Here is a 57,671-nt window from a genome sequence, read left to right on the forward strand (position 1 = left end):
GTGGCGATATATAATCGCAAACGGCCGCATCTGGCCTTAAAAATACAAAACGCCCGATGAAGTACATCAGGCGTTTTAAAGGAAATAAGTGTCAACTTATTTCAGGACTAGACAGCAAAACGACCAGTCCATGCATTTCCCTTCACTAAAAATACCTTGTTGCAATTGCTCACTTGAGTAATTTCCCTTAACCACCTTTAGTTATTCTCATCACTTTTTAAACTTTTTAGCTACATTTAGTTAGTTTGCCCACTCAGAAAAAATATAGAATTGAGATAATATATTGAAACTAATAGATTTTAAATATTGGCATAGTTTCTGCTATTAAATGGCATCACAATAAAGACAACAGGTAACACTCTTATGGAAAAGTCAAAAATGGTTAAATTCGCTCTGCCACTGCTCATGGTCTCAATGCTGGCAGCCTGTGGTGAGGAAGAAGTGGCTAAAAAAGAAGAAAAATATGCCATTCCCGTCGAAACCACCACAGTGATGCAAGGCAATGTGTCTTCTTTCTATAGCACCACAGCCACCTTGGAAGCCCCCCAAGAAGCCAATGTCGTCAGCCGAATATCTGGGCTCATTGAGTCCATTGCCGTTGAAGAAGGTGATCGTGTTCATAAGGGGCAAGTGCTCGCCGTCATTGATTCAAAGAGACAACAATACGATCTCAATCGCTCGGAAGCCGAAGTAAAAATTATTGAGCAGGAACTCAATCGTTTAAAAAAGATGAATAATAGAGAGTTTATCAGCGCAGATTCAATGGCCAAACTCGAATATAATCTGCAAGCCGCCATTGCTAAGAGAGACCTCGCCGAACTGCAAGTTAAAGAAAGTCATGTGGTTTCCCCCATCGATGGCATTATTGCCAAACGCTATGTTAAAGCGGGTAATATGGCACAAGAATTCGGCGACTTGTTTTACATTGTCAACCAAGATGAACTCCACGGCATTGTGCATCTTCCAGAGCAGCAACTTGCGAGCCTCAAACTCGGCCAAGAAGCTCAGGTCTTTAACAACCAACAAAGCAAAAATGCTATCCATGCCAAAGTACTGCGAATAAGCCCGATTGTGGACCCACAAAGTGGCACCTTTAAGGTGACATTAGCCGTACCCAATCAAGATGCACATCTAAAAGCCGGCATGTTTACCCGTGTAGAGCTCAAATACGACACCCATGAAAATGTGATCACAGTCCCTTACAGTGCGCTTATCAACCAAGATAACAGACAAGCCTTATATGTGATTGATGGTACGAATGCCAATCGTCGTGAAGTCCAAATTGGCTACCGTGAAGGTGACTCAGTTGAGATTGTTTCCGGTATAAACCCCGGTGAGCAAGTGGTTACCCGTGGCCAGCAAAACTTGAAAGACCAATCCTTAGTCGAAGTGATCACCCCACTCGATCTTGCCTCAGCTAAGAACTGATAGGAGCCTTTCATGTCAATTATCAGCACTTCCGTTAAACGGCCGGTCACGGTATGGATGTTCATGCTGGCGGTGATTTTATTCGGTATGGTGGGATTTTCCCGCTTAGCGGTGAAATTACTGCCAGATCTAAGCTATCCCACACTCACAATTCGCACTATGTATGACGGTGCGGCGCCAGTAGAAGTCGAACAGCTGGTCTCTAAACCGATTGAAGAAGCCGTCGGCGTAGTCAAAGGCTTACGTAAGATCAGCTCTATCTCCCGCTCTGGCATGTCCGATGTGGTGCTCGAGTTTGAATGGGGCACTACTATGGATATGGCGAGTTTAGATGTACGTGAAAAACTCGACACCATCGCCCTACCGCTCGATGTGAAAAAGCCGCTGATGCTACGCTTTAACCCTAACCTTGACCCTATCATGCGCCTTGCTTTATCTGTGCCCAATGCCTCAGAGGCCGAGCTTAAACAGATGCGAACCTACGCGGAAGAAGAGCTTAAGCGTCGTTTAGAGGCGCTATCGGGGGTCGCCGCCGTGCGCTTATCCGGCGGTTTAGAGCAGGAAGTGCATATTCAGCTCAACCAAGAAAAGCTATCACAGCTTAATCTCAATGCCGATGACATTAAACGTCGTATCAGCGAAGAGAATATTAACTTATCTGCGGGTAAAGTGATCCAAGGGGACCGCGAATATCTGGTACGCACCCTTAACCAATTCAATTCGTTGGAAGAACTCGGCCAAGTCATCGTCTATCGCGATGCTCAAACTTTAGTGCGCCTGTTTGAAGTCGCGACGATTACCGATGCCTTTAAAGAACGCAGCGATATCACTCGCATCGGCAGCCAAGAATCGATTGAACTGGCTATCTATAAGGAAGGTGATGCCAACACAGTCGCTGTCGCCAAAAAACTGCGCGATGAACTCGTCAAAATCAATCAAGATCCTAAGCAAAACAAACTTGAAGTGATTTATGACCAATCCGAGTTTATCGAAAGTGCAGTCAGCGAAGTCACCTCATCGGCATTGATGGGCAGTGTCTTATCCATGCTAGTTATTTACCTGTTTCTGCGTAATATCATCCCGACCTTGATTATCTCTATCTCGATCCCCTTCTCGGTGATTGCCACCTTCAATATGATGTACTTTGCCGATATCAGCTTAAACATCATGTCATTAGGCGGTATTGCCCTCGCTATCGGGTTACTCGTTGATAACGCCATAGTGGTACTAGAGAACATCGACCGCTGTCGCAGTGAAGGCATGAATAAGCTAGATGCCGCAGTCACTGGCACTAAAGAAGTGGCGGGGGCAATTTTCGCCTCCACACTCACGACCCTTGCGGTGTTTGTGCCCTTAGTGTTTGTCGATGGCATTGCCGGCGCCCTGTTCTCCGACCAAGCATTAACGGTGACTTTTGCCCTGTTAGCCTCGCTGTTAGTCGCCTTAACCTCTATCCCTATGCTGGCATCACGGGAAGGCTTTAAAACCTTACCTGCACTGATAAACACCACGCCTAAGGATAAACCCACCACTAAAATGGGTAAGTTAAAACACTATAGTGCGACTGTGTTCTCCTTCCCAATTCTATTAATTTTTAGTTATTTACCAAGTGCACTATTAACCTTAGTTCTCATTTTAGGCCGCTTCTTCTCCTGGCTCATTGGCCTAGTAATGCGTCCGTTAAGCTCAGCGTTTAACTTTGTCTATCACAGTATCGAGAAGGTCTATCACAAACTCCTAGTCTCTGCGCTACGCAGGCAGATGACCACTCTGCTACTGACCATTGCGATAACAGGAGCTTGTATCAGCTTGTTACCCCGCCTTGGAATGGAGCTAATTCCGCCGATGAATCAGGGCGAGTTTTATGTGGAGATCCTATTGCCACCCGGAACGGCCGTGGGTGAAACCGACAAGGTATTACAACAGCTTGCACTATCAATTAAGGACAGAGCCGAAGTCAAACATGCCTATAGCCAAGCCGGCAGCGGTGGTTTAATGACTTCGGATACTGCCCGCGGGGGAGAAAACTGGGGCCGCTTACAGGTCGTGCTTAACGACCACAGTGCCTATAACACTGTCACTCAAGTGCTGCGTGATAGCGCACGTCGCATTCCAGAGCTTGAAGCGAAAATCGAACAACCTGAGCTATTTAGTTTTAAAACGCCATTGGAGATAGAGCTCACTGGTTACGATTTGAATTTGCTCAAGCGCAGCGCCGATAGCCTTGTTAAGGCCCTATCCGCTTCAGAGCGTTTTGCCGACGTCAATACCAGCCTACGTGATGGTCAGCCTGAGCTGAGTATTCGTTTTGACCACGCCCGATTAGCGGCACTGGGAATGGATGCGCCAACGGTGGCGAACCGTATCGCCCAACGCGTTGGTGGCACTGTCGCCAGCCAATACACTGTGCGTGACCGTAAGATTGATATTCTGGTGCGCAGTGAACTCGCAGAGCGGGATCAAATCAGTGATATCGATGCATTAATCATTAACCCTAACAGCAGTCAGCCCATTGCCTTAAGCGCAGTTGCCGAAGTTTCATTGCAGTTAGGCCCATCGGCAATTAACCGTATCAGCCAGCAACGTGTTGCACTGGTATCGGCGAACCTCGCCTACGGGGACTTAAGTGATGCGGTGGCAGAGGCGCAGCAAATATTAGCGCAACAAGTGCTACCCACATCGGTGCAAGCTCGCTTCGGTGGTCAAAATGAGGAAATGGAGCACTCATTCCAGTCCCTCAAAATAGCCCTTATCCTAGCAGTATTCCTAGTCTATTTAGTGATGGCGAGTCAGTTTGAATCGCTGCTGCATCCGCTGCTTATCCTCTTTGCCGTACCTATGGCTTTAGGCGGCAGCGTACTTGGGCTTTATATCACCCAAACCCATTTGAGTGTGGTGGTGTTTATTGGGCTTATCATGTTGGCGGGAATCGTAGTAAACAACGCCATTGTACTTGTGGATCGCATCAATCAACTGCGTAGCGAAGGCGTTGAAAAACTCGAAGCCATTCGCGTTGCGGCCAAATCACGTCTGCGCCCCATTATGATGACCACGCTGACCACGACCTTAGGCTTATTACCGATGGCATTAGGCTTAGGCGATGGAGCTGAAGTGCGTGCTCCTATGGCGATTACGGTCATCTTTGGTCTGAGTTTGTCGACATTATTGACCTTAATTGTACTGCCAGTGCTCTATGCCCTGTTCGATCGAAAAGTGTATGACGTTGCTGCCACAAATAGTACGCATAATGTTGAGGAGGCTCGCCCATGAACCTCACCCGTTTAGCCATTAAGCGCCCAGTGACCACCAGCATGTTCTTCTTCGCAATCTTGCTGTTTGGTCTGGCCTCGAGTCGTCTGTTACCGCTGGAAATGTTCCCCGGTATCGATATTCCGCAGATTGTGGTGCAAGTGCCCTATAAGGGCTCAACCCCCGCCGAAGTGGAGCGCGATATCACCAAAGTACTGGAGGAATCCCTCGCTACTATGGGAGGGATTGATGAGCTCGAATCAGAATCTTCCCAGGAAGGTTCTGAAATCGAAATCAACATGAAGTGGGGTGAAAACGTTGCCACTAAGAGCCTAGAAGCGCGGGAAAAAATCGATGCGGTGCGACATTTACTGCCCAAGGATGTTGAGCGGGTATTTATTCACCAATTTTCCACCGCCGATATGCCAGTGCTGACCATTCGCATATCGAGCGAACGTGAGCTTTCCGGTGCATTTGATCTGCTGGATAAGCAACTCAAGCGTCCGCTTGAGCGTGTTGAAGGTGTGTCTAAGGTCAGTTTGTACGGCGTCGAACAAAAGCAAATTGAAGTGCGGATCGATGCAGACCGTCTCGCCGCCAGTGGATTTTCAGCCACCGATTTGCAGGCACGTCTCGGCCGAGAAAACTTTGTCATCAGTGCAGGAACGCTCAGGGCCAGTAACCTTGTTTATCAAGTTTCGCCTAAGGGAGAATTTAGAAACCTTGAAGATATCAAGGCACTGGTACTCATTCCTGGCCTGACCCTAGGGGATATTGCGGATGTACAATTTGCATTGCCAGAGCGTATCGAAGGCCGACACTTAGATAAGCATTATGCCGTGGGGTTGGACGTATTTAAGGAGTCCGGCGCCAACTTAGTCGAAGTGTCCGAACGCGTCCTTAAAGTCATCGAACAGGCAAAACAAGATCAACAATTTCAAGGTATTCGTTTGTTTATCATGGAAGATCAAGCCTCTGGAGTTAAATCCTCACTGGCGGATCTGTTACTTTCTGGCTTGATAGGCGCATTGTTGTCCTTTGTGGTGCTGTACTTATTCCTACGCAATTTGAAAATGACCTTAGTGGTCGTGTCGTCTGTGCCTATTTCGATCGGCATGACGCTGGCCGCCATGTATTTACTGGGTTACAGCTTAAATATTTTGTCGATGATGGGACTCTTGCTCGCCATAGGTATGTTGATTGATAACGCTGTGGTGGTGACAGAAAGCGTGTTGCAGGAGAAACAAGGCAAACGACCTAAGGACAATGAAGAGTCAGTGATCGCAGGGGTTGATAAAGTTGCCTTAGCCGTCTTGGCTGGTACTATGACCACCGCCATCGTATTTTTACCCAATATTTTTGGTGTGAAAGTTGAGCTAACGATTTTCCTCGAGCATGTGGCCATTGCGATTTGTATCTCACTTGCGGCATCACTGTTGGTCGCGAAGACATTAATCCCTTTGATGTTAACTAAGTTCCACTTCGATATCGCCCCCGAGAAAGATGCAGGTAAATTACAGCGCTTCTACAATAAGACGCTTAATTGGATATTGCTTAGGCCTTGGCGCTCGGGCGTGATCGCTGTGGCGATCCTCGCCTCTACCGCCCTGCCACTGTCCTTGGTCAAACAGGATCAAGAAGACAGTCAGAGTAAGGAGCGTATTTATATCAACTACCAAGTGGAAGGTCGGCATAATCTGAATGTCACTGAAGCTATGATTAATCAGATGGAGGAGTATCTCTATAAAAATAAAGAGGAATTCCATATCGACTCTGTGTATAGCTACTATGCCTCCGACGATGCTTCATCTGTGGTCCTATTGAAGAAAGACTTGCCTATGCCAGTCGAAGAGCTGAAAAAGAAAATTCGTAGTGGCTTCCCTAAATATTCTATCGCCAAACCACAATTTGGGTGGGGCAATGATAATTCTGGGGTGCGGGTTACGCTCACGGGTCGCTCAACCACAGAGCTTATCAACTTGAGTGAGCAGGTCATTCCATTACTGCAAAATATCAAAGGATTACAAGATGTACGCTCTGAACTGAACGGTGCACAACAGGAAGTGGTGATCCGTATCGACCGACAAATGGCGGCGCGATTAGATTTAAAACTCAATGAAGTAGCCTCGAGTATTTCGATGGCACTCAGGGGATCACCACTGCGATCTTTCCGCCACGATCCTAATGGTGAGCTACGCATCGAAATGGCCTACGAAAAAGAGTGGCAAAAAATCCCTCGAAAAACTCAAGCAATTGCCCATAGTGCGTATCGATCAGCGGGTGTACACCTTAGATAATTTGGCGAGTATCGAGATCCAACCGCGTTTCGATACCATCAAACATTACAATCGCCAAACCTCCCTTTCTATTGGCGCTAACTTGGAAAACTTTACCACGGAAGAGGCACAGACGAAGATCAAACAAGTGATGGAAAATGTCCATTTCCCCAATGGCTACGACTATTCATTGCGCGGTGGCTTTGAACGCCAAGATGAAGATCAGAGCGTCATGGCGACCAATATGCTGTTGGCTGTCGCTATGATTTATATCGTGATGGCGGCGCTATTTGAGTCTCTGTTATTACCGACGGCAATTATTACCTCGATCCTCTTTTCCATCACAGGGGTATTCTGGGCGCTGTTTATCACAGGAACGCCCATGTCAGTGATGGCCATGATTGGCATTCTGATCTTAATGGGCATAGTGGTGAACAACGGTATTGTTCTGGTGGATCAAATCAACCAAATGACACCGGATCTCGACAAATTGTCAGATACCATCAGGGAAGTGTGTATCACACGTTTACGCCCAGTGTTAATGACAGTCGGCACGACAGTGCTAGGGCTAGTTCCACTCGCGATGGGTGAAACCCAAATAGGCGGTGGCGGCCCGCCCTATTCCCCTATGGCCATCGCCATTATTGGTGGCTTGTCATTTTCAACGGTCACGAGTCTGTACTTAGTGCCCCTGTGCTATCAAGCCTTCTATCGGATGCGCCACCGCGCCGCCATTCGTTTAGGCGAGTCCAACAGGCTAGCTCAAAAACTATTACCTTGGACTGTTTGATATTTAATTGTGACGGGTCATTGAAAATGAAAAAGGCTGCTATGCAGCCTTTTTACTATCGCGACAAAAAGTGACTCAAGAAGCGTCACTATGGCTTTCCCCTGTTGGGTTAAACACTTTAAAACGGATCATGAATAATTGCTCAAGCCCTGGATAAATCTCTGCAATCACGAGGCGAAGCTGTACTAATGTCATATTTTCCTGCTCGGCATGGGCTTGATTGAGATCAGATAATGCTAGGGGTTTAACCTCAAGGATCTGAATATCACAAAACCAGCGGTCGGTTTCAAAGGTTGACACTGGCAATACCTGCCCCGCAGTAACATGGGACTCGGCCGCGTCACGTAGGGTAATCGTTTTAGCCCCGCTTAAGATATCTCGCTCGAAGCGCTCAAAAAAAGTAATTTTGGTTAGCAATTGTCCTCCCCAGCCCTCGTATTTTTTCACCCCATAGTGATCGCGGACAGTATCGCAGTAAATCTGTAAAAAAACATTAGGGTTCAACATGTTATTTTTAATACAAGGTAACGTTTCCCCAACCATGCTAACAGCTCACAGGGGGAAATATTTACCTCTTAATCACCAGAGCAGCAGATAACGAACCTCAAGCACACAGCAAAACATGGTCAGTTCGCCTATATTGAGTTAGAATCCGCCCTCAATTGAGCCTTTGGCCTCATATACCTGCCTCGCGGGTGCGAAACGACATTAGAGATGTTATGAATAAGAAACAAAAGATCATTAAAAAAATTGCCAAGCGTGCTAAGGCAAGACTGAATAAAGTCGACCCCGCCACTATCGGTGCCCCCATCAAATCGGGTTACATCTCCAAGGCCGAGCGCGCCAAAATGGCAGCATTAGAAGCGACGACGGATCGGGTCGAAGAACAACAAGACACGACAAGCGTCGCTGAATAACCTTGTTCTATCGGCGTATTGTCGCAGTGTTATCCGTGCCAAATCGTGGATGCACTCGATTGTGAATGTGCAGGGTTTTATGCCGTTTAATGCGCTCCACTCTGGCAGGTGGAACCCTTATTTCGCAGCCATACGCTCGTTGATAACAGTGTTAAATCAATGCCACGGATAGCCCGTGGCATTTTGCTTTTTAGTCCTTAATCTTGCCAGCCTAATCGCTCACCATCCGTATTGCTTGATTTAAGCCGCACTATCTACCCACCACTCAGTTAGGATTTGCCATCGTCTAAGTAAGGTATCGGTAATACGGACTCACTTTCTTGCTCTTCTGTTAATTGCGCCATCTGCACGTAGGATGAGGAAAGTGGATTAGTCGCGCTCGGCAGATTTTGTGCAACGCAGTTGGCTATTTCCTCCCCTTCATTGAGCTCTGCGCTGTGGGGGTTCAGGCCCGTCTCTTCTGGAGTAGACATAGGTGCGAACTGTGCCTGCGCCGCGACTTTATCGACTAAACGATAGGCCATCCATACCCCTAGCACACCAAATAGAATCGAGCCGAATACTTGGCCGATAAGTACGCCATAAACGCCGCCCCATTGCCCCCCCAAATACACGAAAGGCACGGTCCCTAAGGTGGCCTTGCCCACATTAAACAGGGTGGAATATTTGGCTTTACCCAGATTATTAAAGGAGGCATTTGCCACAAATAAAATACCCGAAAAGCTGAAGAAAACGGCGATATAGCGGCAGAAAAATTCGATCAATGCCGCACTGTCCCCCTTCATATCAAACAGGCTGACTAACTGTGATTTTAAGAAGAACAATAACAAAGACATAATCACAACATACAAGGTACAGAACTGAATGGCCTTAGTCAGACTCTCCCGCACCCGCTCGAACTGCCCCGCCCCAAAGTTTTGCCCTACTATCGGCCCAATCGCCCCCGACAACGCAAAAATCATTCCAAAGGCCACGGGGATCAGTCGGCCTAGCACGGCCCAGCCCGCCACATAGGCGTCACCAAAATCGGCAATGGCCCGGGTCACAAACGCATTGCCGATAGGTGTTGCAATGTTGGTCAGCATGGCGGGGGCAGCGATGGCAAAAATGGGTTTTAGATCGGCGAGAAAATGGGATAAATCGAACTGACCTAAAAGCCGATGTTTTACGACTATGCCACGGCCCGCGATAATAAACACCGCAATACGCGCTAATACCGAGGCCAGTGCCGCACCTTCAATCCCCATCGCAAAAAGGAAGATAAAAATCGGGTCGAGCACAGCATTCACGCCCCCTCCCGCGAGTGTCGACAGCATTGACAACTTAGCATCTCCAACGGCACGCAACGCAGCACCAAGGGCCATCGCTAAGCAGATAAAAGGCAATGAAGGAACAAGAATATATAAATAACTTTCAGCTAGCTCCGCCGTATGCCCGCTGGCACCAACGAGGGCTACCAACTCAGGGATAAAGGTGGTGACTAAGATACTGACGGCGATACTAATTAAGCTGGTGACCACAGCGCTATTAAGTAATAAGCGTTTGGCAAGCACCACATCCTTCGACCCAACTGAGCGGGATACGAGTGCGCCGAGGGCGATGGATAAACCAATTCCTATCGAGGTGGTAAAAAAGGAAATACTCCCCGCGTAGCCGACCGCCGCGGCAAGCTCATGTTCACCCAATAAGCTTAAGAAAAAGATATCGAGCAGATCAACCACAAATAGGGCGGAAATTCCCACCGCCGCGGTCGAACTCATCACGAGAATGTGGCGAAGTATCGAGCCCTCAACGAACTTGGCTTGTGTCATGCGTTTGGTTTACCTTATGTATTGCAAAAGCAAAGGCCAACACTCAGTTGTTGGCCTTTGCTTTTATAGTCATCAATCGGTATCAAGGTCAAGCGCTAAACAAAAAGCATGCACTCCACAAAGGATAAGCCCTAAACAAGCGCCCGATGGTTTTGCGTCTGATGATAATGCAAACGGGCTATTCCTAAGGCTATCAAGGCAAGCAAAGTTAACGATCCCATCACAACCCCTTGCCACTCAGCCCCATGCCAGAACAGCATTAAATAAGGCCCACCCATTGCAGCGCCTAAGTAATAGCAACATAAGTAGAGTGATGTTGCCTTCGCACGATCTCGACTAGCGCGCATCGCCACAAAGGAATTACAGCAACTATGGGTCAGGAAGAATCCACAGGCCGTCATCAAGAACCCCACGCAAATAGTCAATGTCGTATCAAACAAGGTAAGTAAACTGCCACATAGCATCAGGCACCAAGACCACAGATATAACTTGTGTAGTCCAAAGCGGACGAGCCATTTCGCGGTAAAATACGAAGCCATAGTCCCACTGGAATAACACAAAAAAATCAAGGTTGCCTGAAATCGGCTCCACTCATAGGGTGCGGCCATCAAATGCAACTGAATAAAACTAAATTGATTCACCATCATCATAAAAGTGAGACCACCGATAGCGTAGACTAAGCGCATCTGGGGATCGATTAAATGATGGCTAAAACCATGGAAATCTTGCATTAATCGCACCCGCTTCGAGGTGGATTTAGGCGCAGACTGCAGATGCGATACCGCATTAGCATCCGCCCCCGAAGGGAGTAAATAACTCGTCAGAGCTACGCCAGCTAAAGTGACTAGAAACAGTAACCACATGGACTCCTGCCATGAGAAAAACTGCGACATAACGCCACCGAGCAAACGGCCAACAATCCCGCCAATGCTATTCGCCATAATGTAAATGCCAGCGGCTTTGAGCATAGTGCTAGGTGATAACTGCTCCTTAAAATACGCCATGGCAATCGCTGGTACAGCAGCGAGTAGCGCCCCCTGCAGCAATCGCACTAACACTAGTCCGTTAAAATCCGGCACCCAAATTAACAGTAAGTTCGACAGTGCTAACACCCACAGACTCATAATGATCGGTGTGTGTCGACCGATACGATCTGACAGTACCGCATATAAGAGCAATGAAAAGGCTAACGAAAAACTGGTCACCGACAGGATAAGCGTTGCCCGCGAGCCAGATACGGAAAAATGCTCTGCGATTAAGGGCAGCATCCCCTGCATTAAATACAAATTGATATACACCACAACGGAGGCCACACACAGAGCCCACATCAAGCGAGTATCTCGTTGCTTACTGTCAATAATAGTGTCTAACACGGCTTGCACTCTGGCCTCAATAACGCATCAATCATGGGATAGACAAAGGTTATCACTGGGCATAACATAACAATAATAGATAATTTATATAGAAATTATTGATTTTTGTTATAGTAAAATTCTTCAATACTAAAGTGTGGGTTAACTCAATGGATATACGCCAACTCAAGCACTTAGACGCCCTCGCCAGTGCAGGCAGTTTTACCGCCGCGGCCAAAAAGCTCAATATGGCGCAACCCGCACTCAGCCAAAGCATTAAACGGCTCGAGCAATCCCTCGGGGTCACCTTAATTAACCGAACCAGCAATAAAAATGACAAATTGCTCGCGCTTACGGCCGAAGGATTGGTATTACATCAACATGCCACCTTAATTCTCAAGCAGATAAAACAGGCTGAGGCTCAGATCCGTGCCATGGCGAATCTCACCTCGGGGGAAGTCCGTATCGCCGTGCCGGGCATGTTAGGTTCCTTCTATCTGCCCTCACGCTTGATGGCCTTTCGTCATCAGTATCCGGATTTAAAATTATCCCTGTTTGAGGGTGGAACCCGCGATGCATTGCGTATGTTGCAGCAGGAAGAAGTGGATATCGCCATCATTACCGCCCAGGATCTACAGAGTGACTTCGATAGCCAATTGCTGATCCGTGAGCAGATGGTGATCGCCATGGGCACCGAGCACCCACTCGCCGATCATCCTGCGGTCAGCCTTAACGACTTCTTTGACCATGAATTAGTGATGTTTAAGACGGGTTATTTTCACCGAGAGTGGATACTGTCCCAAGCCAAGGAACTCGGCAAGAAGCCCAATATTGCCTTTGAAACCAATCTGATAAATTTAATCAAACAGATTGTTTCCCAAGGATTTGGTATTACCAGTGTGCTTGAAATGGCAATAAGCCCTAAGGATGATATTCTGGCAAAACCCTTAGATCCGCCAGTGTTTTTAAATCTGCATATCGCCTGGAAAAAGCAGCGGCCCGTCAGCCAAGCCGACCGTGCCTTTGTAGAGTTTTTGATGAAAAACCGCTAACTAAAATCGAAGATAAAAAAGCCCCTTCAAACCTAAAGGGGCTTTATCCCGTCTAAATACCAAGACCTATGGTTTAGCCATCACAGCTTTCATCAACACCTCGGTCGTAAATTTACCGTTGTTAATCACAGGGAAACGATCATAGGTTTGGAATATCACTTGATCTTGAAACTTGATCATAGCGACAACGCCATACTGAATACTTTTATCAATGGATTGAGCCGGCAAAGAAAACTTGAATGGCACGGGAGCACGGGCAATATTGAATGTCTTTTGCGCCACAATCACCCCAGGCGTATTCAAATCAATAATCGCAATGGTAATTTCACAGCCCTGTGGCAAGAGAATTTTCTCTAAATAGCCTGCCGCACCGTTGATAATAACAGGCGGTTCCGGTTGCACTGTCACACAGCCATTAACAAATAAAGCCAGTAGCGAAAATACTATAAACGATTTTATTTTCATCAACATACTAATTACCTTTTACCATTCGAATAAGGCCTTCTTGAGTAGAAGAGGCCACTAATTCACCCTGTTGATTAAAAAATTGCCCCCTGACATAACCGCGACCACCACTGGCATTTGGACTATCAATGCTGTACAGCAGCCATTCTCCCATATTAATAGGTCGATGGAACCACATCGCATGATCTATCGTCGCCATTCGCACCCCAGGGCTCAAAAAGGAGACGCTATGGGGTTGGGCTGCGGTCACTAAAAAATTGAAGTCAGAGGCATAGGCCAGCAAGTATTCATGGATGTGAGCATCGCTCGGCATTGGGCCATTTGCCCTAAGCCAAACATAGCGATAGGGCTCGCTTTCTTTGGGTGCGAAGGGATTAAGCGGGTTCACTAATCGCATTTCAATGGGGGCATCGGCCATAAATTTTTCAAGCATCTTGGCAGGCACTTTATCCCGCATTGTCATTGCCAACTCCTGCTGGTTTAACAAACCCTCGGGCCCAGAGACTTGTGGCATAGTTGCTTGATGGCTAAATCCATCCTCTGGCTCTTGGAAGGAGCAGGTCATATGGAAGATTGGACGCCCCTTTTGGATTGCGCTCACGCGCCTAGCGCTAAAACTGCCCCCATCACGCATATTTTCAACTTCATATACTATGGGCAATTTCTCATCCCCGGCCCGTAAAAAATACGAGTGCAAAGAATGTACTTTGCGCTCCAGAGGCACGGTCTGCTTTGCCGCACTTAAGGCTTGCCCCATGACTTGACCACCAAAGACATGTCCAAAGCCAAGATCTTGGCTCTGACCACGAAATAGCCCAATTTCAATTTGCTCAAGGGATAGTAATGATAGAAGATCGTCTAATACCTGACTCATGGGATCCTACTGAATAATTAGCAAATAATGCTAAAGAGTAACCCAGTTCGGCAAGGGCTGACCAGTATTGAGTTAATTATGGTGCAACTCACCCTAAGGCGCTAATCAGTGGCATCCTGGGCCTTAGTCGATTTTAATATGATGCTCCAAGGCGCTCTGCCTTGACCATGCAAGCACTTTATCCTCTCCACTGGAGTGTAAACTCACAGGAAAAGCGTGATAAAGCTCAGGCCAATATTGCACCAGTTTATCGGGCGTGCATAACCCTTCACTAAAATACATAGGTTGAAATTCGGCAAACATACCATGGCTGACACTGCCGGCCCCCGCCAAAATATGTTGGCCATTGGGTGCCGATTGACTCACGAGAAATGCCGTTGTCGCCGTTAAAGTATCGAAGGAGAATAGTGGCTGAATAGCGTTGGCTAAATGCCTTGTCGTCATTGCCGTTACGGCTTCAGGGCAAAGACTATTGACTCGAATATTATACTGTTCCCCCTCAAGGGAAAGACTATTGACCATGCCAACTAGCGCCATTTTTGCCGCACTAAAACTCACTTGATATAGATCCCCAAACAGCGCCGAAGCTCCTGTGGTCATCATAATGCGCCCATATTCCTGCGCTTTCATCAAGGGCCATGTCGCTTGGGTTAAATAAAAACTGCCATTCACATCCACATCAAACTGACGCTGCCACATTGCCGGAGTGATATGCTCGAACTGACACTCACCATAAATGCCTGCATTATTGATCAATATATCGATGCGATGCCAATGCGTAATGACATCGGCAACCATAGCATTCACCTCTGCCTGCCGACTCACATCCAAGGTATAAGACAGACAGTCACAACCCAGTTTTATAATATTTTCATAGGTTTGGATTAGGTTAGCATTGCAGTTATCCGATACTGGCTGGTCAACCAGTACCACCCTTGCGCCCCGCTCGGCCAACATAATGGCATAGGCTCGGCCAAGACCTGAGCCTGCCCCGGTGATCAATGCCACTTTGTTATCGAAACGCATCCTAAATCATCCTTATTGGTATGATGCTAAACTCGTATCACCTCTGCGCGCTGACACGCTTAACCATAACCACAACTGTATGACATCCTAAGTAGACCTACCCATACGTCATTATAAAAACACAGACATTGATGATTTTCTTTGAACTTGACGACAAATCTCAACCCACATAAATAAACATATGTGCGCCAATTCAAACTCTCTTACATACGTTTATTAGATAGTGCTCACTTTCACATTAAATCTTGTTATGCTATGACTCTGTTCAATACCCATTTCTTTTTCTTAATAACGACTGGACACCATGAATCCTTGGATTTTAGCCATAAGACCCCGCACCTTACCTGCGGCCATTGGTCCCTTATTAATCGGTAATATTCTTGCCTTACACCTTGAACGTTTCAGTTGGTTAATCGCGGCAACCTCGATGTTGTGTGCGATTTTATTGCAGATTGCTGTCAATCTTGCCAACGATTACTTTGATTTTAAAAACGGTATAGATACCGCCGAGCGTATCGGCCCAGTGCGTGTCAGCCAAAGTGGCATGATCCCGCCGAACAAAGTGCGCAATGCCATGGTATTTTGCCTGCTGATGGCGCTGGCTGTAGGCTCTTATTTGATTTGGCACGGTGGCTGGCCCATCGCAATTCTCGCTGCCGCCGCCATTTTAGGAGCACTTGGCTACAGTGGAGGCCCCTATCCACTCGCCTCCCATGGCTTAGGTGAAGTCGCCGCCTTCATTTTTTTCGGCTTAGTTGCCGTGGTTGGTAGCTATTACCTACAGGCGGGAGATACGACAACCAATGCTTGGTTATTAGGCTGTGCGATTGGGCTCTTTAATGCCGCCATTATGCTGGTCAATAACACTCGAGATATTCGTACCGATATACAGGCGGGCAAACATACCCTCGCGGTTAGAATAGGGGAAGCTCAGGCTAAAGTGCTTTACCAAGCCTTAATTTACTTGCCCTTTGGTTTAGTGATCGCCGGCTTTTTACTCGGTATTTTGCCCGGTCTGCCGGTATTGCTCGCGGGATTATCTTTGCTTATTGCCCGCAAACTCAGCAGTGATTTTTATGCGGTGTCCGGAGAAGCGTTAAATCCACTGCTGGGACGCACGGCCAAACTCACAATGATTTTCAGTACCCTCTTTAGTGTGGGTTTAGTCTTTACTGTTTAACCGTTAAATCCGTCGAAAATAAAAAGGTTCGTATTTTTTGATACGAACCTTTTTATTTGTTTAAGCCAATAACAGATATTTTCAGCACATTATTGCCAGATATAGCCCGAGATTAACGTATTGAGCAAAACCCCGTTAAAGTTACGCGTAGCGTGAATCGTTTTTCGATGAGCAGCACCAAAACAGACATGTAAAGGTAATAAATGCTCCTCCCGTGGATGACTAAAACGTGCCTCAGGAGCCGACTGCCACTCAATTAATCGTGCCATAGTATCAACATTGCCTTCAGTTAAGCTCTCGGTAAGCCAGTGATCAAACTCAGCACTGCGATGCAACACCTTGGGATCCTGAGAGAAAAATGCCCGCATATTGTGAAAGGACATCCCCGATCCCACAATCAAGATCCTTTGCTCCCTCAAGGAGGCTAAGGCTTCACCAATGGCAATATGGGTTTTGGGATCAAGGTGTTGCACCAAAGACATCTGCACCACAGGAATATTAGCCTCGGGATACATCAACTTAAGTGGAACAAAGGTGCCGTGGTCGAAGGCTCGCTGATTATCGAGTTTCACCGCAATTCCACTGGCCTTTAATAAGCGAGCAATCTCTTCAGTGAGTTGAGGTTCTCCGGGCGCAGGATAACTGAGTTTATAAGCCTCAGGAGGAAAACCATAATAGTCGAATAACATGCCTGGATGTGAATGACTCGACAGTGTTACCTGTGCCTCCTCCCAATGGGCGGTAATCAATACAATGGCCTTAGGCGTTGGGATTTTTAACGCAACTGAGGATAAAAATGCACGTAGCTCTTGATGATTAGCATCATTAAGTAACGGCAAAGGCCCACCGCCATGGGGGACAAATAATACAGGCATCAGACTGAGATCCGCGTGCGTCATAGTAAACTTCTCTTGATGTAACAATTGGTTGTAACTTACTAACTTTGGGTTTACGCCTGCTCTGCGACCAAGGTTAGAAAGTCGCCTTCATATCTATCAATTGACGTTGAAAGCGCACTAATCTATCGACGCTTTCATCTAATTTGATGGTTAAAAACAACAGGGCAGATAAAGATAATGCCGGTAATGCACTGAGCGTGGTTTCATAGTTAAAGTGGTAATAAATCGCGCCCATCATCACCGACAGCAATGCCGTTGCCGACAATACTCGATATTCACGCCAACCTATGCCAATAGCGCCCACGACTTCGATAACGCCAATAAAGTAACCAAAACCGGTCGGTAAGTTCATTAAAGTAAAAGGCACATGGAAAAATGGCACGCTGAGCAGTTTGCCCATACCCGAAAATAAAAACACTATGCTCATCGCCAGCGTCACTGCAACCGCCGCACGGTTTAAGGTATTTGCACAAATGAAGAGTTGCTGAGGATCGGTATCGACCACGTTTTTGCCATCGTAGCCTTTCACTAAACATAAATGATTCATCGCCATATCAACCCCATAACTTTGAGCGTTCTCGATGCAATATCGATCTTAACGGGCCCATTACATTGCACCTAAAAACACAATGTAGTGATACTCATATAAAGCACACTACTGCTATATGGCGGAATTATGGGCCCACAAAAAATAAATAAATATGGAATAATATCTAACATCTACTAAAATAATTCTTTATTTGTTTAAGGGCTTTGCCATGACCTTAGAACAACTGTTAATGTTTAATACTGTCGCCCTCGCCGGCTCGCTAAAAGCGGCCAGTGACAAATTACATAAGACACAACCCGCAATTAGCCAAAGCATTAAACAGCTTGAATATCAATTGGATATAGTTCTTTTCGACCGCCAAGGTTATCGGTTAGCACTGACCCAAGAAGGGCGAAAATTACTGCAATACGCCCAGCGCGTACTCAACGAAGCACAGGAAATGCGCCAAGTGGCAAAGCATCTGGCCAAAGGCAATGAAGCCAGCATCACCTTAGCCTTTGAGGCCTCCTTTAATCTTGCCAGAATTTTGCCTATTCTGGAGCGAACACAAAATGAGTTTCCACATACACAAATCATTCTTAAACAAGAGTATTTAACGGGTGCACTCGAAGCCTTAAATCGTGGCAAAGCCGATATTGCGATTTCAGCTGGCGGTATTGAGCCCATACGCTCAAGCCATTTTGAGCTTGTATATTTATTTTCGGGAAGTCTGTTGGATGTCGCCTCCCCTCGTTTACTCGGCCGTTATCCCACCCTAAGCCATGTACGAGAATTGGTGAACGAGTACCAGATTGTGATTCAAGATACCGGGTCGGGAACCGCCAATATTGAATTTGGGGTTCAAGCAGGGCAACGCCGTTGGTATGTCAATGATTTTTATACGAAGAAAATGCTCATTCAAGGTGGTATGGGGTGGGGAAAACTCCCCCATTATATGGTTGAAGAAGCCCTCGCCGAAGGAAGCTTACAACCGCTTGAACTGCGGGAAAGGCAAAACCTGATCCAACTCGACTACTATGTTATGCGACCACCCCACTCACCCTTAGGCCCTGTCGCTCAAGCACTGTGGGACAATTTAGTGCAACTTGCCACGGCACCAATGTCGTAATCAAAAACTCAGATGAAATGAAATGAGCACGCTGCTTTTCCTACATCAACCTGTCATGGTAATGCAAAGTTAAGCACCCGTGGGGCTTCATAGGATTAATGATTTAGTAAGTTTACCCATTCCTGGGGACTCGCCAAAATAAATTGATACACGCTACCATCCACAAGGGTAATTTTTATCGCGTCCGAGGTAACAGGTAAAATACCACCACCCTTGCCCCAACATTGCTCAACTTTGGCGATGTCTTTTCTCTGCAGTTCGTATGGACCCAGTCCCAATGTTTTATTGTAGGGAGAAAAACAAATGAGATGTTCGGTGACACTTAACTTGCCATCAGCCCGTGCTACACCATTTTGACTCGTCGCGACTGAAGATTTGATAGGGGCTTCCTGCATATTTTCACTCCATTGATCCCGCATTTAAGAACTGCCCATAGCGAAAATTAACCTAACACATAAACTAATTACATGGTTAGACAAAAATAAAGGGCCTTTCGGCCCTTTTATTCAACTTTCATCACAGCGTAGCTTATTGGATTTCTTGCTTAGCAAGAGCTCGATCTAACTTAGCACGCTCCACTTCGGGAAAAGCTTTCAGGGTTTGCAGAAGGCCCATAAGATCGGTTCCCTCTTCTGCTGCCAGCAGCAGTAAGTTGTTGTTATTTTGCCAATCGACTTTCAGCCCATGGACCTTAGCAAAGTCAGCCGCAGAAACACTAGGCTTTAACTTGACCACTAACTTACCCGTGATTTCAGCAAAAGGCGTGCCCGACTGAGTCACTACTTTTTGACCTTTAACCAATTGCTTAGCTTGTTTAATGCCGGTCTCAGTTTTGACGTAGTACTGGGTATCTGTGCCCAAAAACTCGGCTCGGCTCACCTGAACACCTTTAGACTCTGTTTGAGGTTCAGTCAGCTCGACTTTGTTATGTGCCATCGCTTGTGCAGATAATGAAAGTGCAACTGCAACTAATGATAAATTCAATGTTTTCATCTAATACTCCTTAAGATGCAGACTTGGCAACATGGCCATGGAAACGAATTGACCAGCCTTTTAGCTTGCCATCAGCTTCGTTAGGAATAGAAATATAGCCTTGGTCGTACTTGATAAATCGATAGCTACCGCTATTCACATCAATTAATTTAATGGTCCATTCACCCTTTGATGACTCGCCATAGAAGGCATTTGACAACATAGGGGTTGCATCAAAACCAGCCACAAGATCTTCAGGGTCATTCTTATCCATCACACCTTGGTACACTAGACCGTTATAGGGTGTCATTAATACACTCTTAGTACCTGCAGGCGAAATAAGCTCAACGGCCAGATCGGGTAGACGTAAGTGATCGGCAGTTAACTCAATTTGTACCGCTTCGATCACTAAATCATCCGCCACGTCTAGAGTATCGCTAACCCCATTAACATCCGCATCTGGAATAGCTTTTACCAATTCTTGGCTTGCTTGCCACTGCGTTACCACGTACTCCCCTAAATCCTCTGCATAGGATTTAGCCAGTTTGACGGCCTCACTCACATTTACACGGCCAAAACCATAGAGGTTATGGAACGAAAAGCCTGCCGCATTTTGCTGCCAAGCAGGAATCGCCACATATTCTGGCGCCGCTTCACCGTCACCGATAGTGACTGTTTTAGCAACAATATCCGCATCCACTTTAGTTGAGGTTTTAGCCAGCACATGGCGAACGTCGCGCCAGGTCAAATCTGGATTTGCACTCATGATCACTGCCACTGCACCGGAAGTATTAGGCGCGGCGGACGAAGTACCATTCATCGTTGAAGTGTAATCACAGTTTGGATTTAGGGGATGTAATCCACCGTGGAATGGTGTACTTGGTCGATCTTCAGCAATCGCTGAGCCATTCTCACATCCCATACGATCTGTCGTGACAATCGCAGGATTATCTTCACCATATTCCCCGCCTGGAGCCGTCACAAAAATGTTGGAGCCCACAGAGGAATAACTCGATAATTCTCCCTTAGCGTTGATAGCACTCACCACTAAGTTATAGACGTTAGCATTATCACTCGACATGTTGGAGTTATGGAAAGGCAAGCCATGGTTAGCAGGATTTTCTGCCGTTGCCGAGAAATAATCCCCAGGTAACCAGAAAGTACGGAAACGATAATAGTCATAACCATTACCCGCAGATTTTACAAAAATACTGCCTTTACCACCGAAGCTTTGAGTCGCTATATCCTGGTAAACTTCCGTTTCATCCTCATCAAAACCATGTGGGAAGGGTACGCTATAACCATAACTTTGGTTAAATACGCGGGCTTGATCACTATAGGCACTGGCACCATGTGATTTAGTAAAGTTTTCAAATGTTTGCACATTTGCCACTTTACCCGTCGGGTCTGAATCGAGGAAGTTAAAACCAATCAATTTAGCCTTAGGGGCAACACCTCGTCCACCGATACCATTCCAGCCTTCGGCGGCAATAATACCGCCAACCGCAGTACCGTGGCCCGACTTACCGGAGAAAGGTGTTGGGTCCACAGTGCCGGTGATTAAATTATATGAGCCACCATTTACGGTATTGTTCATCAGATCCGAATGGGTAATTTCTAAGCCATCATCCACTACGGCAACGGTGACACCTTGTCCCATAACCTGTTGTGAGATCGCACCGCTCACATTCATATCTTCACCGGCAATACCGCGGTTCGCCGCAAATGCATTCTGCCCTGTGTTTTTTAAGTGCCATTGATAGGCAAATAGTGGATCGCCATGCTTAATATTGATCGTCAGATTGGCTTCGGCCTGTAGCTGACCATCAGACACTTTAAATCGAACGACTTCGGTGCCCTCACTCGCATCGGACTCATAGGTAAATTCACCGGTATTTTTGTTGACTAAGGTTAAGGTACCTAATTTTAAATCTGCGGGATCAACCAAAGAATAAGTTAACCCACCTTCAGCATCGGTTGCATCCAACTTACCGGAGAATAATATAGATTGCGATACATCAATGACCATATCAGCAGTAGTGGGTGCAGTGTTGACCTTAGCCACAGGCTCAGGGGTCTTTTTATCACTTCCACAACCTGCTAATAAGGCAGCCGTGATGCTTAATGCAACAATGGACATACGCATGATAGACATTCCTTCTTGTCATTACATCTTATAATTCAGTGTTAGATAATCGTGATTTAAGCACAATTATTCCGTACCAAATTCTGTTATTTTAATTATTTTTCACGCCATAATAATTAACATACATCCTCGGCGTGATGCAGACCTTTTAACACAAGTAACGACCTTGTCAAAATAAAAATAAACGATACGCCCGACTAAATATCTTGATTTAATGACAAATTATTCACAAAAAAACAAAATAAAAATGATTACACCAAGAAATAAAAGCAAGCTAAAAATTCAATATAAATAATCGCTTATGATGCATACGCCATCAAAAAACAGTCATCATATCAATTAGCCTCAAAAGATATGAAATTAAACATAATTAATTACACTTTTAAAGAAACTTATTACCATATGACATACAGTCAACTATTTATAGAATGAAATACCGTATTAATGATATATAAATCCGACCATAAATTAATCATTACTAACCTGAAAAATAGTACATTCAGCGGATTGATTATAAAATTAAATACGTAATATTCATTTTCAACCACCCATTAATTATTATTTAACCCAGTAAATAACTATTAATTATTGATAAGGGAATAAATAACATCGAAATACTGCCAATAACAAAAAAGCCCTTCAAGTTTGAAGGCTTTTTTAGATATGCAACGTTTATTCGGTATTAAAGCTTTGTTAAGGTGCGCTCTTTTGCACTCCAATCTAAGTGATATTTTTCACCCGCTGGCGTATCAATACGCTCAAAGGTGTGAGCACCGAAAAAGTCCCGCTGACCTTGAAGCAAGTTCGCTGGTAATGTTTCGCAGCGGTAACTATCGTAATAGGCCAGAGCAGAACTAATACAAGGTGCAGGAATACCTTGCATCACGGCTGCAGCAACCGCTGTGCGCCATTGACCTTGCTTTTCAGATAAGGCCGTTGCAAAGCTGTCCGCCATCAACAGATTGCTAAGATCGGCATTGGCTTCATAGGCTTGGGTAATTGATTGCAAGAAAGTCGCCCGAATAATACAACCCGCCCGCCAAATTTTTGCAATTTGCGCAAAATCTAACTGCCATTGTTGTTCATGGGCCGTCATCGCCATCAACTGGAAGCCTTGGGCATAACAACAGACTTTTGCGCAATATAATGCGCTTTCAAGGGCCTCAATCAATAGCATTTTTTGCGCATTATCGATAGCAGGCATATTTGGCCCAGCCAATTTATGGCTGAGTTGTAGACGTAGGGATTTTTGAGTACTCACGGCGCGAGCATACACAGCTTCAGCAATCGTCGGCGCCGGACAACCTATTTGTAAACTGCTTACCGCAGTCCACAAGCCTGTGCCTTTTTGGCCCGCTTTATCTAAGATCATTTCCACCAACGGTTTACCCGTTAATGGATCGGCCTGTTTTAAGACTTCGGCACTGATCCCCATCAAATAGCTGTTCAAGCTGCCTTTGTTCCAGCGTTCAAACACATCGCCCACTTCTGCAGCGCTCATACCTAAACCGTCATGCAATAGTTGATATGCCTCACAAATCAACTGCATATCAGCGTATTCAATACCGTTGTGCACCATCTTCACATAATGGCCAGAACCCGCAGGACCAATATAAGTGGTGCATGGCTCGCCTTCTGTCACTGGATTGCCCGGTTCGAAGCGCTCTATGGGTAAACCTGTACTCCCATCAACCTTAGCGGCAATGGCTTTCCAAATAGGAGCAACGTGATGCCATGCAACAATATCACCGCTTGGCATAAGTGATGGACCGAAACGCGCACCGACTTCACCGCCCGAAACCGCCGAGCTGAAAAATACAAACTGACCTTTGTAACGCGCTTCACGCTCGACAGTGTCAGTCCATAGGCTGTTACCTGTATCGATAACAATATCGTCGGACTCAATTCCGGCAGAAATCAAGGCACTACAAACACCATCCACAGGTGCACCGGCGGGAACAGAAAGCACAAGAATGCGGGGTTTTGTGAGACTGGCTAACATTTCAGTAAGATTAGCACAACCAAGAATACGAGGTTCGAGTCCAGCGCGTTCCAATTTTTCTTGCTGTATAACACCATTAACTTTAACAGGATCGAGGTCAAATGCGCTGACGTGATATTGATTATCCGCGATGTTTAGCGCGAGGTTTTTACCCATAACGCCAAGGCCAATTACGCCGATATCATTAAGATTGCTGTGGTTTTGCATTATATAATTCCCACGGGTCACAGAGGTTAGAACTAACCAATTTTGAGGGGCAATTATACCGATCTTTGTAACTTAATTACCAGAGAGAAAAGGCGATGCATACGATTGACAATCTCGATGAGACTGAGATTGCCAATTCCATATTGCAAAACTGGCGAGTTAAAACTTAGCTCAAGTGATACGTGTATTGACCCGTTTATGGACACCTAGTGAGCCAACTTAAGCCCTAAAACGCCCAATAGAATGAGTAACAAACTGGCCATTTTAAGTAGGCTAACACCTTCTCCAAACAGGATAACGCCTGCAATTGCCGTCCCCATGGCACCAATGCCCACCCACACACCATAGGCTGTGCCTATGGGTAATTGCCTAACGGCAATCCCCAATAGCAAGACACTCACCACCATGGACGACACTGTAAAGATACTTGGCCACAAACGACTAAAACCTTCGGTATATTTAAGGCCAATAGCCCAACCAATCTCGAAAAGACCTGCTAGCACTAATAAAAACCAGCTCATAGTGAACTCCCCAAAAGGGGTCGTCCCCATGTTAGATAAGGCGTTTTAGGGTCGTCCCTAAGCCATTTGACGTGTGACCATGCGCGCCCAGAGTAACCAATCAGGGATCTAAACGCTGCTAGATTTCATCCGCGGCACTTTGCGGTTTTGAGTCTAAAGTAAAGCCAAAGTGCGACAATGAGTGCACTAGCCTAGCAAACCTATCACCTGAGTATCAATCTTTGCAGACAAATATCGGCAAGAAAAAGCGATAGCCAACCTGTAGCCTTGGCTATCGCTTTGATATAACGATGCTCCCAAGCAGTTACACTAAAGCATCGGCGTACCCCATACGGGTTAAGGTCGTGCGCACTAAGTCCAAAGTTTGGGGATCTTCAATGGTCGCTGGCGCGGTAAATTGCTGATTATCGGCAATTTTACGCATAGTCCCACGTAGGATTTTTCCAGAGCGAGTTTTAGGTAATTTTTGAATAGCGCTCACCAATCTAAAGGAGGCAACGGGGCCTATTTCTTGACGCACTAAACTAATCAGCTGTTTATGCAATTCTTCATCGCTGATAGTCACTCCCTTTTTAAGCACCACTAATCCCAAGGGAACTTGGCCTTTGAGCTTATCATCAACGCCAATCACTGCAGCCTCGGCCACATCGGGGTGTTGACACAGCACCTCCTCAAAGCGCCCCGTCGATAACCTATGGCCAGCCACATTAATGATGTCATCGATACGACTCATAATGTACAAATAACCATCCTCATCCATATAGCCCGCATCGCCCGTGAGATAATAGCCCGGATACATAGATAAATAACTGTCTTGATAGCGTTTATCATTCTGCCAGAGGGTCGTTAGAGTGCCGGGAGGGAGTGGTAATTTGATCACCACATTACCCGATACATTGGCGGCAACTTTTTCACCTAATTCATCGACCACATCGACTTGATACCCTGGAACGGGCCTACCTGGCGATCCCGCTTTCACGGCAATTGGCGCGGTACCCATCAGATTAGCGGCCACTGGCCAGCCGGTTTCAGTTTGCCACCAGTGATCGATCACTGGCTTATTCAACTTGGCCTCGGCCCAATGTAAGGTATCGGGGTCACAGCGCTCCCCGGCTAAAAATACGTTTTTCAAACAGGTTAGATCGACATCTTTGACATAGTCTGCATCGGGGTCTTCCCGCTTGATGGCTCTGATAGCCGTGGGGGCAGTGAAGAAGCTTTTCACTTTATATTTCGCAATCGTACGCCAAAAGGCGCCCGGATCTGGAGTCCCAACGGGTTTACCTTCGTATAATAAGGTGGTCGCCCCGACCAATAAGGGTCCATAGACAATATATGAATGCCCCACTACCCAACCCACATCGGATGCGGCCCAAAACACATCGCCTCTGCCAATGTCGTAGATATGGGTCATTGACCAAGCCAAGGCCACGGCATGGCCGCCATTGTCCCTAACGACACCTTTAGGTTGCCCCGTCGTACCCGAGGTATAAAGCACATAAAGCGGATCGGTTGCATTTACGGCCACACAATCGACACTGTCACACCCCACAACCGCAGATTGCCAATCGTTATCCCGCCCCGCTTGCATCTGCGCCTCATATTGAGGTCGATTTAAAATCAAACAATGGTTAACTTTATGTTCTGCCTCATTTAATGCTTTATCTAACAAAGGCTTATAGGGCACAACCCCAGATGGCTCAATACCACAGGATGCCGACATCACCAATTTTGGCTTGGCATCATTGATACGTGTGGCTAACTCATTGGCGGCAAAACCACCAAAAACCACCGAATGAATCGCGCCAATCCGAGCACAGGCCAGCATGGCGTAGGCGGTTTCGGGCACCATAGGCATGTAAATCACCACTCGGTCACCCTTAGTCACACCAATACTCGTTAAATATCCGGCGAGCCGAGATACCTGCGCGAGCAGCTCGTTATAGGTAATGCTGTATTCGGTTTCAGTCACAGGACTGACATAATGGATGGCGATATGCTCTCCACACCCCACTAAAATGTGCCTATCAATGGCGTTATAACAAGTGTTTAATTCCCCATCACTAAACCAGCGATAAAATGGCGCATGGCTTTCATCTAATATCTGCTTACTGGGTGTTACCCAATCGAGTGCCTTGGCTGCTTGTTGCCAAAATTCGGATTTATTCTCTATCGATGCTTGATGTAATTGTTGTGCCACATCTGTCATAAGGCCTCCCATCATGAGCTCATCTATGTGTACCATAGATGACATTTTCCCCTTCCTTCCCGTGGATGATTATGACTCGCAACGCATTATTCCCCCATTAGACTAAGGGATATAGCCAATGACTATTTAACCAGATTGGGGCAATAAATAATGGAAATGGGTCTTGCTGAACCTAGAGCATCCACTTAATCTTATGTCTTAAATGGATTTTTTCACGGGAAGAAATACGCATTATGGCGAAATACCACCAGCTTAAACTCTATCTATGTTTGCTGTGCAGCTTACTAGCGTCCCCAAGTCAGGCATCATCCCAACAACTTGAAGCACTCCTCGAACCGATTTCCATTGGTGAACGAGCCAAAATCGATAACACTCAAATCATCAGCGCCAAATTGCTTTCACGGATCTATCAAGTCCGTCAATATGATCCCCTCTGGAATGACAGAGACTATGCTGGCACTCTGCTCAATGTGATCAAGAATGCCGACGATGAAGGCTTATCGAAAGAAGACTATCACTACTCACAACTCATGGCGTTGTACAGCCAGCTCACAGCAACAAACTGGCAAGATGAATATCAGAGCAATGTATTTGAAATCCTGCTAACAGATGGGATCATCACCTATGCCATCCATTTGCTGAATGGCAAAATTAACCCCAGCATGCTCGGTAAAACATGGAATTATGACGAGACTCACCTCGATTTTGACACCACATTAAAGCAACTTGAGACACATATTCAGTCACATACGGTTGCGGATGCCATTGCAGGGCTAGCACCTAATATTGCCCCCTACCATGCATTAAAACGCTACCTTGCCCAATATCGAGAGCTCGCCAAGCGTTATTCCTTCACTGCCATTCCTTATTCTGAGATTATCAAACCGGGGACGAGCCACCCCAGCCTCTCCGCCATAGACAAAAGACTGTCCGAGCTGGGTTATCTCGATGAAACCACAGCCGATAATGCAGCTATCACAACATACGATAAAGGGATGGAGAATAGGATCCGGCGGTTCCAAACTGACCATAGCCTTAAAGCCGATGGTGTCATTGGAGCAGGAACTATGGCGGCGCTAAATGTGCCCTATGCACGCCGTGTGGAGCAGATCCGCATTAACTTAGAGCGCGCCCGTTGGCTATCTGCCAACCTAAAAGAAAACTATTTGATTGTTAACTTAGCAGGCTACGAACTCTTACTCTTTAAGGACAACACCCTGAATTGGCGCACGGACATCATTATTGGAAAGGTAGATACAAAAACACCGCTTTTTAAATCAAAACTTAAATACCTCGTCGTCCATCCCACTTGGACAGTACCACGCAGTATCTTTCCCGAAATTATCGGCCATTTAAAGAAAGATCCAGATTACCTAAAGAAAAAACGCTTTAATGTGGTTGAAGGCTCAGGCACACCCGTTAACGTCGATAATATCGACTGGCAAACGGTAAACGCAAAAAGCTTTCCCTATTGGTTTGTGCAGCAGCCTGGGGATGATAACTCACTTGGCCAGATAAAATTTATCTTCCCAAACCAATATGCAATCTATCTACACGATACACCGTCAAAAAATCTATTTGAGCGTACAGACAGAGCCTTTAGTCATGGTTGTATCCGGGTCAAAGATCCATTGGTGCTCGCGGATAAACTCCTCAACGCTAATGCCAACTGGACACCGACATCACTGAGCGAAAAGCTCGCCGAGGGTAAAACTGAAAATATCTTCCTCGATGAGCCGCTGGATATCCTCATCATGTATTGGACGGTCAGCACTCGAGAAGGAAAACTCAGATTCTATAACGATATTTACCAGCGCGATCCGGTACTAATTGAGGCCCTTAATCGCCCAACCTATGATGCCGTACTCGCTAGGGATGGTTTGCTCAATATCATTGAATAGATGGTTGCATGACCTCTGGAGCTATGATTGACAGCGTCACCTGCGATAGCGGGTGACGCTGCAAGACCCTCATCGCCACAAACCACATATAACCCTATATAATCATTCAATTAGGTTCTCTAACCCACTCAAAGTGGCAAGTAGAATTGACAAAAAAACTGAACTGACTTTATCGCAATCTTTACCTTTACGTAAACTTCATATATCTTGCTTAAAAATGATTAACCAAGGTGCATGAATGAGCGCAACTACCACGGCCCAAACGACTTATTCGATAAGTGATCTCTCCAAAGAGTTTGATATCACTACGCGAAGCATTCGTTTCTACGAAGACCAAGGTTTACTCAAGCCTAAACGTCGCGGCCAAACTCGAATTTATAGTCTCAAAGACAGGGTTCGCCTCAAGCTTATTTTACGTGGTAAACGCTTAGGTTTCTCCCTGGCCGAAACCCGCCGTCTGTTCGAATTATACGATGCAGATAAAAGCAGCACGACCCAACTCAACACTATGCTGGCCCTAGTCGAAGAGAAAAAATCGGCGCTGCAGCAGCAAATGGACGATATCAAAGTCGTGTTAATGGAGCTTAATTCCGCCGAGCAGCAATGTCGCCTCGCCTTGGAAGAAAGTCAAGCCGTTAAAGCCTAAGGGATAGCAACCACGGCATAGCTGCCGCATTAACATGGCTCGGCCAAGGTACAAGGGAGAACATTGGCCCAGTAAGACTAAACAACGACTCAAGCACCTAATCATATAAAAATTATAAATTAGAATCTCAGATAGGACACAAGCAATGAACTCACTCTACACTAGTCTCAATTTTGGCCTTGGCGAAGACGTCGATATGTTACGCGATGCAGTACAGGATTTTGCCAAAAACGAAATCGCCCCCATCGCCGCGAAAGTGGATCACGACAATGCCTTCCCCAATGAGATCTGGCCAGTCCTAGGCGGTATGGGTCTACTCGGCGTGACAGTACCAGAAGAGTTTGGTGGTGCCAACATGGGCTACCTTGCCCACGTCGTTGCCATGGAAGAAATCTCCCGTGCCTCGGCCTCCATCGGCCTAAGCTACGGCGCCCACTCAAACCTGTGTGTGAATCAAATCAACCGTAACGGTAATGCGGCGCAAAAGGCTAAGTATCTGCCAAAACTGGTCAGCGGCGAGCATATTGGCGCCCTCGCCATGAGTGAGCCAAACGCAGGTTCTGACGTTGTTTCGATGAAGCTCCACGCCCGCAAGGAAGGCGATCGTTATATCCTCAACGGCAATAAGATGTGGATCACTAACGGCCCCGATGCTAACACCTATGTGATTTACGCGAAAACTGACCTAACCAAAGGTGCACACGGTATCACCGCCTTTATCGTCGAGCGTGGTTTTAAGGGCTTTAGCCAAGCACAAAAACTCGACAAACTCGGCATGCGCGGCTCTAACACCTGTGAACTGGTCTTTGAAGATGTCGAAGTGCCAGAGGAAAACATTCTTGGCGGCCTTAACAACGGCGTTAAAGTGCTGATGAGTGGCCTAGATTACGAGCGTGTCGTGTTGTCTGGCGGCCCACTTGGGATCATGAGCGCTTGCATGGATATCGTGGTGCCTTACATCCACGAGCGTGAGCAGTTTGGTAAATCCATCGGTGAGTTCCAATTGGTACAAGGCAAACTAGCCGATATGTACACTGGCATGAATGCCGCAAAATCCTATGTGTATGCCGTGGCCAAATCCTGCGATCGCGGTGAAACCACCCGTAAAGATGCGGCGGGCGCCATCCTCTATAGTGCCGAGTTAGCGACCAAAATGGCACTGGATGCGATTCAACTGCTCGGCGGTAACGGTTACGTCAACGAATATGCCACCGGCCGTTTATTGCGCGATGCCAAGCTCTATGAAATCGGTGCAGGTACCTCTGAAATTCGCCGTATGCTGATTGGCCGCGAGCTATTTAACGAGACTAAATAGTCGCCATAGGGCTAATGGACACAATGCACCATTAGCCCTATGCATCGATAAACCCTCAAAGTCGATAGCCCTAAACACCGAATTTCCGCTTGAGAAGGACAACCAAAGTGACGCAATTAAGCAGTCGTATTAACGCCCGCAGCGATGAATTTAAAGCTAAATCCGCGGATATGGCCGCCCTCGTGGTCGATCTCAAAACTAAACTTGCCAAAATTGAACTCGGCGGTGGCCCCGTCGCACTGGAGCGTCATTTATCCCGCGGTAAATTACTGCCCCGTCAGCGGGTTGAGAAATTGCTCGATGCCGGCTCACCGTTTTTAGAACTATCGCAATTTGCGGCGTTTGAAGTCTACGATGAAGAAGTGCCCGCAGCCGGCATTATCGCCGGTATTGGCCGTGTGAGCGGTGTCGAGTGCATGATCATCGCCAACGATGCAACGGTTAAAGGCGGGACTTACTACCCGATCACCGTTAAAAAACACCTTCGTGCCCAAGACATTGCCAGCCGTTGCCACTTGCCTTGCATCTATTTAGTCGACTCGGGCGGTGCTAACCTGCCCCGCCAAGATGAAGTCTTCCCCGACCGCGACCATTTCGGCCGCATCTTTTACAATCAAGCGCAAATGTCGGCCAAGGGTATCCCACAAATTGCCGTGGTCATGGGCCTATGTACCGCGGGCGGCGCCTATGTACCCGCCATGGCGGATGAATCTATTATCGTTAAAGAACAAGGCACTATCTTCTTAGCCGGCCCGCCATTAGTCAAAGCGGCCACGGGTGAAGAAGTCAGTGCCGAGGAACTTGGTGGCGCCGAAGTGCACACTAAAATTTCCGGTGTGGCTGACCATTTAGCCCAAAACGATGAACACGCCTTAGAACTTGCCCGCCGCGCTGTGTCGCGCTTAAACCATCAAAAAGAGATCAAGAGTCTACTGAGCCCAGCCAAACCACCTAAGTTCGATATTAGCGAACTGTATGGCATTGTAGGCACCGACTTGAAAAAACCCTTCGATGTCAAAGAAGTGATCGCCCGTATTGTCGATAACTCTGATTTTGATGAATTTAAAGCTAACTATGGTGCAACCTTAGTGTGTGGTTTTGCCCGTATTCACGGCTACCCAGTCGGCATTGTCGCCAACAACGGCATTCTGTTCTCTGAGTCGGCGCAAAAAGGTGCCCACTTTATTGAACTGTGCTGCCAGCGCAAAATTCCGCTGCTGTTCCTGCAAAATATCACCGGCTTTATGGTGGGTAAAAAGTACGAACACGAAGGCATAGCCAAACACGGTGCTAAGATGGTGACGGCGGTTTCCTGTGCCAATGTGCCTAAATTCACTGTGATTATCGGCGGCAGCTACGGCGCGGGTAACTACGGCATGTGTGGCCGAGCATTCGAACCGACCATGATGTGGATGTGGCCTAATGCTCGCATTTCAGTGATGGGTGGCGAACAGGCCGCCGGCGTACTCGCCACGGTTCGCCGCGACGGTTTAGCCCGTAAGGGTGAGCAATGGTCAATTGAGGATGAAAAAGCCTTTAAAGCGCCGATTATTGCCCAGTACGATAAAGAAGGTCACCCGTACCATGCCAGCGCTCGTTTATGGGATGACGGCATTATCGACCCAGCGCAAACCCGTGATGTCGTTGGCCTTGCCCTATCGGCGGCATTAAATGCCCCTATCGAAGACACCCGCTTTGGCGTGTTCCGTATGTAAACAGCGCATCTTATCCATGCCTTGACCACATACTTGAACAGATAGATAAGATAGGAAAGAACCATGACAGACACCCAAACGACAACGCACGACTTAAGCCAGTTGCAGCATGTGAGCTATGCGCTCAATAACGGCGTTGCCGAACTTATCCTAAATCGCGCCGATGTCCACAATGCCTTCGACGAAGTGATGATTAGCGAGATGATTACCGTGCTTGGCTATTTTGCCACGCACCAAGATTGCCAAGTGTTGATACTCAAAGCCAATGGCAAAAATTTCAGTGCAGGTGCCGATCTCAATTGGATGCGCAAGCAAGCTAAGATGGACTTTGAGCAAAATTTAAATGATGCCAAAGCCTTAGCTAAATTGATGCAGGATTTAGATCAATTCCCTAAGCCCACCATTGCACTGGTACAAGGCGCAGCCTTTGGTGGCGCCCTAGGGCTGATTTGCGCCAGCGATATCGCCATCGCAACCACCCGTGCAAGCTTCTGCTTAAGTGAAGTAAAACTTGGATTAATTCCCGCCGTCATTAGCCCCTATGTTGCCCGTGCTATGGGTAACCGTGCATCGCGCCGCTACATGCTCACCGCCGAGCGTTTTAGTGCGGAGATGGCCCTCAAGCTGAATGTGATCCATGAGGTAAGCGACGACTTAGACTCTGCCGCTAAGCCAATTATTGAAGCCCTGCTCGCCAATAGCCCACAGGGCATGGCATGGGTCAAAACCTTACTGTCACGTCTCGAAGATGGTGTGATAGATCAAAACACTATTGATTACACCAGCGAACGTATCGCCCGCATTCGGGTATCGACCGAGGGCCAAGAAGGCCTAAACGCCTTCTTTGAGAAACGTCAGCCAAACTGGCAACAAGCACACTCAAGCACGTCAGCGCCAAATGATACCCAAGGAGCACATTAAATGTTTACTAAGTTATTGATTGCTAACCGGGGTGAAATCGCCTGTCGCATTATCAAGACCGCTCAGGCCATGGGCGTTCGCACCGTTGCCCTGTATTCCGATGCCGATAAAAACGCCCGCCATGTGGCTATGGCCGATGAATCCTTCTATTTAGGCGGCAGCGCACCAGCGGACTCCTATCTCAAAGGCGATTTAATTATTGATATAGCGAAAAAATCCGGTGCACAAGCCATTCACCCTGGTTACGGTTTTTTGTCTGAAAACGCAGGCTTCGCCCGTCAATGTGAAGCGGCTGGCATTGTCTTTGTTGGCCCAGGTAGCGACGCCATAGATGCCATGGGCAGTAAGAGTGCCGCAAAAGCCATTATGACGGCCGCGAATGTGCCCTTAGTACCGGGTTATCACGGCGATGACCAAAGCGATGCGACCCTAAAAGCCGAGGCGTTAAAAATCGGCTTCCCTATGCTTATCAAAGCGGCTTACGGCGGCGGTGGTAAAGGCATGCGTATCGTCGAAAATGAAAACGAAATCATGGAGGCCGTTAACTCGGCGCGCCGTGAAGCCGCGTCCTCTTTCGGTAATGATAAGTTATTGATGGAGCGTTATTTACTTAAACCTCGCCATGTGGAAGTGCAGGTCTTTGCCGACACCTTCGGTAATGCCATTTACTTATCGGATCGCGATTGCTCCATCCAGCGTCGCCACCAAAAAGTGGTGGAAGAAGCCCCAGCACCTGGATTAAGCGATGCACTGCGCACCCAGATGGGTGAAGCCGCCGTTGCCGCAGCCAAAGCCATCGATTATGTTGGCGCGGGTACTGTGGAATTCCTGTTAGACACAGACAACAGCTTCTATTTTATGGAGATGAACACCCGCCTGCAGGTTGAGCATCCAGTAACAGAAATGGTCACATGCCAGGACTTAGTCAAATGGCAATTGATGGTAGCTAGCGGCCAACCCCTGCCACTCAAGCAGGAGGAAGTGCGCATCCATGGCCACTCCTTTGAGGTGCGTATTTACGCGGAAGATCCGCAGAATGCGTTTTTACCCGCCAGCGGTAAACTCAACTTTTTGCGAGAGCCCGAGCAAAGCAAACATGTGCGTATCGATTCGGGTATTCGTGAAAACGATGTGATCAGTAACTTCTACGATCCTATGATCGCCAAACTGATTGTCTGGGATGAATCTCGTCCGCGCGCCCTGCAGCGCTTAGTGCACGCTCTCGAGTCCTACCAAATCAGTGGTCTTAAGCACAATATCGAGTTTTTGGCGAACATTGCCGAGCACCCCGCATTTGCCAATGCCGACTTTAGCACCGACTTTATCGGCCGTTATGGTGATGCCCTTATCGGCAGTCCATCGAGCGAAGCCGACAATGCCATTGCCTTTGCCGCGCTGTATCAAGTGCTTGCCCGCAAAGAAGCCGCCAAAGCGCAGGCGCTCAACAGTGCCGATCCCTATTCGCCTTGGGGCCAAGTCAGTGGTTTTAGACTCAATAGCTGCAGCCAACACAGCATCGCCCTGCTCAATGACGCCCATGAATTACAACAATTGGTGATGCTAGACTTAGGCGACACGTACCAATTGCCCTTGCATGGGCAAACGTGGTTACTCAGTGGCGAGCTAAAACAGGATCTGCTACTAGCGGAAATCAACGGCCACAAGAGTAAAATCCCGGTCAGTTCACAAGGTGATGACTTTACACTCTTTTTGCCCTCAGGCAGCTATCACTTTAAGGCGGTGCAAACCGTTGTTGTGGAAGAACAAGTGAGCAATGCCGACAAATTAAAGGCCCCGATGAATGGTACTGTGGTCACCCATTTAGTCGATGTGGGAACCCAAGTGAAAGCGGGCCAAGGGCTACTAGTGATGGAAGCCATGAAGATGGAATACACCATAGAAGCGCCCTTCGATGGCATAGTAAGTGAGTTTTACTTTAAGGCAGGCGAGCTGGTTACAGATGGTGCCACGCTACTCAACGTTGAACCGTTAGAGGCGGTATCGCTGGCGTCTGAGCCTGAGTCACAAACGGCTAAGGAAGTCTAACATGTCACTGTTCAGCATTGACGCTCACTCGGTATCGGACAAGGTCAGCATCTTCGAAATGGGGCCGCGCGACGGCTTGCAAAACGAAGTTGCCGTACCAACTGCGGCTAAAATCGCCTTGATTGAGTCCCTTGCGGATGCGGGACTTAAGCGGATTGAAGCAGGCAGTTTTGTTTCACCGAAATGGGTGCCACAAATGTCGGATTCAGCACAGGTATTAAAGCAGATTAAACGTCAAAACGGTGTGGTGTACAGTGCGCTCACGCCCAATGTTAAAGGCTTTGAGCTGGCTCTAGATGCAAACGCATCCGAGGTGGCAATATTTGGTGCCGCTTCCCAAAGCTTTAGCCAACGCAATATCAACTGTTCGATAGAAGAGTCGATTGAACGTTTTATCCCTTTGATAGAATTAGCAAAAGCACACAACATCCCAGTTCGTGGTTATGTTTCATGCGTCCTAGGTTGTCCCTATGAGGGTGAGATTGCCGTTAGTGAAGTGGCCCGCGTGTCTGAAGTTCTTTACAAAATGGGCTGCTATGAAATCTCACTCGGCGACACTATCGGCGTAGGCACTCCGCAAAAAGCCCGTAGAATGCTGCAAACGGTCTGCGAGCGCGTGCCCGTAGATAAACTGGCGCTGCACTTTCACGACACCTATGGCCAAGCGTTAGCCAATATTTTGGCCTGCTTAGACTTAGGCGTACGGGTATTTGATTCCTCCGTTGCAGGCCTTGGTGGTTGCCCCTATGCTAAAGGCGCCTCGGGTAATCTTGCTACCGAAGACTTAGTCTATATGCTGCACGGTATGGGATTAGAGACTGATATAGATCTCCACAAGTTGGCGCTGGCGGGGCAAGAGATCAGCACGCAGTTGAATCGTAAAAATGGCTCAAAAGTCGCGAACGCAATATTACAAGCATCTAAAATCTAGAAATTATTGGGCTCGAATAACAAGAAGAGGAAATACAATGTCAGGACTCAATAAAGTCGTCAGCAGCTATGAAGCGGCGTTAGCCGGATTATCGGACGACATGACTATTATGGTCGGCGGCTTCGGCCTATGCGGTATTCCAGAAGGCTTAATCAATCAAATGGTTAAGATGGGTGTTAAAGGATTAACGGCGATATCGAACAATGCTGGCGTTGACGATTTCGGCCTAGGCTTACTGCTAAAACATCACCAAATCGCCACTATGATCGCCTCTTACGTGGGCGAGAACGCCACCTTTGAACAGCAAATGCTCTCGGGTGAACTGAACGTGATTTTGACTCCCCAAGGCACATTAGCAGAAAAAATCCGTGCAGGTGGCGCAGGCATTCCGGCATTTTTCACCGCTACAGGCTACGGCACACCTGTTGCCGAAGGTAAGGAAACCCGTGAAATCAAAGGGCGTCATTATGTGCTAGAAGAATCCCTTACCGCCGATTTTGCGTTAGTACGCGCCTGGAAAGCCGATACTATGGGTAATCTCGTATTCCGTAAAACCGCCGCCAACTTTAATCCTATGATGGCAACCGCGGGCAAAATCACTGTGGTCGAAGCCGAATTTATTGTCGAGCCGGGCGAGTTAGATCCAGATCATATCCACACACCGGGCATCTATGTTGATCGTGTTATTCAAGGCACCTTCGAGAAACGTATCGAGCAACGCACGGTAAAAGCCGCTAAATAAGCGCAACCAACGATACGATTAACGCAAGAGACACTTAGATCCCAAGAGTTAAAGGATAGATATCATGGCATTATCAAGAGAACAACTGGCTCAGCGCGTCGCCAAAGAATTAAAAGACGGCTATTACGTCAACCTCGGTATTGGTATTCCAACACTGGTCGCAAACTACATTCCTGAAGGGATGGAAGTGATGCTGCAATCGGAAAACGGCCTACTCGGTATGGGTGAATTCCCCACCGAAGAGACTATCGACCCCGATTTAATTAACGCGGGCAAACAAACGGTCACCGCAGTCAAAGGCGCCTCGTTTTTCTCCTCGGCGGAAAGCTTTGCCATGATCCGCGGCGGCCATGTGGATTTAACGGTGCTGGGCGCATTCGAGGTCGATGTCAACGGCTCCATCGCCTCATGGATGATCCCAGGCAAGTTGATCAAAGGGATGGGGGGAGCGATGGACCTAGTGGCTGGTGCCGAGAATATTATCGTGACTATGATGCACGCCGATAAATACGGCAATTCCAAGCTGCTACCCGTGTGTGAATTGCCCTTGACGGGCTATGGTTGCATTAAACGCGTAGTGACAGATCTAGCCTTTATCGAGATTAAGGATGGAGCCTTCCACCTCTTAGAGCGCGCCCCCGGCGTGAGCGTTGAAGAAATCATCAGCAAAACCGCAGGTAAGTTAATCGTACCAGCACATGTGCCAGAAATGACCTTCTAACGGCAAAGCTTAGATCATCTAACAGCCCAGCGAACGGTTCTGGGCTTTTACTCGGCTCGCTTTTATTCCCTGTCACCTAAACAAATGCATTAACAAAATAGTTCTACTGGTGCATCTTCGGGAGTCAGTTGTAACTGAGCCTCAAATTTAAGTCCTAATTTATTCAACAGCGCCTTTGATGCCTCATTATGTGAGCTAACAATAGCGACTATACGCTCAATGCCCAGTTGTTTACCCAGCGCGAGGGACGCCTGTGCCGCCTCGAAGGCGTAACCTTTGCCCCAATATTGTGGCAAAAAGGCATAACCTAAATCGACATGCTCGAGTGTGGGTCTTTTGATTAAGCCACAGATCCCTATTTGAAATCCATTCTCCGCAAGCACCACTGCATACAACCCAAATCCCTGCTCGGCATAGCTGGTCATCGGACCATGGGTGATATACTCCTTAGCATCATTCAAGGTACGGACACCTTTGTCCCCGATATTATCGATAAACCCTTGGCTATTGAGTAACACTAGGATGAAAGAAGCATCCTCTGGCACTAACTGCCGTAGAATTAACCTTGGTGTGCGGGCAACTTGCATAGGATTTCTCCACTAAAGACTAAATATTTTATAGGTAACGGGCGTACTGACTGCCATCCCTCTGTGGTTTTTTAGGTGCTGCGACGGCTGGCGTGCCTACATATAAAAATCCGACGATTTGATCCTCTGCCTTTAGGCCTAATGCCGCATTCACATTCGCATCGAAGGCAAAGTCGCCGGTACGCCACACTGCGCCCAGTCCCAAGGCAAAGGCTGCCTGCTGCATTGCCATCGTTGCACAGCCCGCAGCGATTTGCTGCTCTAGGACTGGCACTTTAGGATGCACCTGGGTTTTCGCGGCCACAGTAATCACCATAGGTGCACGCATCGGCATCCCCTTGGCTTTATGAATAAAATCCTCATCCGCGCCACTCGCTTGTGCGGCATTGACAAAAATATCGGCTAAGGTTTCAAGCCCCTCGCCAGTGGCAATAATAAACTCCCACGGCGCTAAGGCACCGTGATCAGGCACACGGATAGCGGCATCTAAGATGACTTTTAGTTGGCTTGCATCTGGCGCTGGGGCAGTGAGTCGTGGCGTTGACTGGCGGGTGAGTAAGAGTTCGAGAGCGTCCAAGTTATTATCCTAGTTCGATATAAATTGGGGTAAAGCATAGCAAATTGTGCAGCAAGGGGTATAAAAAATCCCACCGCTTGGGTAGGATTTTATGTTTTGAGTCCACGGATAATACGCTTTTATATCACCCCAAAGCGTTTAGCTATCACATAATCTAGACTAGTGTAACGACCACCGCCTAAGGTAAAGAGAGCAAGCAGCATAATAAAATAGGTGATAGCAAACTCGATCCCATTGTTGAGTACCACCAAATTACCCGAACTCGTTAACCAGTCGTAATTGCCATGCTCTTGCAAAATATCCTTTGCTTTAGCGAGCTTATCCCCCGCCTCAAGCACTCTTTCATTGGCGAGCCAAGAGCTGCCATCGGCGATGGCTAACCACCCATTTGGCCAATGCACAGTAAAAGCGGCGACTAACATAGTGATCATTAAGGGGATAGAAATCAGCCTAGTCGCCAGCCCAAGCAGTAATAAGATGGCCCCAAAAAAACTCGGTCCCTGCGGCGAGGGTGGCCATTAACGCGGGCATTGGCAGGCCTAGGCCCCAATCGGGATTAGCAAACCAAGCGACTGTGTCTTCAAAATGTGAAAGCTTGTTATACCCCGCCTGCAGCAATACAGGGGCAAGATAAATCCTCAGAGCTAAAGGGGCTAAGCCTTCAAGATAGCGGCTTAGATTGAGTAGCTTTTGATAGAGAGCGGTAAGCGGCATGATGCGTTTCAAGGTCGTTATCTCTTAAATTGTTATATTGGCTTGCAGATTAGACCCCTTAATATCAATAAATCTTTCAACGCCTAGGATTCTTTTTCGAGGGCTTCTTGATTTAACTCGGTGAGATCTTGAATAAGCTTATTGAGTTTTTTATAGAAATGCTTGGACTGTTTTTCCGATAGACTGCTGTTTATCGTCAGCATCAGAGTCCCGAATGATTCGGTATTTTTGCGTAAAAATGTTCTATGTTTTTCAGACTTAAGCTCATCTGGTTGCGTCATTAAGAATGTCAAACGCTCGGTTAGCAGCACCCTATCGGCGCGTTGTCCTAGGGCGACTTCAAACTGACGCAGCCACTCATGACGGTACTCTAGCCACATATCTAAGGTAGACAAACGCTGTTGATTATATTGGTGGATCAGTGCCTTTTGTTCGGTGCTCACACTACCTAGCCAGTCCTTAAACTGCCCTTGAAGGTTTTCATCCGCCTCTTGTTGCAGTTGTTGCTGGGATTTACCCGCAAACTCTTTGACTAACTCCTGCTCATCTTGACGCAATTTAGCAAGGATTTGCTTCACCTGAACATCGTTCAGCGATTGGATGATAGGTAACAACTCTGGCAAAGCAAACTCAAACAATCTAAACCAATGCCGTTTAGCAATATCCACATGCTCAGCCCACAGCAGTGGCGTTAACGTGTTAGTTTTAATGAGAGTTTCGATTTCAGTTAACTGGACTACATAGTGGGATAACTCTTTAGATTGATGCCATAGAACAAACTTTTCGATCAGCGCATCGAATGCCTCTTGCTGGGCGTCGTCTAAGGTAACATAGTCCTCCTGCTCCCAACCTATGGCCCAGTCGATAAAATGGTAACTGAGTTTAGTCGAACACGCCGTTAGCCCTAACAATAACACCAGTAGCAACACGCTTTTTTTCATACAGAGTAATCCATCCTAGACATATTTTTTTAAGACATTGGAACTGATATAAAAGTTGCTTGGGTATATACCATTGTTTTTGTAAATAAGCGTGACAATCAATCGCTACGAGATTTGCGGCCAAAAAAAATCGAACCAAGCAATATACTCACCATGGCCGCTTGGGTCCGTTTGCCGCGCCGCCATTAAGAGCGCCCAGTAACAGGCCAATACCCAGTACATTTCAATGGCTGCGGGCACGGCAAATATCGCCTCCGCCGTTAAATAAGGATGTTTGACCAGATATTGCTGCACCAAAAAATGTTGCTGCAAAGGGGTTAAGGCATGGGTGGCCAGCACAGTCGCTAGCTCACACAGGGGATGCGAAGCCGTTGCATACTCAAAATCGATGCAATATAAACGCTTATCTTTAAGCAACAAATTATGGGGGTTGAGATCTCTATGGCAAAACTGTGCCTGGAGTAAGCAGCCTGCCAAAGTGTCTGTCCAGCGCTGAATATCAGCTTGGATCCCCAGCAGTTGAGTGGCTCGCTCGTACCAGTCGCCCCCAATTTGGCTTGACTCGCCCTCGATGGGAGATGGTGCCATAAAGGTCAGCATCTTCCGGTGATATTCCTGCCACTGCTCGGTTATGCTGATCCCATAGGGGCCCTTGGGTAGATCCCGTAATTGCAGCAATAACGTCAGTAACAACCTATGGGCTTGATTAGGATGCGAGTCATTTAGAGGGTCATGCTCAAATGCTAATGGCAAGTGATGCAGTGAATCTTGGCCCTGTAAAAAATCCGCCGCACTACACAATCCCTCTAATGCTTGCCAAGGCAGGGAATGCTTGCGTGATTGACCATAGTTCTCAATATTTGCTTCGATAATGTCGCCTTCAATGACATCACTCTTAATAAATGCACTGAGGTAATAACGTTCATCTTCACTCACCCATAGCAGCTCGGGAGCCAATTTGGCGTTCGCTAAGTGTCGCCAATAGAAGCGCTCCTGCGTCCTAGAGCAAAAACTGTCCGCCGCATCGGCATTGAGGCGAAAAACATACTCTGCCGTAGGCGTTGAGATCCTATAGTTGTGATTGCTCAAGCCACCCGACAATTCACTGATATGATTGATTTTATCGAGCCCTGCGGCTTTTAATATAGGCAACAGTTTTTGAAATGGTTCACTCAATGTTTGCTCCATACGCTTAGCCCTAATAGTGAGTCCTATACTCAATCCGTGGGCTGGGCTTGTTTTAAGATCATTGGCTTAAATCATTAATTTAGGACATTGACCCCACGGGCATCTGCTAATGCCGTGCGCCATAGGAAATATCCGACCACAGCGAGACCCACATAGAGCACAAAGAGTAGTGATGTCAGCATCAGTCCCTTACTGAGATAGAGATAAATTGACACTAGATCGATTACCACCCAATAGAGCCAATTCTCAAGCACTTTTTTCGCCACTAAATAGGTCGTCATCACCGCAAAGCAGGTCGTCGCCGCATCCAAATAGGGAAATGCCGCTTGAGTATAAGTCGCCATACCATGGCCAATAAACAAGGATATCAAAGTTGTTATGGCAATCAATTTCAAGTGGGTTTTTAACGGCCAAGTCGTGACTTTGACCCCCTGATGTTTATCACCGCCCTGTGTCCACAGCCAATAACCATAGAGTGCCATCGCCATATAATAGACATTGAGCACAGACTCCATCAGCAATGCCACCTTCCAAAACAACACAGTGTAAATGGCCGTGCTAGCAAACGCCGCCGCCCAGCACCACACGCTCGCCTTTATCGCCAGTAGCAAATAGGCCATAGCCAAGCATACGGCTAAGGCTTCCCATGCTGTCATCACATGGACTTCCCCTAAGGCCGCATTAATGCTGTCGACCAGCGTAAACCATAAATCTGTCATTGGTGGTTCTCGTATTACACACTGACTATGCTAGGTTCTAGGTTCTAGGTTCTAGGTTCTAGGTTCTAGGTTCTAGGTTCTAGGTTCTAGGTTCTAGGTTCTAGGTTCTAGCAAAGATAAAATCCCGTTATTCACTATGGGCTAAATTTAATTCACCACCGATAAACTTACATACAAACACTGCCTTGCCCCACTTTTCATGGGCGGCTTGCATCTCAATGGCCAGCATGGCCATCACATCTTGATATTCACCGCACACTTGAGTGGCCATGGCATTAGTGACGCGTTCAATATTGGTATAACTGTCCACTCGGCCAATAAACCATTTGATCGGATCGAGATAGTTTTCATTAAAGGGGTACATGCTAATTTCTGCGGTAAGCTTCATTTCGGTTCCTTAAATTTCTCAACACTGACGCTGTGGCACCCATAGCACCACAGCGCAAGTTATTCTTGCGATTACATAAATTTGACGTTGACAGTCACGCCGAGTTGGCGGGGATCGCCATAACGAATATATTGCTTTTCCGCCCAGCCATTATCGGGTTCGTTACCAAAATAGAAGCCACGCACACCGTATTGCTCGTCGAATAAGTTACGGCCCCAGAGGTAAGCGGACCACGCATTGGCCTCATAACCCACACGGGCATTCACGATAGTGTAGGGTTCGGAGCGGGAATCATTGCTGTCAGAGTAATAGAATTCACTCTTACCGCTGAGGTTAAGGTTAGCAAACCAACCCGAGTTACCACGGAAAGTCCCACCAAGGCTGTAGGTAAAATGGGGCGAATGGGCTAAGTCTCGACCGGTGAGATCCACCTCTGTGCCGTATTTATCCTGATACTGATAGTCACCATAGGCGGTTTCTAACCAACCTAGGCTGGAGTAAAGCTGCAGATTATCGGTGGCATACCAAGTCGCATCCAGCTCTGCACCATAGTTATTCGAGCTACCAGCATTTTCGGTGTAAAGGATAAAGCGCTGCGGTTTATCTGGATCTTGCTGGGAGGCGGCGACCTGTTGATCTTGCCTATCCATGTAAAACAGCGCGAGATTAGTATCGATAAGCCCTTCTAGCCAACGGGATTTCAGGCCAATTTCATAGTTATATAATGTCTCAGTATCAAACTCTTTCTTATCGTTTAGCTCGACGGGTAAGGTCATGTTAAAACCACCCGCCTTATAGCCACGGGCCACTCTAACGTAAGCATTATGGGAGTCGCTTAGCATTTTACTCAGCGCAATATGACCCCCCCCACATGGTTTCGCTCGGATCAAAGTTATCCTGATTGGTATCGGAGTAATGGCTATTGCGCTGCTCTACACGCAACCCAATGGACAACGCATAATCCGAGCCCAGATCCGTATCGAGCTGACCAAAGAGCGCATAATTGGTCGCTTCATACTCTGAGTCTAAAACCTCATCTGGCCAAGCGTTATACTCGGAATACAATTGGTTATCTTCTTTCAAATTCATGGCATACACGCCAATGAGCCAATCAGTACTCTGTGCAAAAATGCGGCCTTGCTCCGTGGAACTTAAACGAAACTCTTGGGATAGGGTCTTGCGCTGGCCGGTTTTGTCCCAAAAATAATCGTACTGGCAGGGGCTAACGCTTCCTTCATCTTCACATTGCTTGGATGCCCAATATTCTGGGTTCGCCCAATCGCCATCGTAACTGTATTGGTGATCGGTATCAGCAAAGGAAGTTAACGAGGTCAGCTCAAAGTTTTCTGCGCCAGAATAGGTTGCTTTAAAGCCTGCGCCTGTGGTGCGCTGGCTATCGACACCGGGCTCATCCGAGAGGGTTTCTTTAGGATTATTGGTTAAACTCCACACATCATAGCCATTGTCGAAATCGGCGTGCAACAGCGTTAAATCCAATTGCAGATCGTCAGTCGCGTACCAACGCAACTTAACACGGCCCGTAAATTCATCACGGCCATTCGTGTCATCACGCTCTAGGTACAGATTATCGCGGTAACCATTTTGTTGATGTTGCTGCAAAGAGACTCGGTATAGCAGCTTGCCAGAATCCGTTAATGGGCCTGAGCTATAACCGCTAAAGGTACGTAAATCATCATTCCCGAGGGACACTTCAGCGCCGTGTTCGAATACATCTGTTGGGTCATTACTCTTTAAGTAAATCAAGCCCGCTAAGGCATTTGCACCATAACGTGTCCCCTGTGGACCACGTAACACTTCGACTTGCTGAAGATCGTACATACTCGACACCATACCGATACCGGATAAATCGATATCATCTATGATGTAACCCACGGAAGAATTGGGTGCACCTTGATATTGTTCCTGCTCGCCTACTCCGCGTATTTGAAAATACTTCGGCCGAGAACTCCCACCAGACCAGTTAACGTTAGCAATAGAATTAAGCACATCCTCGAAATGCTGGGCGCTTTCATCCTGGATCTGCTGGGCATCGATCAGGGTAACGCTTGAGGGCATTTTCTCTAAACTGGCACTGCGAAAATCCGCCGTCACCACCATGACTTCCATCTCAGTGGTAGGATCGGGTTTATCGATAGCATCGGTTTGGGCAAATGCGGATGTGCTAAGCGCGGCGGCAATGGCTAAAGCCAAGGGCGCTCTCATGAAAAGCTGAGTGGAAACTTGATTTTTACAGTTAAACATAGGACCTCAAATATCTAGTTTGAGATCCGGCAACGAATAAGCGATTCAGAAGTGTGCTGTTGATTGGCCCATTCCTACGCCGGTATTAGCCGGATCAGGTTCTAAGGGTTCGTCGGATGACATCTCAGTCTGCAGTACACGGTAAAGTGAACTCGCTGCAAACACCCCTTGGCGGCGCCTAGTATACATGAGTAATGGGATAGGATGACACACTTATGTCATAAAATGAAAAATGCCAGCAACGCCGGCATTTTTAAACCTCACCTAAGCTTAATAGGAATAGGTTTCACGCACATACACATCAAATTTCACCGCTTGGGCATTTGGAGCGACGCCAGACACTTGCAGTTGTTGTTTCCCGTGGAGTTTCACCGACTTCCAACTACTTGCCTCGTCTTCGATGGTAAAACCACTGGCATCATACCAAGTGAATTTATATTGCACACGCATATCGCTAGAGGACTTGCTGACGATTAGCGCAGAGCCTTGAATTAAATCCCCCACCCGGCGGGCATCGACACTTTCAAGGGCGATATCTTGGGCAAAACTATGACTGTCGATACGGGTCTCACCCTGTGAGCTTACGGAAATCCCCGCCGTATCCGAGGCGCAGCCACCAAGGGTCAGTGCGGCGGCCAGTATCAATCCGGTATAGATGTGTTTCATCTTATTTCCCTCTTTAATCAATCAGAAAGTGTGCCCTTGCCGTGGCAATCAATTGCTTACGGTTAGTCTGCCAACAATTGATATTGACGTTAGCGACCCGTCGCCCCTGACGAGTGATACGGCATTCGGCAAAACTGTCCTTATGCAGACCCGCACGCAGATAATCGATAGAAAAATCGACGACTTTAGGCACTTTTGCCGTTTGCATAAACACCATTAACTGCACTATTGCCGACATTTCCATAAAACCCGCGATCACACCACCGTGAATGGCGGGTAAGACAGGGTTACCTATATTGTCATCTTTAGCTGGCAGTTTAAAAATTAATTCATCGCCAAAACGCTCAACCCGCATTCCGATAAACTTAGCGTAAGGAACGTGCTCGAGTAGGTGCCCAAAATCATTGAGCTCGGTTGCCCGTTTCACTATGCCTTGCACATCGAGGGGCGTTTTACTCTCGATAACGGCTTTATTGGCAACGTTCACGCTTGGGTTTATTGGCTCGGTCCCAAGTGGGTGTTTATTTGAGCTCATCACTTTCTCCCTGAGCTGGCACAGCTTCTCCCATCAATGCTTGCCGAAAGGCATCACCGACCATTTCAGGGCTAATGCGCATAAATGATCCCACAGCATGGGCGATAGGGTCGTCAATACTGTCCTGATAGGCAATGGCGCGGGTAAAAGCGATATTGGATGACAGCTTATAGCACTCAGCAAAACCATACACTGGCTTATCGGGCTGTGCTGGCTTCATATAATCCACCCGTAAATCTAAGGTGGGTGAGATCTCTAACGACTGATATTTGTGATAAATTGCACTCACCACCGCACTGCCACAGGCGGTATCCATCAAGGTCGTGATCACGCCGCCGTGGATAACGCCCGTATCGGGGTAACCAATTAATTCGGTGCTGTAGGGCAATTCAATCAGCACATGGTGCTCACTCGCCTCGAGTACCTTTAACCCAAGGCGACGGCACTGGGCTAATTGATCCACAAACCGCTGTGCCATCTGAGTCAATGGGAAAAACTCTGGGTTTAATTTCATCGGCCTTGGCTCAACATGGGACCCAATGGCTCTCCGCCCACGAGGTGAATATGTATATGGTACACTTCCTGTCCGCCATGTTGATTACAGTTCATGATCAGTCGATAACCGTCTTTCGCAATACCCGCTTCCGCCGCCAATTTGGCCGCAACCGTCATCATTCTGCCAAGTGCGGGCTCATCTGAGGCTTTCATCTCGTTCGCCGTTGGAATTAAATGATTCGGTACGATCAAAATATGGGTCGGCGCCTTAGGGGAGATGTCTCTAAAGGCGGTGACGAGATCGTCTTGATACAGGATATCGGCTGGAATTTCGCGGCGAATAATTTTGCTGAAAATCGTTTCTTCGGCCATGGGGGATCCTCCTTGGGTTGGTTGGCATAGTATACTAGCAATTCAACGCTTTGTGTCTCCAGATATTTTGTGTTGCATTTGCCAGTTGTCGGTATTTTTGGCAGCATGACGCCCATTAGCATTCCTAGGTTTTGCAGGATAAATTATGATCCATTACCAAATAACCCCCGTCGATCCGAAAGCCCATTTATTTGCCGTTACCATGACGGTATCCGAGCCCAAAGCAGTTCAAGTATTCAGTCTTCCCGCTTGGTTACCCGGCAGTTATATGGTGCGAGATTTTGCCAAAAATATTATCGAACTCAAGGCAACAGACGAAACGGGCCACCCCTTAAACTTAAACAGCTCGATAAACAGACCTGGTCGATTGACAATAACAGCACCGAAATCACCCTGAGCTATCAAATTTACGCTTGGGATCTCTCGGTGCGAACCGCCCACTTAGACATGACCCATGGTTTCTTTAACGGCAGCAGTGTTTTTTTAGCCGCCCACGAATTTGAAGACACTTTACACACTGTCACTATGGCTCCACCTGCAGAATCCACATTAAGCGAATGGCGCCTTGCCACCAGCATGACCCGCACTAGCGGAGACGAATTCACCTTCGGCCAATTTTGTGCCGAAAGCTATGATGAATTGATCGATCATCCGGTGGAAATGGGGTTATTTACCCTAGGGAGTTTTGATGCCTGTGGCGTGCGGCACGATATTGTACTCAATGGTCGTCACCGCGCTTGTATGCCAAGACTTTGCCAGGATTTAAAGGCGATTTGCGAGTATCAAATCACGCTTTTTGGTTCCCCCGCGCCCTTCAAACGCTACCTGTTTATGACCACGGTATTGGATAATGGCTTTGGTGGTTTAGAACACAGGGCATCGACCGCGCTAATGTGTTCACGCAAGGATTTGCCCCTTTCGATGGATGCTCCCATCAATAACGACTATCGCACCTATTTATCCCTGTGCAGCCACGAATATTTCCATAGCTGGAATGTTAAGCGTATTAAACCCGAGTGTTTCTTACCCTATCGACTCGAGGCCGAAACCTATACAAACCAGCTTTGGGCCTATGAAGGCATCACCTCCTATTACGATGATTTTCTCACCTATCGTGCGGGACTCGTCGATGAACAAAGCTATTTAGATATGCTCAGTGAAACCTTTACCCGTGTTTATCGCAGCCCAGGACGTTTCAAGCAAAGTATTAGGGACTCGAGCTTTAACGCTTGGACTAAGTTCTATAAACAGGATGAAAACGCCCAAAATGCCATCATCAGTTATTACACTAAAGGCGCCCTGTTTGCGCTGTATTTAGATCTCACATTGAGAAGTGAAACCCAAGGTAAATACACCCTCGATGAGGTGATGAAAATTTTATGGCAGGAATATGCCCTGCAAAATAAAGGCACAACTGACGACTGTCACCAGCGGATAGTCGAGCGCCTGCTAGGCCGTGATTGCCAAGATCTATTTAGCTACTTAGATAATACCGACGATATTCCGCTCGCCCCACTACTGGCTGAATTTGGTGTTGGCTTTACCCTTCGTTCCAGTCAAGGCGCCCAAGATGTTGGTGGTAATCAAACTAAGGGCTACGACATTGCCTTTGGTGCTAAGACACAATCAGCTCCTTTGGGCTTAAAAATTGTCACCGTCACCCAAGGAAGCCCGGCTCATCTTGCAGGATTAAGTGCGGGGGATATATTGATCGCAGCGGATAATCTGCAAGTAACGGGACAATTTGAAGCGCAGTTGCAACAGTATCCACTCGGACAACGTTTGCCATTGCACTGGTTTAGACGGGATGAATTAATGACAGCTGAATTGGTTATCGCAGCGGCACCTAAGGATACTGTTGCATTATCAATTACCAATAAAGATAAACTTATCGCTTGGCTTGGCCGTTAAACAACATCAGACAAAAGGGGCAATGCCCCTTTTGTCTGATGCAAAACACCGAGCGGAATGTATCAACGAAAAAGCACACTAAGTTGTTATACAACTACATCGTGCAGATAGGTCTGGGCCCATGCAATTGCTTGACCGCGACTGGACACGCCAATCTTGCGAAATACACGGTATAAATGGGTTTTAATCGTACTTTCACTGACAAATAACTGATTCGCAATATCAAGATTAGTACTACCCGATAAAAGGGCCTGTAACACCTCTCGCTCGCGGATGGTCAAAGGCTCTGTATCTTCAAATAGTCCAAAGTCATCATTGACTCCGTTAGCGAGTTGAGGGGGGATCACCCTATGACCACGCAGTATATTAGAAAGACCTAAGCTAATTTCCGTTAAACCTGCATCGAGATAAAACACACCTGCTGTCGTCGCTGCCTGCATTAAAAACCGCGCATCCACCAGTTTCGGGAATTGAATATAAACCACCCGTACACTCGGTTGTTCGCGGGCAAGCAATCGTTGAAATTGATAGGCTTTTTGTAAATCGACCGTGGCAAGATCTATCACCACCATAGAAGCTTGGTTATCTTTGATATGCTCACACATGCCATCGGGATTGACTTGTGATAACTTCACAAGAAATTCCTGTGGCCAACGCCCTGCGAGTAACTCCATTAGAAGTTGTGATCTTGACACTACAATCCAATGTAATATTTTGAACATCCTGCTCACTCCCTGTCTGGTTAACGTTTATTTATTTTTGAGAACTCAACAGACTCTCAATACCACTTCAACATCCGTTCAATAGACCTCCGAGTCTATTGGTTTACGATATTAGCATTAGATAAAACAGATTCAAAAGACTTACTAAAAAAATATTTACCGTACGCAAATCAAAAGCTTCTGCAACTTTCAACTGTATTACTCTCAATCAGAAGCCTTAATTTAAACTGAAAAAACGGCTGTATTTTAAAAAAAGCGTAAAATCGCCTCAATAGATAGCCCTATAAGGAAATGCGATGTCCAGCAACAAACCAATCCCCCTTGAGATAAAATCCTACACAGTATGGGACAGACCCACACGATTATTCCATTGGATCAACGTCATTCTGGTACTCGCCCTCACCTTAGTGGGTGGTATTATGATGTATAAAACTGAATTAGGTATAACAGAGCTATCGGGCAAAATTGGCTTAAAAACCTTACATGTTTATATCGGCTATGGATTTGCATTAAACCTACTCGTACGTCTTGTCTGGGGCTTTATCGGCAATAAATATGCCCGTTTCAGCCATATGTTTCCCAACACCAATAGCAAAAGCGAATTACAGGCTTACAAGACAGAGTTAGCGGCGGGGAAGACTCCACAGTACTTAGGTCATAATCCGAAAGGGAAATTTGCCGTATTCGCCATTATGCTGCTATTGGTTATCATCATGCTAACGGGATTATTTCGTGCAGGAACAGATATTTACTATCCTCCACTGGGCAGCACCATCCAAAGCTATCTTGCCGATACTAATGTCGATCCTGCTGGCTTAAAACCCTATGATGATGCTGGGGTCAATGCAGAAAAAGCCAGTGCGATTAAACCGATTAAAGGGTTAGCGGGTGAAATTCACATCTATGGAGTCTATCTATTGTTGTTGCTGATTTTATTGCATCTATTTGCAGTGATTTATACCGAAGTTAAACGTCAACCGGGAATTATTTCAGCCATGTTTTCAGGCAATAAACTTATCCAAGGGCAGCCTAAGGACGAGTGAGTCATAGGTTCTTAAAAAAACGCCAGCGATTCGCTGGCGTTTTTTTATTTAGATTGTTGGTGTTATCCAACAGCACTAAATATTATTTTTTCAGGATAGATTCTGGAGTGCGGCCGTCATCATGGCAGCTTTCGCAGGTCGGTTTTTGACCTACGTTCATATCGTGCACCGCATGGCAATCAGCACAAACTAAATTACCATCATGTGGCTTATGAACTTCGTCCATTTCAGAAAGCTTACCGTGACAATCTTGACACTGGGCAAACTCAAAAGCACCATCGGATGAAGGCGTACCATCCTTATGGCAGCTTTCACAGCCACCTGACTCAGCGTGGAAATCAGATAATTTTTGATCTGCTGCGAATGCGGTTGGCGACAGCGCTAACGCTGCGAGACTTGCCCCGAAAAGCGCACTTAATAGTTTTTTTGCTCACAATTGTATCCTCCAATGGCGATTGTCAGTGGAAATTCTTGTCAGGGTGACTTCCATCTCGCAACCTAAAGTAATAGCACGACTCGATTTAACTTAGCTAAGGATCGAATAATAAGCAACCCAGCTCTAAGCAAAGATAACTTTACCAAGATACTCAAGGGTAAAATGTGCGCTGTATCATGTAACCACATGCTTATATAAGAGTTTTACATTCATACAACCTAAAGGTTACATGGTAAAATGCCCTAGCTTTATGGATGAAAAAAGAAAAAGCCCACAAATAAAAATGGAGTTGGAAGCGTAGAATTTATTTGATAAGACTTAGCCCAGTGGAATACACGCAAATAACCTTCGTTCTTGAAGGCAAGCTCTCATCACTTTCACAGTAGCAATGTATTAGCCCACACCGAATGTCGAGGTCGCCAGAAGGATGCTTAAAAATCTTATTGAAACCATAAAAAACCACCATCACATCAACACGCAGGATGAGCTTGCAGCGTTACTGGCTAGAGATAGCGCACTTATGCAACAGGTTAAAACGGCAGATGCCAAGCATTGGGTGAATTTTACCAAACAGACGTTCGATGGTTGGTATTGTGTGTCAACGCCTCTGCTCACCACCTTCCATGTTTATTATCAAGAACGGGGGAAAAATATCTGGGGTGAGGATGTTTTTAGCAACCAAAGTGAAGCCGTTGCCGCGGTTATTTTTATGTCTGGCCTTTGGGACAGTGAATTCAATCCAACATCTTAAACCCATGACGGTCACACGTTAGCACACACTACGGCGATATTTAGGTGTGACGTTCTGCTCATCCCTGATTTTTAAACTTAAGAGGAGTAATCGCGATGGACTGGCTGATTATTGCATTCGCGGGCCTATTAGGCGGTATGCTCAATGCGGTAGCGGGGGGAGGCAGTTTTATCACCCTACTCGCATTAGTTTTTGTCGGTATCCCTCCCCTTGCTGCCAATGCCACAGGCACGGCGGCGCTGCTTCCCGGCTACCTTGCCAGCGCATGGCGCTTTAGAAAAGATATTGAATATCCCGCCGATCTTAGCCTTAAAAACCTCTGTATTATCGCAGCGGCGGGAGGATGCCTAGGCGCGGCCATATTACTAAATACCAGTGAACAGATTTTTGCCTATTTAGTCCCGTGGTTAATTTTGCTGGCAACTGGCGCGTTTATCGCAGGGCCTTGGCTATTGAAGAAGCGGCTAGCTGTTACAACCGTATCCACCACAACCCGCCCCCACTCGGCAGTCATCATACTGACTTTAGTGTGTATTTATGGTGGCTATTTTAATGGCGGCTTAGGGATCATTCTGCTCGCCACTCTAGGCCTAATGGGACAAACCCAATTACATGGCATGAACGGACTTAAAAATTTACTCTCCGCCCTACTTACCACCATAGCCGTTGCCTTGTATGTCACAGGTAATCTAATCGATGAACAGTATCTGCTATTGCTCACCATTATGGCCATTATCGGCGGTTATATAGGGGCCGTACTCGCCTACCGAATTCCCCAATCCCTATTGCGAGGTTTTATTGTCTGTGTCGGTTTAACCATGGCCGTAGGATTTTTTATGCGCTAATGGTGCACTCCGCTTTTTTGTGCACATAGATTTTGGAATTCTATTTTACGCGGATAAATTGCCCTTAAGTGACTGACTTGTTACTCTAAACCCTCATCTTGGAGAGCAGTGTTTTTAAGGAAAATAATGAAACTGAGCACCCTAAGCCTTGCACTGTGTCTGGTTGCAAGCTCGCTAGGAATTTTCACCCAGGCCGCTAGTGCCACAACAATCAGCGTTAAAACTGAAGTGGTCAATATTCGGGTAAACACCATAGCTGAAGGGTTAGAAAATATCTGGGGCATGGCATTTTTACCCGATGGCAGCATATTAGTCACTGAACGTACAGGAAGAATGCGCATTATCAGTACCACTGGAAAAGTAGGTGAACCTTTAACGGGTTTACCGCCAATCGTTGCCAAGGGACAAGGCGGTTTGCTCGATGTAGTACTTGCACCGGATTTTGCCAGTAGCCAAAAAATCTATTTCAGTTATACCGAACCCGGCGAAGGTGATTTAAGCGATAGCAACAGCACAGCGGTCAGTTTTGCCACACTCAATGGGAACAAACTTGAAAATCTCACCCGTGTATTTAGTCAGCAACCCAAAATAAACAGTAACCACCATTTTGGATCTCGCCTCGTGTGGGCGCCGGATGGCACGTTATTTATCACCCTAGGCGATCGCTACAGCGAGAAAGATAGCGCGCAAACTTTAGACAATCATCTAGGCAAAGTGGTGCGTATTCATGCCGATGGGTCAGTGCCTAAGGATAACCCCTTCGTTAATACGACAGGTGCCTTGCCGGAGATTTGGTCAATTGGTCATCGCAATATGCAAGGTGCTGCAATTAATCCTAATAGCAAAGTATTGTGGACTGGTGAGCATGGGCCGCAGGGCGGCGATGAGCTTAATATCGATCAAGGGGGCAAAAATTATGGCTGGCCTGTGATTACCTATGGTGAAAATTACGGTGGCGGCAAAATAGGCGAAGGCACCCACAAGGTTGGAATGGAGCAACCTAGCTACAAGTGGATTCCCTCGATAGCCACCGCGGGCTTTATATTCTACACAGGCGATAAATTTCCACAGTGGCAAAATAATATTTTACTCGCCAGCCTAAAGGAAAAACACTCGTACGCTTAACACTTGATGGCGACAAAATTATTAAGGAAGAACGCCTGCTGAAAACCGAACTCGGCCAACGCTTGCGCTCAGTTGTGCAAGGGCCCGATGGACTGATTTATCTGGTTACCGACGAGGCTAATGCAAAAATCTATCAGTTATCACCGCAGCCATATTAACCAATAGAATCAATAGGTAGCCAGTTAAGGGATGAAATGACTACAGACAAAACTCAAAGATGTCTCTTTTCCCTGCATAAGTGACGAGGACATGTTGATGAACGCATTTCAGATTAAACTCGCTGAAATACAAGATATTAAGGCAATAGCAAATTTACTATTGCAGCTTGGATATAGTGCAACTCCAGAACAATTACAAAAGTATCTTGGAAAAAGTGATAGAACGGATGAAATTTATATCGCCGAGGAAAAAGGCACCATTATTGGCTTAATAAGCTTGATCTTCTTTGACTATTTTCCTTCGCAGCAAAAGATTTGCCGTATCACTGCACTCGTGGTGACAGAGAGCAATAGAGGTTCGGGCATAGGAACGCAACTAATCCGCTTTGCCAAAGCAAGAGCACATGAATATGGTTGTAGCAAACTTGAGGTTACTACTTCAATGCGCAGGGAAAAAACACAGGCCTATTATGAAGCCATAGGGTTTGAAAAAACCTCTTTCCGCTATATTCAAGATATTGACCATTCTTGATCATCAATCATCTATAAAAATAGGCGCTTAAGTCATCTTAAGCGCCTATTTAGTGCAAGATTTAAAAGGCTAACAATCCACTCAACTTAAACGAATCACTGTTAATCCTGCGTGAGCTCCTTTTCTAACTGTTGGGCGATGGCCTCGGGCGAACCACTGTTACGGGCGAAAAGGCCGTATGCTGAGGGGATCACAAAAATAGTGAATAGAGTTGCTAACAAAATTCCCGATAGCACAACAACACCAATCACAAAACGGGTTTCTGCACCTGCGCCCGCAGCCAATACTAAAGGCACCGCACCAGCGGCTGTGGTTATGCCCGTCATTAAAATGGGCCGTAAACGCTGGCAGGACGCTTGGATAATGGCACGATCAAAGTCCACGCCCTTATCCCTAAGTTGGTTAGCAAATTCAACAATTAAAATGCCGTTTTTAGCCGCCAAACCGACCAACATAATAATACCAATCTGACTGTAGATATTGAGACTCTGCCCAGTAAACCACAGTCCAATCAAGGCTCCTACTGTAGCGAGTGGCACAGTCAGCATAATCACCATAGGATGAATATAACTTTCAAACTGCGCGGCTAAGACGAGGAATACAATCCCTAATGCCAGTAGGAATACAAAGTACATGGAACTGCCCGACTCTTGGTAGTCGAGGGATTGCCCCTTGTAACTGATCACCGCTTCTGCAGGTAAATAGGCTCGTGCCAATTGATTCATATAATCAAGGGCCTCACCTAGGCTATAGCCATCTGCCAAACTGGCTTCGATGGTGATAGCCCGCATGCGATTATAGCGATTGAGCGAACTGGCATCGGCAAACTCTTCCACTGTCACTAGGTTAGAGAGTGGAACTAGCTCCTTACTGCGTTCGGAGCGCACATAGATATTTTGCAGATCGGCGGCGGTATTTTGATTACTGCGCTCACCTTCCACTACCACATCGTACTCTTCGCCATCACGCATAAAGGTGGTGACTAGACGCGAGCCAAGCATAGATTCTAAGGTACGACCGATATTGGAAATTGACACCCCAAGGCTTGCCGCTCTATCCCGGTCGATCACAACCCGCAGCTGTGGTTTTGTCTCTTTATAATCGTGATCCACTCCGAGCAGTTGTGGCTTTTCCGCCGCTTTTTCCATCATAATATCGCGCCAGCGGGCAAGCTCTTCATAACTTGGACCGCCAATCACAAACTGCACGGGTTTACCCACGCCGCGGCCAAAGGCTTGGCGCATCACAGGAAACGCCTGTACGCCAGCTAAATCAGCGAGACGTTTGTTAATATCGCCAATCACTTCCTTCACCGGACGGCGCTGTCCCCAATCCTCCAACACGACAATCGCCATACCATTAGAGAAGTCAGCGGCGCGACCAAAACCACGGGGAGCACGGATCAATAGTCGTTTTATATCGCCCGAATTAACCAATGGCATCAAGCGATTTTCCACTTCGTTCATATAGGATTCAATATATTCATAACTCGCGCCCTGCGGACCATTGACCATCAGAAACAACGAACCTCTGTCCTCTTGGGGGGCAAATTCCTGCGGCACTTTCTGCGCTAAGAAAACACTGCTACCTAAGGCACACAGCACCAGAATCGACATCAACATTGGCCGAGCCATCGCGCCTTCCAGTGTGCTTTGATAACCATTGGAAATTCGAGTCATGATGCCATCGACCTTACGCACCAACCATGAATCCTGCGCGGCGGGTTTCAGCAATTTCGAACACATCATAGGGCTCAAGGTTAGGGCCACAATACTGGAGAAAATTACCGCGGCACTCATGGTCACGGCAAACTCTTTAAACAGCTTACCTAAGTCACCCTCTAGGAAAGTGATCGGCATAAATACCGCCACCAGCACTAACGTCGTTGCAATAACAGCAAAGGCCACTTCCCGCGCACCGAGAAATGCAGCTTTTAAGGGCGAATCCCCTTCTTCAATACGGCGGTGAATGTTTTCTAACATCACAATCGCATCGTCAACCACCATGCCGATGGCGAGGATCATCGCAAGCAACGTCAGTAAGTTAATGGTGTAACCGAGCGCATAGAGCACGATAAAAGTACCGAGCAATGACACAGGGACTGTAATCGCGGGGATCAACATGGCGCGCACGCTGCCAAGGAAGAGGTAAATCACGATAATCACGAGGATCATGGCCGTTAACAGGGTTTGATACACTTCCTTAATTGAAGCTTCAATAAACACTGAACTGTCATAGCTGCGTTTAATCGACATACCCGCGGGTAGGGTTGGGTTGATTTTATCGACTAAGGCATTGACCGCTCGTGCAACTTCTAAGGTGTTGGCGGTCGATTGCTTCGATACCCCAAGCCCTATCATGGCCTCTTTGTTACCGCGGAACATGATGCGCTCTTCTTCAGAGCCAATTTCCACTTTAGCCACATCACCCAATTTGACTAAATAACCGTCTTTTCCTTGGGAAATCACCAGATTAGCAAAATCCTCCGCGGTGCGATAACTGCGCTCTAAGCGCACGGTAAAGTGGCGTTCCTTAGACTCTATCGAACCTGCAGGCAATTCGACGTTTTCCGCCCGCAGTGCCGCTTCAACATCGGCAACCGTTAAACTGCGTGAAGCTAAGGCTTGCCTGTCGAGCCATACCCGCATGGCGTAAACCTTGCCGCCACCGATACGGATCATCGACACACCATCGACCACAGACAAACGGTCGGATAAATAGCGACGGGTGTA

At 47.0% G+C, this 57,671-nt stretch carries 47 protein-coding genes, 5 pseudogenes and 1 riboswitch (1 of these 53 running past the window's edge); of the genes and pseudogenes, 23 read left to right on the forward strand and 29 right to left on the reverse strand.

From position 1 onward, the window contains the following. Window positions 1–363: 363 nt before the first annotated feature. The 3 genes and pseudogenes from SOHN41_RS11220 to SOHN41_RS11230 all read left to right on the forward strand — a co-directional run bounded on the left by SOHN41_RS11220 (window position 364) and on the right by SOHN41_RS11230 (window position 7,743). Complete coding sequence (locus tag SOHN41_RS11220) at window positions 364–1,428, forward strand: efflux RND transporter periplasmic adaptor subunit (protein ID WP_037458919.1); 1,065 nt, start codon at window positions 364–366, stop codon at window positions 1,426–1,428. A 12-nt stretch (window positions 1,429–1,440) separates the two neighbouring features. After that, the gene (locus SOHN41_RS11225; protein ID WP_037458921.1) at window positions 1,441–4,698 is read left to right on the forward strand and encodes an efflux RND transporter permease subunit; all 3,258 of its coding nucleotides are present in this window, start codon (window positions 1,441–1,443) and stop codon (window positions 4,696–4,698) included. Continuing rightward, window positions 4,695–7,743 (forward strand): annotated as a pseudogene (locus tag SOHN41_RS11230) (efflux RND transporter permease subunit). The gene SOHN41_RS11225 and the pseudogene SOHN41_RS11230 overlap by 4 nt, the downstream one beginning before the upstream one ends. A gap of 75 nt (window positions 7,744–7,818) precedes the next feature. On the opposite strand, the gene yqfB reads toward SOHN41_RS11230, so the two are convergent. Then, window positions 7,819–8,160, reverse strand: a complete 342-nt coding sequence (gene yqfB / locus SOHN41_RS11235) for a N(4)-acetylcytidine aminohydrolase (RefSeq protein WP_037458941.1) — start codon at window positions 8,158–8,160, stop codon at window positions 7,819–7,821. Between the two features lie 302 nt (window positions 8,161–8,462). On the opposite strand from yqfB, the gene SOHN41_RS11240 reads away from it, so the two are divergent. Continuing rightward, on the forward strand, window positions 8,463–8,660 hold the full coding sequence (locus tag SOHN41_RS11240; protein WP_007648974.1) for a DUF2986 domain-containing protein: 198 nt from the start codon (window positions 8,463–8,465) through the stop codon (window positions 8,658–8,660). Window positions 8,661–8,929: 269 nt separating this feature from the next. Here the strand turns inward: SOHN41_RS11240 and SOHN41_RS11245 are convergent, their stop codons facing one another. Further along, window positions 8,930–10,471 carry an MATE family efflux transporter gene (locus tag SOHN41_RS11245; protein ID WP_007648975.1) on the reverse strand — a complete coding sequence of 514 codons (1,542 nt, stop codon included), beginning with the start codon at window positions 10,469–10,471 and terminating at the stop codon, window positions 8,930–8,932. Between the two features lie 131 nt (window positions 10,472–10,602). Next, entirely contained in the window at window positions 10,603–11,853 is a 1,251-nt protein-coding gene (locus tag SOHN41_RS11250) for an MFS transporter (protein ID WP_007648976.1), read from the reverse strand. Window positions 11,854–11,993: 140 nt separating this feature from the next. Between SOHN41_RS11250 and SOHN41_RS11255 the strand changes: the two genes are divergently transcribed. Continuing rightward, window positions 11,994–12,875, forward strand: a complete 882-nt coding sequence (locus SOHN41_RS11255; RefSeq protein ID WP_007648977.1) for a LysR family transcriptional regulator — start codon at window positions 11,994–11,996, stop codon at window positions 12,873–12,875. Between the two features lie 66 nt (window positions 12,876–12,941). Here SOHN41_RS11255 and SOHN41_RS11260 read toward each other — a convergent pair whose 3' ends face one another. The 3 genes from SOHN41_RS11260 to SOHN41_RS11270 form a co-directional block, all read right to left on the reverse strand. After that, the gene (locus tag SOHN41_RS11260) at window positions 12,942–13,346 is read right to left on the reverse strand and encodes a YbaY family lipoprotein (RefSeq protein ID WP_007648979.1); all 405 of its coding nucleotides are present in this window, start codon (window positions 13,344–13,346) and stop codon (window positions 12,942–12,944) included. A gap of 1 nt (window position 13,347) precedes the next feature. After that, complete coding sequence (gene tesB / locus SOHN41_RS11265) at window positions 13,348–14,214, reverse strand: acyl-CoA thioesterase II (protein ID WP_007648980.1); 867 nt, start codon at window positions 14,212–14,214, stop codon at window positions 13,348–13,350. A gap of 123 nt (window positions 14,215–14,337) precedes the next feature. Further along, entirely contained in the window at window positions 14,338–15,240 is a 903-nt protein-coding gene (locus tag SOHN41_RS11270; RefSeq protein ID WP_007648982.1) for an SDR family NAD(P)-dependent oxidoreductase, read from the reverse strand. 304 nt (window positions 15,241–15,544) lie between these two features. Between SOHN41_RS11270 and SOHN41_RS11275 the strand changes: the two genes are divergently transcribed. Continuing rightward, on the forward strand, window positions 15,545–16,420 hold the full coding sequence (locus SOHN41_RS11275; protein ID WP_007648984.1) for a 1,4-dihydroxy-2-naphthoate polyprenyltransferase: 876 nt from the start codon (window positions 15,545–15,547) through the stop codon (window positions 16,418–16,420). Between the two features lie 89 nt (window positions 16,421–16,509). Here SOHN41_RS11275 and SOHN41_RS11280 read toward each other — a convergent pair whose 3' ends face one another. Both SOHN41_RS11280 and SOHN41_RS11285 read right to left on the reverse strand, forming a co-directional pair. Then, on the reverse strand, window positions 16,510–17,319 hold the full coding sequence (locus tag SOHN41_RS11280; RefSeq protein ID WP_037458924.1) for a DODA-type extradiol aromatic ring-opening family dioxygenase: 810 nt from the start codon (window positions 17,317–17,319) through the stop codon (window positions 16,510–16,512). Window positions 17,320–17,392: 73 nt separating this feature from the next. Then, entirely contained in the window at window positions 17,393–17,872 is a 480-nt protein-coding gene (locus tag SOHN41_RS11285; RefSeq protein ID WP_007648988.1) for a DoxX family protein, read from the reverse strand. Window positions 17,873–18,077: 205 nt separating this feature from the next. Here SOHN41_RS11285 and SOHN41_RS11290 point away from each other — a divergent pair, with 205 nt between their 5' ends. Then, window positions 18,078–18,977 (forward strand): LysR family transcriptional regulator, encoded by a 900-nt coding sequence (locus SOHN41_RS11290; RefSeq protein ID WP_007648990.1) that lies wholly within the window; start codon window positions 18,078–18,080, stop codon window positions 18,975–18,977. A 95-nt stretch (window positions 18,978–19,072) separates the two neighbouring features. Here the strand turns inward: SOHN41_RS11290 and SOHN41_RS11295 are convergent, their stop codons facing one another. The 6 genes from SOHN41_RS11295 to SOHN41_RS11320 all read right to left on the reverse strand — a co-directional run bounded on the left by SOHN41_RS11295 (window position 19,073) and on the right by SOHN41_RS11320 (window position 27,034). After that, complete coding sequence (locus tag SOHN41_RS11295) at window positions 19,073–19,372, reverse strand: hypothetical protein (RefSeq protein ID WP_007648992.1); 300 nt, start codon at window positions 19,370–19,372, stop codon at window positions 19,073–19,075. 133 nt (window positions 19,373–19,505) lie between these two features. Next, the gene (locus SOHN41_RS11300; protein WP_007648994.1) at window positions 19,506–19,970 is read right to left on the reverse strand and encodes a hypothetical protein; all 465 of its coding nucleotides are present in this window, start codon (window positions 19,968–19,970) and stop codon (window positions 19,506–19,508) included. A gap of 10 nt (window positions 19,971–19,980) precedes the next feature. After that, window positions 19,981–22,095, reverse strand: a complete 2,115-nt coding sequence (locus SOHN41_RS11305) for a S8 family serine peptidase (RefSeq protein WP_007648995.1) — start codon at window positions 22,093–22,095, stop codon at window positions 19,981–19,983. Window positions 22,096–22,777: 682 nt separating this feature from the next. Further along, entirely contained in the window at window positions 22,778–24,304 is a 1,527-nt protein-coding gene (gene gndA, locus SOHN41_RS11310) for an NADP-dependent phosphogluconate dehydrogenase (protein WP_007648996.1), read from the reverse strand. Between the two features lie 206 nt (window positions 24,305–24,510). After that, the gene (sugE, locus tag SOHN41_RS11315) at window positions 24,511–24,825 is read right to left on the reverse strand and encodes a quaternary ammonium compound efflux SMR transporter SugE (protein ID WP_007648997.1); all 315 of its coding nucleotides are present in this window, start codon (window positions 24,823–24,825) and stop codon (window positions 24,511–24,513) included. A gap of 304 nt (window positions 24,826–25,129) precedes the next feature. Beyond that, window positions 25,130–27,034: a propionyl-CoA synthetase gene (locus SOHN41_RS11320; RefSeq protein ID WP_083820773.1), complete on the reverse strand. Its 1,905-nt coding sequence runs from the start codon at window positions 27,032–27,034 to the stop codon at window positions 25,130–25,132. A gap of 233 nt (window positions 27,035–27,267) precedes the next feature. On the opposite strand from SOHN41_RS11320, the gene SOHN41_RS11325 reads away from it, so the two are divergent. From SOHN41_RS11325 to SOHN41_RS11365, 9 genes are all read left to right on the forward strand, one after another. Then, window positions 27,268–28,935 (forward strand): L,D-transpeptidase family protein, encoded by a 1,668-nt coding sequence (locus SOHN41_RS11325; RefSeq protein WP_007648999.1) that lies wholly within the window; start codon window positions 27,268–27,270, stop codon window positions 28,933–28,935. Between the two features lie 238 nt (window positions 28,936–29,173). Further along, complete coding sequence (locus SOHN41_RS11330) at window positions 29,174–29,581, forward strand: MerR family transcriptional regulator (RefSeq protein WP_007649000.1); 408 nt, start codon at window positions 29,174–29,176, stop codon at window positions 29,579–29,581. A 145-nt stretch (window positions 29,582–29,726) separates the two neighbouring features. After that, window positions 29,727–30,896: an isovaleryl-CoA dehydrogenase gene (locus tag SOHN41_RS11335; RefSeq protein ID WP_007649001.1), complete on the forward strand. Its 1,170-nt coding sequence runs from the start codon at window positions 29,727–29,729 to the stop codon at window positions 30,894–30,896. Between the two features lie 107 nt (window positions 30,897–31,003). Beyond that, complete coding sequence (locus SOHN41_RS11340) at window positions 31,004–32,611, forward strand: carboxyl transferase domain-containing protein (protein ID WP_007649002.1); 1,608 nt, start codon at window positions 31,004–31,006, stop codon at window positions 32,609–32,611. 63 nt (window positions 32,612–32,674) lie between these two features. Next, window positions 32,675–33,532 (forward strand): enoyl-CoA hydratase-related protein, encoded by an 858-nt coding sequence (locus tag SOHN41_RS11345; RefSeq protein ID WP_007649003.1) that lies wholly within the window; start codon window positions 32,675–32,677, stop codon window positions 33,530–33,532. Beyond that, window positions 33,533–35,578, forward strand: coding sequence for an acetyl/propionyl/methylcrotonyl-CoA carboxylase subunit alpha (locus SOHN41_RS11350; RefSeq protein ID WP_007649004.1), 2,046 nt, complete (start codon window positions 33,533–33,535; stop codon window positions 35,576–35,578). It abuts the gene before it with no gap. Between the two features lies 1 nt (window position 35,579). Continuing rightward, the gene (locus tag SOHN41_RS11355) at window positions 35,580–36,509 is read left to right on the forward strand and encodes a hydroxymethylglutaryl-CoA lyase (RefSeq protein ID WP_007649005.1); all 930 of its coding nucleotides are present in this window, start codon (window positions 35,580–35,582) and stop codon (window positions 36,507–36,509) included. Window positions 36,510–36,546: 37 nt separating this feature from the next. Beyond that, complete coding sequence (locus tag SOHN41_RS11360) at window positions 36,547–37,251, forward strand: CoA transferase subunit A (RefSeq protein WP_007649006.1); 705 nt, start codon at window positions 36,547–36,549, stop codon at window positions 37,249–37,251. A gap of 64 nt (window positions 37,252–37,315) precedes the next feature. Then, window positions 37,316–37,972: a CoA transferase subunit B gene (locus SOHN41_RS11365; protein ID WP_007649007.1), complete on the forward strand. Its 657-nt coding sequence runs from the start codon at window positions 37,316–37,318 to the stop codon at window positions 37,970–37,972. 89 nt (window positions 37,973–38,061) lie between these two features. On the opposite strand, the gene SOHN41_RS11370 is transcribed toward SOHN41_RS11365, so the two are convergent. The 12 genes and pseudogenes from SOHN41_RS11370 to hinT form a co-directional block, all read right to left on the reverse strand. Then, window positions 38,062–38,559: a GNAT family N-acetyltransferase gene (locus SOHN41_RS11370; RefSeq protein ID WP_007649008.1), complete on the reverse strand. Its 498-nt coding sequence runs from the start codon at window positions 38,557–38,559 to the stop codon at window positions 38,062–38,064. Between the two features lie 28 nt (window positions 38,560–38,587). Continuing rightward, the gene (locus SOHN41_RS11375; RefSeq protein WP_007649010.1) at window positions 38,588–39,136 is read right to left on the reverse strand and encodes an NAD(P)H nitroreductase; all 549 of its coding nucleotides are present in this window, start codon (window positions 39,134–39,136) and stop codon (window positions 38,588–38,590) included. A gap of 119 nt (window positions 39,137–39,255) precedes the next feature. Further along, window positions 39,256–39,850, reverse strand: a pseudogene (locus SOHN41_RS11380) (DoxX family protein). Between the two features lie 83 nt (window positions 39,851–39,933). Beyond that, window positions 39,934–40,791 carry a DUF6279 family lipoprotein gene (locus SOHN41_RS11385; RefSeq protein WP_007649015.1) on the reverse strand — a complete coding sequence of 286 codons (858 nt, stop codon included), beginning with the start codon at window positions 40,789–40,791 and terminating at the stop codon, window positions 39,934–39,936. A gap of 105 nt (window positions 40,792–40,896) precedes the next feature. Beyond that, window positions 40,897–41,979: a phosphotransferase gene (locus tag SOHN41_RS11390; protein ID WP_007649017.1), complete on the reverse strand. Its 1,083-nt coding sequence runs from the start codon at window positions 41,977–41,979 to the stop codon at window positions 40,897–40,899. A 74-nt stretch (window positions 41,980–42,053) separates the two neighbouring features. After that, a complete protein-coding gene (pnuC, locus tag SOHN41_RS11395; protein WP_007649020.1) occupies window positions 42,054–42,698 on the reverse strand; it encodes a nicotinamide riboside transporter PnuC in 645 nt (214 codons plus the stop codon). Between the two features lie 127 nt (window positions 42,699–42,825). Next, window positions 42,826–43,086 carry a hypothetical protein gene (locus tag SOHN41_RS11400; RefSeq protein ID WP_007649021.1) on the reverse strand — a complete coding sequence of 87 codons (261 nt, stop codon included), beginning with the start codon at window positions 43,084–43,086 and terminating at the stop codon, window positions 42,826–42,828. A gap of 71 nt (window positions 43,087–43,157) precedes the next feature. Beyond that, window positions 43,158–45,348 (reverse strand): annotated as a pseudogene (locus SOHN41_RS11405) (TonB-dependent receptor). A 54-nt stretch (window positions 45,349–45,402) separates the two neighbouring features. Beyond that, window positions 45,403–45,527: riboswitch (TPP riboswitch) on the reverse strand. Between the two features lie 91 nt (window positions 45,528–45,618). Further along, window positions 45,619–46,014 carry a YcfL family protein gene (locus tag SOHN41_RS11410; RefSeq protein WP_007649027.1) on the reverse strand — a complete coding sequence of 132 codons (396 nt, stop codon included), beginning with the start codon at window positions 46,012–46,014 and terminating at the stop codon, window positions 45,619–45,621. A 13-nt stretch (window positions 46,015–46,027) separates the two neighbouring features. After that, window positions 46,028–46,549 carry a PaaI family thioesterase gene (locus tag SOHN41_RS11415; protein WP_007649028.1) on the reverse strand — a complete coding sequence of 174 codons (522 nt, stop codon included), beginning with the start codon at window positions 46,547–46,549 and terminating at the stop codon, window positions 46,028–46,030. After that, a complete protein-coding gene (locus tag SOHN41_RS11420; RefSeq protein ID WP_007649029.1) occupies window positions 46,536–47,063 on the reverse strand; it encodes a PaaI family thioesterase in 528 nt (175 codons plus the stop codon). Before SOHN41_RS11420 ends, SOHN41_RS11415 begins: the two co-directional genes overlap by 14 nt. After that, window positions 47,060–47,416, reverse strand: coding sequence for a purine nucleoside phosphoramidase (hinT, locus tag SOHN41_RS11425; protein WP_007649030.1), 357 nt, complete (start codon window positions 47,414–47,416; stop codon window positions 47,060–47,062). Before hinT ends, SOHN41_RS11420 begins: the two co-directional genes overlap by 4 nt. A gap of 202 nt (window positions 47,417–47,618) precedes the next feature. Here hinT and SOHN41_RS20635 point away from each other — a divergent pair. Together SOHN41_RS20635 and SOHN41_RS20640 are read left to right on the forward strand one after the other, a co-directional pair. Then, a pseudogene (locus tag SOHN41_RS20635) lies at window positions 47,619–48,022 on the forward strand (peptidase M61); the annotation flags it as partial. Window positions 48,023–48,337: 315 nt separating this feature from the next. Beyond that, on the forward strand, window positions 48,338–49,327 hold the full coding sequence (locus SOHN41_RS20640) for a hypothetical protein (RefSeq protein WP_420705322.1): 990 nt from the start codon (window positions 48,338–48,340) through the stop codon (window positions 49,325–49,327). 86 nt (window positions 49,328–49,413) lie between these two features. On the opposite strand, the gene SOHN41_RS11435 is transcribed toward SOHN41_RS20640, so the two are convergent. Continuing rightward, window positions 49,414–50,049, reverse strand: a complete 636-nt coding sequence (locus tag SOHN41_RS11435; protein WP_037458927.1) for a LuxR C-terminal-related transcriptional regulator — start codon at window positions 50,047–50,049, stop codon at window positions 49,414–49,416. A gap of 296 nt (window positions 50,050–50,345) precedes the next feature. On the opposite strand from SOHN41_RS11435, the gene SOHN41_RS11440 reads away from it, so the two are divergent. Further along, the gene (locus SOHN41_RS11440; protein WP_007649041.1) at window positions 50,346–51,092 is read left to right on the forward strand and encodes a cytochrome b/b6 domain-containing protein; all 747 of its coding nucleotides are present in this window, start codon (window positions 50,346–50,348) and stop codon (window positions 51,090–51,092) included. A gap of 82 nt (window positions 51,093–51,174) precedes the next feature. Here SOHN41_RS11440 and SOHN41_RS11445 read toward each other — a convergent pair whose 3' ends face one another. After that, window positions 51,175–51,471 (reverse strand): cytochrome c3 family protein, encoded by a 297-nt coding sequence (locus SOHN41_RS11445; RefSeq protein WP_050801837.1) that lies wholly within the window; start codon window positions 51,469–51,471, stop codon window positions 51,175–51,177. Window positions 51,472–51,955: 484 nt separating this feature from the next. On the opposite strand from SOHN41_RS11445, the gene SOHN41_RS11450 reads away from it, so the two are divergent. The 4 genes and pseudogenes from SOHN41_RS11450 to SOHN41_RS11465 all read left to right on the forward strand — a co-directional run bounded on the left by SOHN41_RS11450 (window position 51,956) and on the right by SOHN41_RS11465 (window position 54,939). Then, on the forward strand, window positions 51,956–52,279 hold the full coding sequence (locus tag SOHN41_RS11450; protein ID WP_007649043.1) for a hypothetical protein: 324 nt from the start codon (window positions 51,956–51,958) through the stop codon (window positions 52,277–52,279). A 95-nt stretch (window positions 52,280–52,374) separates the two neighbouring features. Further along, window positions 52,375–53,124, forward strand: coding sequence for a sulfite exporter TauE/SafE family protein (locus SOHN41_RS11455; protein WP_007649044.1), 750 nt, complete (start codon window positions 52,375–52,377; stop codon window positions 53,122–53,124). Window positions 53,125–53,250: 126 nt separating this feature from the next. Beyond that, window positions 53,251–54,407: pseudogene (locus SOHN41_RS11460) on the forward strand (PQQ-dependent sugar dehydrogenase). Window positions 54,408–54,504: 97 nt separating this feature from the next. Then, window positions 54,505–54,939: a GNAT family N-acetyltransferase gene (locus SOHN41_RS11465; RefSeq protein WP_007649047.1), complete on the forward strand. Its 435-nt coding sequence runs from the start codon at window positions 54,505–54,507 to the stop codon at window positions 54,937–54,939. Between the two features lie 101 nt (window positions 54,940–55,040). Here SOHN41_RS11465 and SOHN41_RS11470 read toward each other — a convergent pair whose 3' ends face one another. Continuing rightward, window positions 55,041–57,671, reverse strand: the 3' portion of a protein-coding gene (locus SOHN41_RS11470) for an efflux RND transporter permease subunit (protein WP_007649049.1). It continues 465 nt past the right edge of the window; the window shows 2,631 of its 3,096 coding nt (coding positions 466–3,096); the start codon falls outside the window, past its right edge; its stop codon occupies window positions 55,041–55,043.

The sequence above is a fragment of the Shewanella sp. HN-41 genome (assembly GCF_000217915.1).
In the GTDB taxonomy this organism is placed as follows: Bacteria; Pseudomonadota; Gammaproteobacteria; order Enterobacterales; family Shewanellaceae; genus Shewanella.

Excerpts from the sequence above, each read along its gene's own strand:
- SOHN41_RS11220 (WP_037458919.1), top strand. The coding sequence starts at position 364 with ATGGAAAAGTCAAAAATGGTTAAATTCGCTCTGCCACTGCTCATGGTC.
- SOHN41_RS11225 (WP_037458921.1), top strand. The coding sequence starts at position 1,441 with ATGTCAATTATCAGCACTTCCGTTAAACGGCCGGTCACGGTATGGATG.
- SOHN41_RS11240 (WP_007648974.1), top strand. The coding sequence starts at position 8,463 with ATGAATAAGAAACAAAAGATCATTAAAAAAATTGCCAAGCGTGCTAAG.
- SOHN41_RS11245 (WP_007648975.1), bottom strand. The coding sequence starts at position 10,471 with ATGACACAAGCCAAGTTCGTTGAGGGCTCGATACTTCGCCACATTCTC.
- SOHN41_RS11255 (WP_007648977.1), top strand. The coding sequence starts at position 11,994 with ATGGATATACGCCAACTCAAGCACTTAGACGCCCTCGCCAGTGCAGGC.
- SOHN41_RS11260 (WP_007648979.1), bottom strand. The coding sequence starts at position 13,346 with ATGTTGATGAAAATAAAATCGTTTATAGTATTTTCGCTACTGGCTTTA.
- tesB (WP_007648980.1), bottom strand. The coding sequence starts at position 14,214 with ATGAGTCAGGTATTAGACGATCTTCTATCATTACTATCCCTTGAGCAA.
- SOHN41_RS11270 (WP_007648982.1), bottom strand. The coding sequence starts at position 15,240 with ATGCGTTTCGATAACAAAGTGGCATTGATCACCGGGGCAGGCTCAGGT.
- SOHN41_RS11275 (WP_007648984.1), top strand. The coding sequence starts at position 15,545 with ATGAATCCTTGGATTTTAGCCATAAGACCCCGCACCTTACCTGCGGCC.
- SOHN41_RS11280 (WP_037458924.1), bottom strand. The coding sequence starts at position 17,319 with ATGACGCACGCGGATCTCAGTCTGATGCCTGTATTATTTGTCCCCCAT.
- SOHN41_RS11285 (WP_007648988.1), bottom strand. The coding sequence starts at position 17,872 with ATGGCGATGAATCATTTATGTTTAGTGAAAGGCTACGATGGCAAAAAC.
- SOHN41_RS11290 (WP_007648990.1), top strand. The coding sequence starts at position 18,078 with ATGACCTTAGAACAACTGTTAATGTTTAATACTGTCGCCCTCGCCGGC.
- SOHN41_RS11295 (WP_007648992.1), bottom strand. The coding sequence starts at position 19,372 with ATGCAGGAAGCCCCTATCAAATCTTCAGTCGCGACGAGTCAAAATGGT.
- SOHN41_RS11300 (WP_007648994.1), bottom strand. The coding sequence starts at position 19,970 with ATGAAAACATTGAATTTATCATTAGTTGCAGTTGCACTTTCATTATCT.
- SOHN41_RS11305 (WP_007648995.1), bottom strand. The coding sequence starts at position 22,095 with ATGCGTATGTCCATTGTTGCATTAAGCATCACGGCTGCCTTATTAGCA.
- gndA (WP_007648996.1), bottom strand. The coding sequence starts at position 24,304 with ATGCAAAACCACAGCAATCTTAATGATATCGGCGTAATTGGCCTTGGC.
- sugE (WP_007648997.1), bottom strand. The coding sequence starts at position 24,825 with ATGAGCTGGTTTTTATTAGTGCTAGCAGGTCTTTTCGAGATTGGTTGG.
- SOHN41_RS11320 (WP_083820773.1), bottom strand. The coding sequence starts at position 27,034 with ATGACAGATGTGGCACAACAATTACATCAAGCATCGATAGAGAATAAA.
- SOHN41_RS11325 (WP_007648999.1), top strand. The coding sequence starts at position 27,268 with ATGGCGAAATACCACCAGCTTAAACTCTATCTATGTTTGCTGTGCAGC.
- SOHN41_RS11330 (WP_007649000.1), top strand. The coding sequence starts at position 29,174 with ATGAGCGCAACTACCACGGCCCAAACGACTTATTCGATAAGTGATCTC.
- SOHN41_RS11335 (WP_007649001.1), top strand. The coding sequence starts at position 29,727 with ATGAACTCACTCTACACTAGTCTCAATTTTGGCCTTGGCGAAGACGTC.
- SOHN41_RS11345 (WP_007649003.1), top strand. The coding sequence starts at position 32,675 with ATGACAGACACCCAAACGACAACGCACGACTTAAGCCAGTTGCAGCAT.
- SOHN41_RS11350 (WP_007649004.1), top strand. The coding sequence starts at position 33,533 with ATGTTTACTAAGTTATTGATTGCTAACCGGGGTGAAATCGCCTGTCGC.
- SOHN41_RS11355 (WP_007649005.1), top strand. The coding sequence starts at position 35,580 with ATGTCACTGTTCAGCATTGACGCTCACTCGGTATCGGACAAGGTCAGC.
- SOHN41_RS11360 (WP_007649006.1), top strand. The coding sequence starts at position 36,547 with ATGTCAGGACTCAATAAAGTCGTCAGCAGCTATGAAGCGGCGTTAGCC.
- SOHN41_RS11365 (WP_007649007.1), top strand. The coding sequence starts at position 37,316 with ATGGCATTATCAAGAGAACAACTGGCTCAGCGCGTCGCCAAAGAATTA.
- SOHN41_RS11370 (WP_007649008.1), bottom strand. The coding sequence starts at position 38,559 with ATGCAAGTTGCCCGCACACCAAGGTTAATTCTACGGCAGTTAGTGCCA.
- SOHN41_RS11385 (WP_007649015.1), bottom strand. The coding sequence starts at position 40,791 with ATGAAAAAAAGCGTGTTGCTACTGGTGTTATTGTTAGGGCTAACGGCG.
- SOHN41_RS11390 (WP_007649017.1), bottom strand. The coding sequence starts at position 41,979 with ATGGAGCAAACATTGAGTGAACCATTTCAAAAACTGTTGCCTATATTA.
- pnuC (WP_007649020.1), bottom strand. The coding sequence starts at position 42,698 with ATGACAGATTTATGGTTTACGCTGGTCGACAGCATTAATGCGGCCTTA.
- SOHN41_RS11400 (WP_007649021.1), bottom strand. The coding sequence starts at position 43,086 with ATGAAGCTTACCGCAGAAATTAGCATGTACCCCTTTAATGAAAACTAT.
- SOHN41_RS11410 (WP_007649027.1), bottom strand. The coding sequence starts at position 46,014 with ATGAAACACATCTATACCGGATTGATACTGGCCGCCGCACTGACCCTT.
- SOHN41_RS11415 (WP_007649028.1), bottom strand. The coding sequence starts at position 46,549 with ATGAGCTCAAATAAACACCCACTTGGGACCGAGCCAATAAACCCAAGC.
- SOHN41_RS11420 (WP_007649029.1), bottom strand. The coding sequence starts at position 47,063 with ATGAAATTAAACCCAGAGTTTTTCCCATTGACTCAGATGGCACAGCGG.
- hinT (WP_007649030.1), bottom strand. The coding sequence starts at position 47,416 with ATGGCCGAAGAAACGATTTTCAGCAAAATTATTCGCCGCGAAATTCCA.
- SOHN41_RS20640 (WP_420705322.1), top strand. The coding sequence starts at position 48,338 with ATGGATGCTCCCATCAATAACGACTATCGCACCTATTTATCCCTGTGC.
- SOHN41_RS11435 (WP_037458927.1), bottom strand. The coding sequence starts at position 50,049 with ATGTTCAAAATATTACATTGGATTGTAGTGTCAAGATCACAACTTCTA.
- SOHN41_RS11440 (WP_007649041.1), top strand. The coding sequence starts at position 50,346 with ATGTCCAGCAACAAACCAATCCCCCTTGAGATAAAATCCTACACAGTA.
- SOHN41_RS11450 (WP_007649043.1), top strand. The coding sequence starts at position 51,956 with ATGCTTAAAAATCTTATTGAAACCATAAAAAACCACCATCACATCAAC.
- SOHN41_RS11455 (WP_007649044.1), top strand. The coding sequence starts at position 52,375 with ATGGACTGGCTGATTATTGCATTCGCGGGCCTATTAGGCGGTATGCTC.
- SOHN41_RS11465 (WP_007649047.1), top strand. The coding sequence starts at position 54,505 with ATGAACGCATTTCAGATTAAACTCGCTGAAATACAAGATATTAAGGCA.